The sequence below is a fragment of the Streptomyces sp. NPDC059092 genome (assembly GCF_042756365.1).
Classification (GTDB): Bacteria; Actinomycetota; Actinomycetes; order Streptomycetales; family Streptomycetaceae; genus Streptomyces.
The window spans coordinates 1-56,337 of record NZ_JBHZEJ010000028.1 but is presented as its reverse complement, the minus strand read 5'-3'; the positions used below and the strand labels follow the sequence as shown (position 1 = coordinate 56,337).

Annotated in this window: 49 protein-coding genes, 3 pseudogenes and 2 riboswitches (1 of these 54 only partly in view); of the genes and pseudogenes, 34 read left to right on the top strand and 18 right to left on the bottom strand. The window is 72.1% G+C overall.

Annotated features, from left to right (window positions below):
- Window positions 1-597: the end of a lysine--tRNA ligase gene (lysS, locus tag ACFXPL_RS18395; protein ID WP_384919985.1), read on the top strand. Its footprint begins 1,170 nt before the window's first position; the window shows 597 of its 1,767 coding nt (coding positions 1,171-1,767); its start codon lies beyond the left edge, outside the window; it ends in the stop codon at window positions 595-597.
- 49 nt (window positions 598-646) lie between these two features.
- On the opposite strand, the gene ACFXPL_RS18390 is transcribed toward lysS, so the two are convergent.
- From ACFXPL_RS18390 to ACFXPL_RS18380, 3 genes are all read right to left on the bottom strand, one after another.
- Window positions 647-2,218 (bottom strand): DUF2637 domain-containing protein, encoded by a 1,572-nt coding sequence (locus tag ACFXPL_RS18390; protein ID WP_384919982.1) that lies wholly within the window; start codon window positions 2,216-2,218, stop codon window positions 647-649.
- Between the two features lie 177 nt (window positions 2,219-2,395).
- Window positions 2,396-3,223 (bottom strand): DUF3558 domain-containing protein, encoded by an 828-nt coding sequence (locus tag ACFXPL_RS18385; RefSeq protein WP_384919979.1) that lies wholly within the window; start codon window positions 3,221-3,223, stop codon window positions 2,396-2,398.
- A gap of 285 nt (window positions 3,224-3,508) precedes the next feature.
- Entirely contained in the window at window positions 3,509-4,405 is an 897-nt protein-coding gene (locus tag ACFXPL_RS18380) for a DUF3558 domain-containing protein (RefSeq protein WP_384919976.1), read from the bottom strand.
- A gap of 161 nt (window positions 4,406-4,566) precedes the next feature.
- On the opposite strand from ACFXPL_RS18380, the gene ACFXPL_RS18375 reads away from it, so the two are divergent.
- Window positions 4,567-5,760 carry an RtcB family protein gene (locus ACFXPL_RS18375; protein ID WP_384919973.1) on the top strand — a complete coding sequence of 398 codons (1,194 nt, stop codon included), beginning with the start codon at window positions 4,567-4,569 and terminating at the stop codon, window positions 5,758-5,760.
- A gap of 132 nt (window positions 5,761-5,892) precedes the next feature.
- Here the strand turns inward: ACFXPL_RS18375 and ACFXPL_RS18370 are convergent, their stop codons facing one another.
- Entirely contained in the window at window positions 5,893-6,666 is a 774-nt protein-coding gene (locus ACFXPL_RS18370; protein ID WP_384919970.1) for an SDR family NAD(P)-dependent oxidoreductase, read from the bottom strand.
- A 227-nt stretch (window positions 6,667-6,893) separates the two neighbouring features.
- Between ACFXPL_RS18370 and ACFXPL_RS18365 the strand changes: the two genes are divergently transcribed.
- Window positions 6,894-7,388: a hypothetical protein gene (locus ACFXPL_RS18365; protein WP_384919967.1), complete on the top strand. Its 495-nt coding sequence runs from the start codon at window positions 6,894-6,896 to the stop codon at window positions 7,386-7,388.
- A gap of 78 nt (window positions 7,389-7,466) precedes the next feature.
- On the opposite strand, the gene ACFXPL_RS18360 is transcribed toward ACFXPL_RS18365, so the two are convergent.
- Entirely contained in the window at window positions 7,467-8,201 is a 735-nt protein-coding gene (locus ACFXPL_RS18360) for a Mut7-C RNAse domain-containing protein (RefSeq protein WP_384919965.1), read from the bottom strand.
- 4 nt (window positions 8,202-8,205) lie between these two features.
- Window positions 8,206-9,096, bottom strand: coding sequence for a DUF6597 domain-containing transcriptional factor (locus ACFXPL_RS18355; protein WP_384919962.1), 891 nt, complete (start codon window positions 9,094-9,096; stop codon window positions 8,206-8,208).
- Window positions 9,097-9,190: 94 nt separating this feature from the next.
- On the opposite strand from ACFXPL_RS18355, the gene ACFXPL_RS18350 reads away from it, so the two are divergent.
- Together ACFXPL_RS18350 and ACFXPL_RS18345 are read left to right on the top strand one after the other, a co-directional pair.
- Entirely contained in the window at window positions 9,191-9,787 is a 597-nt protein-coding gene (locus ACFXPL_RS18350) for a TIGR03086 family metal-binding protein (protein WP_384919959.1), read from the top strand.
- 129 nt (window positions 9,788-9,916) lie between these two features.
- Window positions 9,917-10,180 (top strand): GlsB/YeaQ/YmgE family stress response membrane protein, encoded by a 264-nt coding sequence (locus ACFXPL_RS18345; protein WP_384919957.1) that lies wholly within the window; start codon window positions 9,917-9,919, stop codon window positions 10,178-10,180.
- A 3-nt stretch (window positions 10,181-10,183) separates the two neighbouring features.
- On the opposite strand, the gene ACFXPL_RS18340 is transcribed toward ACFXPL_RS18345, so the two are convergent.
- Window positions 10,184-10,879 carry a histidine phosphatase family protein gene (locus ACFXPL_RS18340; RefSeq protein WP_384919954.1) on the bottom strand — a complete coding sequence of 232 codons (696 nt, stop codon included), beginning with the start codon at window positions 10,877-10,879 and terminating at the stop codon, window positions 10,184-10,186.
- Between the two features lie 16 nt (window positions 10,880-10,895).
- Window positions 10,896-11,020, top strand: a riboswitch (cobalamin riboswitch).
- A 76-nt stretch (window positions 11,021-11,096) separates the two neighbouring features.
- Between ACFXPL_RS18340 and ACFXPL_RS18335 the strand changes: the two genes are divergently transcribed.
- Together ACFXPL_RS18335 and ACFXPL_RS18330 are read left to right on the top strand one after the other, a co-directional pair.
- A complete protein-coding gene (locus ACFXPL_RS18335; RefSeq protein ID WP_384919951.1) occupies window positions 11,097-11,336 on the top strand; it encodes a CbtB-domain containing protein in 240 nt (79 codons plus the stop codon).
- Between the two features lie 45 nt (window positions 11,337-11,381).
- Window positions 11,382-12,212, top strand: a complete 831-nt coding sequence (locus ACFXPL_RS18330) for a CbtA family protein (protein ID WP_384919948.1) — start codon at window positions 11,382-11,384, stop codon at window positions 12,210-12,212.
- Here the strand turns inward: ACFXPL_RS18330 and ACFXPL_RS18325 are convergent.
- Window positions 12,202-12,837 (bottom strand): NAD(P)-dependent oxidoreductase, encoded by a 636-nt coding sequence (locus ACFXPL_RS18325; RefSeq protein WP_384919945.1) that lies wholly within the window; start codon window positions 12,835-12,837, stop codon window positions 12,202-12,204. The genes ACFXPL_RS18330 and ACFXPL_RS18325 overlap by 11 nt on opposite strands.
- Window positions 12,838-12,972: 135 nt before the next feature.
- Between ACFXPL_RS18325 and ACFXPL_RS18320 the strand changes: the two genes are divergently transcribed.
- The 3 genes from ACFXPL_RS18320 (at window position 12,973) to cobM (ending at window position 15,793) form a co-directional block, all read left to right on the top strand.
- Window positions 12,973-13,701, top strand: coding sequence for a TetR/AcrR family transcriptional regulator (locus tag ACFXPL_RS18320; protein ID WP_384920071.1), 729 nt, complete (start codon window positions 12,973-12,975; stop codon window positions 13,699-13,701).
- 80 nt (window positions 13,702-13,781) lie between these two features.
- Window positions 13,782-15,017 carry a precorrin-6y C5,15-methyltransferase (decarboxylating) subunit CbiE gene (gene cbiE / locus ACFXPL_RS18315; protein ID WP_384919943.1) on the top strand — a complete coding sequence of 412 codons (1,236 nt, stop codon included), beginning with the start codon at window positions 13,782-13,784 and terminating at the stop codon, window positions 15,015-15,017.
- Window positions 15,014-15,793, top strand: coding sequence for a precorrin-4 C(11)-methyltransferase (gene cobM, locus ACFXPL_RS18310; RefSeq protein WP_384919940.1), 780 nt, complete (start codon window positions 15,014-15,016; stop codon window positions 15,791-15,793). The genes cbiE and cobM overlap by 4 nt, the downstream gene beginning before the upstream one ends.
- 130 nt (window positions 15,794-15,923) lie before the next feature.
- Here the strand turns inward: cobM and ACFXPL_RS18305 are convergent.
- Together ACFXPL_RS18305 and ACFXPL_RS18300 are read right to left on the bottom strand one after the other, a co-directional pair.
- Window positions 15,924-16,538 (bottom strand): annotated as a pseudogene (locus tag ACFXPL_RS18305) (N-acetylmuramoyl-L-alanine amidase); the annotation flags it as partial.
- A gap of 187 nt (window positions 16,539-16,725) precedes the next feature.
- Window positions 16,726-17,871: a cobalt-precorrin-5B (C(1))-methyltransferase gene (locus ACFXPL_RS18300; protein ID WP_384919937.1), complete on the bottom strand. Its 1,146-nt coding sequence runs from the start codon at window positions 17,869-17,871 to the stop codon at window positions 16,726-16,728.
- Between the two features lie 17 nt (window positions 17,872-17,888).
- On the opposite strand from ACFXPL_RS18300, the pseudogene ACFXPL_RS18295 reads away from it, so the two are divergent.
- Window positions 17,889-18,629, top strand: a pseudogene (locus tag ACFXPL_RS18295) (cobalt-precorrin-6A reductase); the annotation flags it as partial.
- 2 nt (window positions 18,630-18,631) lie between these two features.
- On the opposite strand, the gene ACFXPL_RS18290 reads toward ACFXPL_RS18295, so the two are convergent.
- The 3 genes from ACFXPL_RS18290 to cobG are packed head-to-tail and all read right to left on the bottom strand — an operon-like array spanning window position 18,632 to window position 22,394.
- A complete protein-coding gene (locus tag ACFXPL_RS18290; RefSeq protein ID WP_384919934.1) occupies window positions 18,632-20,353 on the bottom strand; it encodes a precorrin-2 C(20)-methyltransferase in 1,722 nt (573 codons plus the stop codon).
- Window positions 20,350-20,991, bottom strand: coding sequence for a precorrin-8X methylmutase (locus tag ACFXPL_RS18285; RefSeq protein ID WP_384919931.1), 642 nt, complete (start codon window positions 20,989-20,991; stop codon window positions 20,350-20,352). The genes ACFXPL_RS18290 and ACFXPL_RS18285 overlap by 4 nt, the downstream gene beginning before the upstream one ends.
- Window positions 20,988-22,394: a precorrin-3B synthase gene (cobG, locus tag ACFXPL_RS18280; RefSeq protein WP_384919928.1), complete on the bottom strand. Its 1,407-nt coding sequence runs from the start codon at window positions 22,392-22,394 to the stop codon at window positions 20,988-20,990. The genes ACFXPL_RS18285 and cobG overlap by 4 nt, the downstream gene beginning before the upstream one ends.
- A 73-nt stretch (window positions 22,395-22,467) precedes the next feature.
- A riboswitch (cobalamin riboswitch) is annotated at window positions 22,468-22,628 on the top strand.
- Between the two features lie 34 nt (window positions 22,629-22,662).
- Between cobG and cobN the strand changes: the two genes are divergently transcribed.
- The 3 genes from cobN (at window position 22,663) to ACFXPL_RS18265 (ending at window position 27,151) form a co-directional block, all read left to right on the top strand.
- Window positions 22,663-26,319, top strand: coding sequence for a cobaltochelatase subunit CobN (gene cobN / locus ACFXPL_RS18275; RefSeq protein ID WP_384919925.1), 3,657 nt, complete (start codon window positions 22,663-22,665; stop codon window positions 26,317-26,319).
- Window positions 26,320-26,493: 174 nt separating this feature from the next.
- Entirely contained in the window at window positions 26,494-26,772 is a 279-nt protein-coding gene (locus tag ACFXPL_RS18270) for a hypothetical protein (protein ID WP_384919922.1), read from the top strand.
- A 160-nt stretch (window positions 26,773-26,932) separates the two neighbouring features.
- Window positions 26,933-27,151, top strand: coding sequence for a hypothetical protein (locus ACFXPL_RS18265; protein WP_384919919.1), 219 nt, complete (start codon window positions 26,933-26,935; stop codon window positions 27,149-27,151).
- Window positions 27,152-27,235: 84 nt separating this feature from the next.
- Here the strand turns inward: ACFXPL_RS18265 and ACFXPL_RS18260 are convergent, their stop codons facing one another.
- Window positions 27,236-28,561: a geranylgeranyl reductase family protein gene (locus ACFXPL_RS18260; RefSeq protein ID WP_384919917.1), complete on the bottom strand. Its 1,326-nt coding sequence runs from the start codon at window positions 28,559-28,561 to the stop codon at window positions 27,236-27,238.
- Window positions 28,562-28,869: 308 nt separating this feature from the next.
- On the opposite strand from ACFXPL_RS18260, the gene ACFXPL_RS18255 reads away from it, so the two are divergent.
- Entirely contained in the window at window positions 28,870-29,865 is a 996-nt protein-coding gene (locus ACFXPL_RS18255) for a zeta toxin family protein (protein WP_384919914.1), read from the top strand.
- Entirely contained in the window at window positions 29,862-30,119 is a 258-nt protein-coding gene (locus ACFXPL_RS18250; protein ID WP_384919911.1) for a hypothetical protein, read from the top strand. The genes ACFXPL_RS18255 and ACFXPL_RS18250 overlap by 4 nt, the downstream gene beginning before the upstream one ends.
- Before the next feature lie 270 nt (window positions 30,120-30,389).
- Here ACFXPL_RS18250 and ACFXPL_RS18245 read toward each other — a convergent pair whose 3' ends face one another.
- Window positions 30,390-30,812, bottom strand: coding sequence for an ATP-binding protein (locus ACFXPL_RS18245; protein WP_384919908.1), 423 nt, complete (start codon window positions 30,810-30,812; stop codon window positions 30,390-30,392).
- Window positions 30,813-31,013: 201 nt separating this feature from the next.
- Between ACFXPL_RS18245 and ACFXPL_RS18240 the strand changes: the two genes are divergently transcribed.
- The 5 genes from ACFXPL_RS18240 (at window position 31,014) to ACFXPL_RS18220 (ending at window position 33,391) form a co-directional block, all read left to right on the top strand.
- Window positions 31,014-31,883, top strand: coding sequence for a helix-turn-helix domain-containing protein (locus ACFXPL_RS18240; RefSeq protein ID WP_384919905.1), 870 nt, complete (start codon window positions 31,014-31,016; stop codon window positions 31,881-31,883).
- On the top strand, window positions 31,880-32,074 hold the full coding sequence (locus tag ACFXPL_RS18235) for a DUF397 domain-containing protein (RefSeq protein ID WP_384919902.1): 195 nt from the start codon (window positions 31,880-31,882) through the stop codon (window positions 32,072-32,074). The genes ACFXPL_RS18240 and ACFXPL_RS18235 overlap by 4 nt, the downstream gene beginning before the upstream one ends.
- Window positions 32,071-32,265 carry a DUF397 domain-containing protein gene (locus tag ACFXPL_RS18230; protein WP_384919899.1) on the top strand — a complete coding sequence of 65 codons (195 nt, stop codon included), beginning with the start codon at window positions 32,071-32,073 and terminating at the stop codon, window positions 32,263-32,265. Before ACFXPL_RS18235 ends, ACFXPL_RS18230 begins: the two co-directional genes overlap by 4 nt.
- Window positions 32,262-32,441, top strand: a complete 180-nt coding sequence (locus tag ACFXPL_RS18225; RefSeq protein WP_384919896.1) for a DUF397 domain-containing protein — start codon at window positions 32,262-32,264, stop codon at window positions 32,439-32,441. The genes ACFXPL_RS18230 and ACFXPL_RS18225 overlap by 4 nt, the downstream gene beginning before the upstream one ends.
- 248 nt (window positions 32,442-32,689) lie before the next feature.
- The gene (locus tag ACFXPL_RS18220; RefSeq protein WP_384919894.1) at window positions 32,690-33,391 is read left to right on the top strand and encodes a TMEM175 family protein; all 702 of its coding nucleotides are present in this window, start codon (window positions 32,690-32,692) and stop codon (window positions 33,389-33,391) included.
- Between the two features lie 39 nt (window positions 33,392-33,430).
- On the opposite strand, the pseudogene ACFXPL_RS18215 reads toward ACFXPL_RS18220, so the two are convergent.
- Window positions 33,431-33,823, bottom strand: a pseudogene (locus tag ACFXPL_RS18215) (GntR family transcriptional regulator).
- Between the two features lie 388 nt (window positions 33,824-34,211).
- On the opposite strand from ACFXPL_RS18215, the gene ACFXPL_RS18210 reads away from it, so the two are divergent.
- The 4 genes from ACFXPL_RS18210 to ACFXPL_RS18195 all read left to right on the top strand — a co-directional run bounded on the left by ACFXPL_RS18210 (window position 34,212) and on the right by ACFXPL_RS18195 (window position 45,355).
- Window positions 34,212-34,835 carry a hypothetical protein gene (locus tag ACFXPL_RS18210; protein ID WP_384919891.1) on the top strand — a complete coding sequence of 208 codons (624 nt, stop codon included), beginning with the start codon at window positions 34,212-34,214 and terminating at the stop codon, window positions 34,833-34,835.
- 150 nt (window positions 34,836-34,985) lie between these two features.
- Window positions 34,986-37,094 carry a flotillin family protein gene (locus ACFXPL_RS18205; RefSeq protein WP_384919888.1) on the top strand — a complete coding sequence of 703 codons (2,109 nt, stop codon included), beginning with the start codon at window positions 34,986-34,988 and terminating at the stop codon, window positions 37,092-37,094.
- Window positions 37,095-37,220: 126 nt separating this feature from the next.
- Complete coding sequence (locus tag ACFXPL_RS18200) at window positions 37,221-42,284, top strand: DNA repair ATPase (RefSeq protein WP_384920068.1); 5,064 nt, start codon at window positions 37,221-37,223, stop codon at window positions 42,282-42,284.
- 695 nt (window positions 42,285-42,979) lie between these two features.
- Window positions 42,980-45,355, top strand: a complete 2,376-nt coding sequence (locus ACFXPL_RS18195; RefSeq protein WP_384919885.1) for a M4 family metallopeptidase — start codon at window positions 42,980-42,982, stop codon at window positions 45,353-45,355.
- A gap of 81 nt (window positions 45,356-45,436) precedes the next feature.
- On the opposite strand, the gene ACFXPL_RS18190 is transcribed toward ACFXPL_RS18195, so the two are convergent.
- Window positions 45,437-45,889: a lamin tail domain-containing protein gene (locus tag ACFXPL_RS18190; protein ID WP_384919882.1), complete on the bottom strand. Its 453-nt coding sequence runs from the start codon at window positions 45,887-45,889 to the stop codon at window positions 45,437-45,439.
- Window positions 45,890-46,327: 438 nt separating this feature from the next.
- On the opposite strand from ACFXPL_RS18190, the gene ACFXPL_RS18185 reads away from it, so the two are divergent.
- Window positions 46,328-46,747, top strand: coding sequence for a MarR family winged helix-turn-helix transcriptional regulator (locus ACFXPL_RS18185; protein ID WP_384919879.1), 420 nt, complete (start codon window positions 46,328-46,330; stop codon window positions 46,745-46,747).
- Between the two features lie 109 nt (window positions 46,748-46,856).
- A complete protein-coding gene (locus ACFXPL_RS18180; RefSeq protein WP_384919876.1) occupies window positions 46,857-47,189 on the top strand; it encodes a rhodanese-like domain-containing protein in 333 nt (110 codons plus the stop codon).
- A gap of 188 nt (window positions 47,190-47,377) precedes the next feature.
- On the opposite strand, the gene ACFXPL_RS18175 is transcribed toward ACFXPL_RS18180, so the two are convergent.
- Window positions 47,378-47,956, bottom strand: coding sequence for a hypothetical protein (locus tag ACFXPL_RS18175; protein WP_384919873.1), 579 nt, complete (start codon window positions 47,954-47,956; stop codon window positions 47,378-47,380).
- Window positions 47,957-48,072: 116 nt separating this feature from the next.
- Here ACFXPL_RS18175 and hemL point away from each other — a divergent pair, with 116 nt between their 5' ends.
- The 7 genes from hemL to ccsB all read left to right on the top strand — a co-directional run bounded on the left by hemL (window position 48,073) and on the right by ccsB (window position 56,281).
- Window positions 48,073-49,416 carry a glutamate-1-semialdehyde 2,1-aminomutase gene (gene hemL / locus ACFXPL_RS18170; RefSeq protein WP_384919870.1) on the top strand — a complete coding sequence of 448 codons (1,344 nt, stop codon included), beginning with the start codon at window positions 48,073-48,075 and terminating at the stop codon, window positions 49,414-49,416.
- A gap of 107 nt (window positions 49,417-49,523) precedes the next feature.
- Entirely contained in the window at window positions 49,524-50,171 is a 648-nt protein-coding gene (locus ACFXPL_RS18165; protein ID WP_384920065.1) for a histidine phosphatase family protein, read from the top strand.
- Window positions 50,172-50,380: 209 nt separating this feature from the next.
- Entirely contained in the window at window positions 50,381-51,646 is a 1,266-nt protein-coding gene (locus ACFXPL_RS18160; protein ID WP_384919867.1) for a hypothetical protein, read from the top strand.
- A gap of 188 nt (window positions 51,647-51,834) precedes the next feature.
- Window positions 51,835-52,455, top strand: a complete 621-nt coding sequence (locus tag ACFXPL_RS18155; protein ID WP_384919864.1) for a TlpA family protein disulfide reductase — start codon at window positions 51,835-51,837, stop codon at window positions 52,453-52,455.
- A 4-nt stretch (window positions 52,456-52,459) separates the two neighbouring features.
- Complete coding sequence (locus tag ACFXPL_RS18150) at window positions 52,460-53,257, top strand: cytochrome c biogenesis CcdA family protein (protein ID WP_384919861.1); 798 nt, start codon at window positions 52,460-52,462, stop codon at window positions 53,255-53,257.
- A 34-nt stretch (window positions 53,258-53,291) separates the two neighbouring features.
- Entirely contained in the window at window positions 53,292-55,193 is a 1,902-nt protein-coding gene (locus ACFXPL_RS18145; RefSeq protein WP_384919858.1) for a cytochrome c biogenesis protein ResB, read from the top strand.
- Window positions 55,190-56,281 (top strand): c-type cytochrome biogenesis protein CcsB, encoded by a 1,092-nt coding sequence (gene ccsB / locus ACFXPL_RS18140; protein WP_384919855.1) that lies wholly within the window; start codon window positions 55,190-55,192, stop codon window positions 56,279-56,281. The genes ACFXPL_RS18145 and ccsB overlap by 4 nt, the downstream gene beginning before the upstream one ends.
- Window positions 56,282-56,337 lie beyond the last annotated feature (56 nt).

The following is a 56,337-nucleotide window of genomic DNA, read 5'->3' as shown; positions in this document are numbered from 1 at the left end:
GAGCGCAAGGTCGCCGACGGCTCCGTCCTGCCGGCCGACGCCGCCGCGTACACCCGGGCGGCGACCACGGCCGCCGGCGAGCTGCCGCGTACGCCGCGCCCGCTGCCGTACCGGACCCTCGCCTCGGTCGTGGACATCACGGCCGGCGCCGAGGAGCAGACCCTGCGCATCCTCAGCGAGCTGGACCCGGAGCGCCCGCTGTCCACGCTGGCGGAGGCGCGCCCCCGCCTCGACCGCGCGGAGAACTGGATCACGAGCCAGGTACCGGCCGAGGCGCGCACGATCGTGCGCGCCGAGCCCGACGGGGAGCTGCTGGGCTCGCTGGACGACGAGGGGCGCGAGTCGCTGCGGCGACTGCTCGAAGGGCTGGACAGCCACTGGTCGCTGGACGGGCTGACGACGCTCGTCTACGGCGTGCCGAAGATGATGGCGGGCCTGGAGCCGGACGCCAAGCCCACGCCCGAGCTGAAGGTCGCGCAGCGGTCGTTCTTCGCGCTGCTGTACCGGCTGCTGGTGAGCCGGGAGACCGGGCCGCGGCTGCCCACGCTGCTGCTGGCGGTGGGGGCGGACCGGGTACGGAAGCTGCTCGGCGCCTGAGGGGTGCGGGTGGGGGGAGCTTCCCCCACCCGCCTTCGCCCGGGGGCGGTCAGGCGATGTACTCGTTGTTGTCCAGCTCCGACTGGTAGCGGGAGCCGAAGTCCTTGAGATGGGGCTTGAGCGAGTTCTCGCTCAGCGGGTTGCCGCCGCGTCCCGTGATGCCGTACAGGTCCATCAGGTAGATGCCGAACTGACGGGCGTTGGGGAAGCCGCCGTTCTCGTTGACGTACTTGCGGAAGGCGCTGAAGTACGCCTCCTCACGGGTGATGTCGTCGGGCAGACCGGAGACGGGCTGGTCCTCGGCCGCCTCCTCCGGGCGGGCCTGGCCCTGGTCCTGAGGCTGGTTCTCGGCGTACTGCGACGGTGACGCCTGGCCCGGAATGCCGCCCAGGGGGCGGCGGTTGCGGCCGGGCGTGGGGGCGGGGCCGCCGTCGGGGGCGCCTTCGGGGCCGGAGGGGACCATCACCGGGGTGGGCTCAAGGCCCTCGACGTACGTGGGGTTGTACGCGCCCTCGTACGCACCCTCGGGCACCTGCGGCGCGGCGAACCAGGGGCTCACCTGGGTGGGCTGGGGGGTTTGCTGCGGCTGCGGCTGGCTCTGTTGGGCCGGCTGAGGCTGCTGTGGGATGTGCTGCTGAGGCTGTGGGGCCTGCTGCTGTGTCTGGGGCTGCGGGACCTGCTGTTGGGGCTGTTGGGGCTGCTTCTGGAGGCGCGCGGGTTCGGCGGGCGGTATCTCCCGCTGCTGCTGGGGCTGTTGAGGCGGCTGTTGCGACTGCTCCTGCCCCTGCGTCTGTCCCTGCTCGCGCGCCTGTCCCTGCTCGTGGCCCTGTCCCTGGCTCGGCCCCGCGGGTATCTCGGCCTTGGCCTGCGGGAGTTCGGCCAGCGCGGGCGTCGGCGCGGGCTCAGGGGTGGGCGCGGGCGGCAGCAGCACCGGTTCGATGCCGGCCGCGGCCAGCCCCGAGGGGGCCGTGTCGGCGAGCGGTACGCCGTACTTCGCGAGCCGCAGCGGCATCAGCGCCTCGATGGGCGCCTTGCGCTTCCAGTTGCGGCCGAACCGGGCCTGGAGGCGCGACTGGTAGATGAGCCGGTCCTGTTCGAGCTTGATGACCTGCTCGTACGACCGCAGCTCCCACAGCTTCATCCGCCGCCACAGCATGAACGTGGGGACGGGCGAGAGCAGCCAGCGCGTCAGCCGTACGCCCTCCATGTGCTTGTCGGCGGTGATGTCCGCGATCCGGCCCACCGCGTGGCGCGCCGCCTCGACCGAGACGATGAAGAGGAGCGGGATGACCGCGTGCATCCCGACGCCGAGCGGGTCGGGCCAGGCCGCCGCGCCGTTGAAGGCGATGGTGGCGATCGTCAGCAGCCAGGCCGACTGGCGCAGCAGCGGGAAGGGGATCCGCATCCAGGTCAGGAGCAGGTCGAGCGCGAGCAGGACACAGATGCCCGCGTCGATGCCGATCGGGAAGACCAGTGAGAAACTCCCGAAGCCCTTGAGCTCGGCGAGTTCGCGTACGGCGGCGTAGGAGCCCGCGAAACCGATCGCGGCGATGATCACCGCACCCGTGACCACGACCCCGATGAGTATCCGGTGCGTACGTGTCAGCTCCATCGCGGCCACCCGCGATCCCCTCCCGTTTTCGGCATCAGGTACGTGACGTCCTGACGTCATCCGGCGGGCACAGCCTGGCACATGTGTGCGGATGGCGTGGCGCGGGGAGCCGTGAGCGGCCCTCCGGAGAGGGCCGCGTTCCGGGCGAAGGGGAGGAAAAGGGTCGGTCCGTGACCGGGATCGCGTTTACTCGGTCTTTGCCTTGGCGTCGGAGTCCACGGGCGCGCCGGACGACTCCGGCTCGCCGGGCGACTTGCTCGGCGAGGAGTCGGCGCCGCCGGAGCTGTCGGCCCCCGCGGAGCCGCCGGAGCCGCCGGAACCGCTGGAGACGGCCGCCACGGCCTCCTTCGCGGCGCTCAGCGCGTCCTTCGACAGCTCGGCGGCGCCGGGGGCCTTGGCGCCCGCGTAGCCCGTGCCGTTGTAGGTGAGGGTGATGACGACGTTCTCCGTACGGGCCACGACGGTGGCGTACGAGAAGTCGGCGTCGGACTTCTTGAGCGTGTACGTGATTGTGCTCGCCTCGTTACCGATGCCGGTCCCGGGAGCCGTCTTGACGTCCTTGGCCGTCTCGGTGCCCTGGGCGCCCGCGAGTTCCTTCGTGTAGTACTCGCCGGCCCGCTTGGCGCCGCTGCCGAGCGTCACGTCGGAGTCGTACCGCATGAGGGAGACGTCGAGCCACCGGTACTGGGACCCCTTGACGCCCTTGTCGTCCAGGCCGTTCCAGGAGCAGCTCCCGCGCGTGGCGATATCGCTGGACTTGCCTTCCGTACCGCCCTTGACCTTGGCCTTCGGGACCATCGAGTCGACCGTCCTGCCGCTGACCGTCTTGCACGCGTCGGGCAGCCCGCTGAACTTCGCGGGCGCGACGGTGGGGGACGGGGCGCGGGTGGGGGTGGTGGAGCTGTCCGCGTCGCTCTTGCCGTCGGAGTCGGACGAGCACCCGGCGACGGCGAGCATCACCGGAACGGCTGCGCAGGCGAGTATGCGGGTGAGTCGCGAGGCTGATCGGTGCATGGTTCCTTCAGGGTTCCTTGAGGCGGTCGCGTGCGGTCTCGGTCGGTCGAGTGCGGTCTCTCGGGCGGTCTCGGGCGGTCTCGTCGGGCGGGTCTCGTCGGGCGGGCGGTCCCCGTCCCGCGGGTCCCGTCGGTCCGTCGTGCGCGTACGCCCCGGAAGGCGCGTACGCCACGCAGGTCCGATCGGCCACGGTAACCGGCGAGCCCGCCGCGCGGGGCCCGGAGCCCGACTCCGGCACCGGGCGGCGGAGTCCCGCGCGGCCCTGCCCGGGGGCCGGAGCCGCCCCTACTCGTTGAGCTGGTCGACGAGCGTACGGGCCAGTCCCCGCGCCTTGTCCTGGAGTTCCTTGCTGTCGGGGGCCTCGGTGGAGAGGGCCGGCTGCTCGGTGTACCGGACGGTCACGATCACGTTCGATGTGCGGAACACCACGCTCACCGTGCGGTGCTGCGCGGCCGAACCGGAGCGCGCGAGGACGTCGTCCAGGAAGGCGGCGTCGCCGAGGTCGTCGAGGACGCGGGGTTCGAGGCCTTCGGTGCCGGTCGCGGTCTCGGTCGCGGAGGGTGCCCCGGAGGGCGTGGCGGAGGGGGAGACGGTCTGCGGTCCGGGCGCCGCGCCACTGCCGGAGGCGCCGGGGCCGTCCGACGCGCCGGGCGTCCCCGGCGTGCCGGAGGAGGAGCCCGCGGAGCCCGAGGAGGAAGAGGAGGAGCCGGAGGAGGAAGAGGAGGCGGAGGGGGCGAGGTGCGCGCCCGTCTCCTTCGTCGCGTAGACCTCCTGCGCGCGGGTCTCGTCGCTCACGGCGGGGTCGTACGACACGACACGCTCGAAGTCGATCACGAGCTGGTTCGAGGCGGCGGGCGAGTCGGCCTTCCAGCTGCAGCCCACACGGCGGTCGGTGTCGTACGTCACGGCGGCCGTGCCCTGGTACGCCTTCTCCTGCTGGTCCTCGGGGAGCGAGGTGGCGCCCGGCATCAGGTCCTTGAGCGTGGAGCGCGGCACGGAACCGCACGCCTCACGCAGCGTCCGGTACTTGCCGGGCGGCGCCGCGGTCGCGCTGGTGGTCTCGCCGGGCTTGGAGTCGCCGGCCGAGCCGTCGTCGCCGCTGCCGGCCGTACAGCCGGCGACGGCCGCCACGAGGAGCGCCGCCAGGCCGGGTACGTACGCGCGTCGCGCCTTGAACTGCACGGTCCCGGGCTCCCTTCTCGCCAAAACTGTTTGCCGCCGGATGGCGGTCGATGGACACAATGTCTATCGCACGCGATGCCGTCGACGCTGGTCGGCCGTCCTCTATGGCTGCCTTGGCTCCGGTTTTGCGTTATACAGACTTTCGGGGGAATTGAGGGGATATGTCGTACGTAGAGGTGCCGGGCGCGAAGGTGCCCATCCGGATGTGGGCCGACCCGGCGACGGTCGAGGACGGCGCGATGCAGCAGCTCCGCAATGTCGCCACCCTGCCGTGGATCAAGGGCCTCGCCGTGATGCCGGACGTGCATTACGGGAAGGGCGCCACGGTCGGCTCGGTGATCGCGATGCACGGCGCGGTCTGCCCGGCGGCGGTGGGCGTGGACATCGGCTGCGGTATGTCGGCGGTGAAGACGTCCCTGACGGCGAACGACCTGCCGGGCGACCTGTCCCGGCTGCGCTCCAAGATCGAACAGGCGATCCCGGTGGGCCGGGGGATGCACGACGACCCGGTGGACCCGGGGCGGCTGCACGGATTCCCGACGGCGGGGTGGGCGGACTTCTGGGAGCGGTTCGGGGGAGTCGCCGACGCGGTGAAGTTCCGTGAGGGCCGTGCGGTGAAGCAGATGGGAACACTCGGATCGGGTAATCATTTTATTGAGTTTTGTCTCGATGAGGTGGGCGCGGTCTGGCTGATGCTGCACTCCGGGTCCCGGAACATCGGCAAGGAACTGGCCGACCACCACATCGGCACGGCACAGAAACTGCCGCACAACCAGGGCCTGATCGACCGTGACCTGGCCGTCTTCATCGCGGACACCCCGCAGATGGCGGCGTACCGGAACGACCTGTTCTGGGCGCAGGAGTACGCGAAGTACAACCGCGCGATCATGATGGGGCTCTTCCAGGACGTGGTCCGCAAGGAGTTCAAGAAGGCCCGGGTGACCTTCGACCCGGTGATCTCCTGCCACCACAACTACGTGGCGGAGGAGCGGTACGAGGGCATGGACCTGCTGGTCACGCGGAAGGGCGCGATCCGGGCGGGGAGCGGGGACTTCGGGATCATCCCGGGTTCCATGGGCACGGGTTCGTACATCGTGAAGGGGCTCGGGAACGCGGCGTCGTTCAACTCGGCCTCGCACGGGGCGGGCCGGCGCATGAGCCGTAACGCGGCGAAGCGGCGCTTCTCGACCCAGGACCTGGAGGAGCAGACACGGGGCGTGGAGTGCCGGAAGGACTCCGGTGTCGTGGACGAGATCCCGGCGGCGTACAAGCCGATCGAGCAGGTCATCGATCAGCAGCGGGACCTCGTGGAGGTCGTGGCGAAGCTGAAGCAGGTGGTCTGCGTCAAGGGCTGAGAGCAACTGACTGAGAGGGCTGAGAGCGACTGAGAGCGGCTGAGAGGGCTGAGCGGCCGGCGGGGGCTGTGCGGGGCCGATGGGGCGGGGGTTCTCCGGCCGGGGCCGCCGTCCCGGCCGGAGAACCCTTGATCACAGCTCGCGGTGGACCTTCGTGTTGGACGCCTGGGCGCGCGGGCGGAGGACCAGGAGGTCGACGTTGACGTGGCTCGGACGGGTGATCGCCCAGGTGATCGTGTCGGCCACGTCGTCGGCGGTGAGGGGTTCCGCGACGCCCTCGTAGACCTTGGCCGCCTTCTCCTCGTTGCCGCGGAAGCGGGTGGTGGCGAACTCCTCGGTCCTGACCATGCCGGGGGCGACCTCGATCACGCGGACCGGGGTGCCGACGATCTCCAGGCGGAGGGTTTCGGCGAGGACGTGGGCGCCGTGCTTGGCGGCCACGTACCCCGCGCCGCCCTCGTACGTGCCGTGGCCGGCCGTGGACGAGAGGACGACCACCGTGCCGTCGCCGCTCGCGGTGAGCGCGGGGAGCAGGGCCTGGGTGAGGTTGAGGGTGCCGATGACGTTCGTCTCGAACATCTGCCGCCAGTCCGCCGGGTCGCCGGTGGCCACGGGGTCGGCGCCGAGCGCGCCGCCCGCGTTGTTGACCAGGACGTTCACGGAGGGGAAGCGGTCCAGCTCGGCGGCGAAGGCGTCGACGGCCGCGCGGTCGGTGACGTCGAGCGCGTACGCGGTGGCCTGGTGGCCCGCGGCGGTGATCTCCGCGGCCAGCGCCTCGATCCGGTCCTTGCGGCGGGCGGTGACGATGACGTGGTGGCCCGCGGCGGCGAGGTGCCGGGCGGTGGCGGCGCCGATGCCGCTGCTCGCTCCGGTGATGACTGCGGTGGGGGTCCCCGTGGCGCTCATGACACAACTCCTCGCGCGTGTGATCGACTCCGGCCAGGATAGGCGGGGCGGGGAGTCGCGGGGAGGGGAGTCGGGTGCGGGGGAGCCGTCGGGAGGTGGGCCGGGAAGGGGCAGTGGCCTCGGGGCGGGTACGCGGGCGTGCGCCGAGCCTGCCATGCGGGTGATGTGGGGCGTGCCGGGCGGGCGAGTGGCCGGGACGACAGTGTGATGATCACTATCTTCCGCTCATGGGTGTCCTGCGAAAAGTGGTGCTGGTACTGGTCTCGGCCGCCACGGCGGTGGTCACGGGCGCGGCTCCGGGTGCCGGAGCGAGCGCGCCGGAGCGGAGCACGGAGGTCGCCGAGGCGGACCTCGCCCATCACGGGCATGTGTCGCTGTCGGGCGGACGGCTCACGGTCCTCCTCGGCTCCGAGAACCACGGGCCGTCCGGGCTGGCCGACGCGACCGTACGGCTCGACTTCTCGGCCCCGGTGGCCCCGGGCCGGGCGCTGCCGTCCACCTGTCTGTGGGGCGGCGACCGTACGGTCCTGTGCCGTACGGGGCAGCTCCGGCCGATCGGGCGGAGCGGCGAAGTGACGCTCGACCTGCGGACGGCCGGCAGGCCGGACGAGATCGTCGTACGGATCGACACGGCCTGGAACGGCGGCGCGGACGACCTCAACCTTGAGAACCACCGGCACCGTGTCCTGGCGCCGGACACCGGGGACCGGTACGCCTTCTGAGGCGGCCGTCCCGCCGGAGGCGGCCCGACGGTCGTTTTGAGGTGACCCGACGGTCCCTCCGGAGCGGCCTGAGGGGCGTTACGCCGCCGCTCCGCCGAACTCGCGCACCGCGTCGTCGACGATGGCCGCCAGACGGGCGTGGTGGGCGCCGCGCCAGTAGACCCGTCCGCAGGCCGAGCAGCGCGCGAAGACGTCGTAGCCGCGCTGGGTGCCGTGCTGGAGCTGTTCCTGGACGGACTCCTTGTCCGCCGGGCCCAGGTCGCCGTTGCAGGCCGTGCAGCGGGTCCAGGGCGCGAGGGCGGGGGCGAAGCGCTGGAGGACGTCCCTGAGCTGGTCGTCCGGCCGGTCGCTGTAGATGTACGCGCCGGCCCAGATCTCACGGCGGCGCAGCAGTCCGCGGTCGCGGGAGAGCATCACCCGGCGTTCGGCGGCGGAGAGCGCGGCCAGGGCCGGGTCGCCCAGGTCCTCGCTCTCGTACGCCGCGTCGACGCCCAGCAGCCGCAGCCGGCGCGCCAGGGTGCCTAGATGGACGTCCAGGAGAAAGCGCAGGGGCGCGCCGGGCACGGTCTGCGGCCGGGGCACGGACCGTACGTCCACGGACTCGCCCGCGGCCGGGATGTGCGAGAAGGGCACCTCGTGGCCGTCGACCAGGAGCGGTCCCGCCTCGGTGAGCGGGATGCCGAGGGACTCGACGGCGTGGCCGAGGGTGGACGAGCCGTCGGTGCGCAGGGCCGTACGTCCCTCGCGGCGCTCGGCCGGGACGAAGAGGCGCAGTTCGGGGGCGAAGGTGATGTGGATTTCCGGTCCGTTCACGCCGTCAGGATGTCACCGCGCGGCCTGTCGGGCCAGGGATTTCCGGGGGGCGGGTGCGGGCGTACGCCGTGGGCGGGACCCCGACCGTCGCCGTGAAGTCGCGGACGAGGTGGGCCTGGTCGCTGTAGCCGAGGTCGGCGGCGAGCGCGGGCCAGTCGACGGCGCCCGACTCCGCGCGCTCCAGGGCCTCGTGGATGCGGTGGCGCAGGATGACCCACTTCGGGCCGACCCCCACGTACTCGGCGAACAGCCGTTGCAGCGAGCGGGCCGAGACGCCTTCCTCGTCGGTGAGGCGGGCGACGCGCCGGATCGTCGGGTCCGTCCTGATCCGGTCGACGAGGGCCATGGCGCGCAGGGCCCGTGGGTCGGGGCGCGGGCCGAGGCCCAGCAGATACGCGTCGAGCGCGGCGACCCGCGCGTCCTCGTCGTCCGGGGCACCCCGTGCGCCGCGGGGGTCCTGGGGGTCCCGGGGCGCCGGGCCCAGGATCGCCGCGAGGTCCGCGTCGCTCGTGGGCAGGACGTCGGCGACCGGGACGCGGCGCCCCGTCCAGTGGGCCACGGGCCGGTGCGGTGCGAAGGGCCGGAAGCCGCCGGGGCGGAACTGGGTGCCGCAGACCCGGCCGCGGCCCGCGAGCTTCTGGGCGAACAGCTCCAGGCCGATGCCCGCGACCTCGCCGAAGGGCGCGGCGGTGCCGTACCGCTGGAACACCACGTTCACCGAGGGGTGCGGCACCACGTGGGAGACGTACGGCTGGTCCAGGTCCCAGTCGATCAGCCAGTAGTGCTCCAGGTACGGCCGCAGCGCGGGGGCGGGCTCGCGGCGGCGGAACCGTACGCGCGCGAAGAGGCCGGGGGCGTCGACGATGCCCCGGGTGTCACGTCGCGGACCAGCCATGACCGGATCCTATGTCGCGTCTGTTCGGGTGTCCCGTGGTCGGGTGTCGCGTTTGTTCAAGACGCGCGGCTGCGCCGTTTCTACGGTCGGAGCCATGAACGACAAGACCGAGACCGAGACCGGTACCAGGATCAGCACACTGTTGAGGACGGCGGCCGGCCGTGCCGTCCCCGTCGTCCGGGGCATCCGCGACGACCAGCTCGGCGCGCCGACGCCGTGCGCCGCGTACGACGTCCACGCCCTCGCGGACCATCTCTTCCAGGTCGTCGTGAACTTCCAGGCGCTCGCCGCGAAGCGGGACGCCGACTTCGGCGCCGCTCCCGAACATCTCACGGGGGAGTGGCGCGAGCGGTTCGCGCAGGAGACGGCGCGGCTCGTGGCGGCGTGGGACGCGCCGGGCGCCGAGGAGGGCACGTCGGGGGCGATGGGGCTGCCGGCCAGGACGGTCGGGTCGATGGTGCTCGGGGATCTGACCGTGCACGCGTGGGACCTGGCGCGGGCGACGGGGCTGCCGTACGAGCCGGACGCGGCGCTCGTCGGGGTGCTGCTGGCGGAGTTCGGGGCGCTGGCGCCGACGGCCCGGCGGATGGGGGTGTTCGGGGATCCGGTGGCGGTGGCGCCGGACGCCGCCCCGTTCGATGTGCTGCTGGCGCTGACGGGTCGCGACCCGGGCTGGACGCCGCGGCCGTAAGTCCCCCCGGGGCGTGCGGGCCTGGGGCCGTGGGGGCTGCGGGCGGCGGCGAGGATTCGACGTTCCCAGGGCGGGCACACGTTCCGCGAGTACCGCTTTCGGCGGTAAGTGGGCGAACGAGGAGGGGACATGGAGATTTCCGGCATTTTCGTTGCCATCGTCGTCGGCATCGTCATCGGCGTGCTCGGGCGGCTCGTGGTGCCTGGGCGCCAGCGCATCGGGGTGCTGTGGACCATCGGCGTCGGTATCGTCGCCGCGCTGGTCGGTACGTTTGTCGCGGCGGCGTTCGGCGTCGCGGACACCAAGGGCTTCGACTGGATCGAGTTGATCATCCAGGTCGGCCTGGCGGCCGTGGGCGTGGCCGCGCTGGACCGCGCCAAGGGCCGCGGCTGACCCTCAGATTTCCTGCCCGGCGGCCTCTTCGCCGGCGAGCGGACGGCCGCCGAGCAGGTTCCAGCGGCCGTCCCGCCCGGTGAACTCGGTGGCGGTCAGCGGCCGTACGTCGAACCGCCAGAACGCGCCGGCGGGTGCGCCGAGGGCGTGGACGGCCGCGGCGCGGACGATGTCCGGTTCGGCCACGGCGACCACGCGGGGCTCGTCGGGGCTCAGTGTGTCGAGCCACCGGCCGACCCGGGCGTTGAGCGTGAGCAGGGACTCCCCGCCGTGCGGCGCGGCGGCGGGGTCGGTGAGCCAGGCGCCCACCTCCCGCGGTTCCGCGGCGGCGACCTCGTCGAGGGTCCTGCCCCGCCAGCGGCCCATCGCCCAGGGCGCGAGGTCCGGCAGCGGCCGGGCGTCCAGGCCGAGCAGGCCGGCGGTCGTACGGCAGCGGGGCGAGGGCGAGACGTACAGGGCGGCGGTACGGGCGGTGCGGAGGAAGTCCTCCCGTACGGCCTCGGTCCGGCGCACCCCGGCGGCGTCGACGGCGCGGCTGTCCACGGCGCTGTCCGTTCCGGAGCTGTCCTCGGCGGTGTCCGGTCCGGGGCTGTTCCCGGGTGCCTCGGGGTCTGGGCCTTCCGGCGGTTCCTCGCCGAAGCGGGCCGCGCGCAGGGCCGGTCCCATGGCGGGTGAGATGAGCAGCACGCGGATCGTCATGAGAAGGGCCCCCTTGGCCCGTCTGCCGGTTCGCGGTACCTTCACGTCGATATCCACGACGGCGAGACGGAAGTCCGGTGAGATTCCGGCACGGTCGCGCCACTGTATGCCGGGGTACCGGCCGCGTGCCATGCGGCGGGGGCCCGGTGAGTCAGACCCGAAGGCCGTCGTTCGAGCTCCATGCAACGGGACGCGAGTTCCCCAAGGAGGATGTGCCGTGGCTTCGTCCATAGCGTCTACGACCGGGGCCGTCGCGCCCACCTCGTCCACCGCCGCCGTACCGGCTCCGCTGCCGCTGCGCGCCGTTCTGCCGTGGGCGGTCTTCGTCGGCACCCTGATGCTGGTGCTGCTCTACTTCGTCGGCGCCGAACAGGGCGCCACCTCGGTGATCTCCGGCGCCGGAGTGCACGAGTGGGTGCACGACGGCCGTCATCTGCTCGGTTTCCCCTGCCACTGACCTGACGGCGATCACGGAGCACGGAGAGTACGGAGATATACGCGCATGCATGCCTCCACCGTCAGAATCCTCCTGGTCCGCGGCATGGTCGCGGGCGTGCTGGCCGGGCTGTTCGCCTTCGCGCTGGCCTACTTCGCGGGTGAGCCGTCCGTACGGGACTCCATCGCGCAGGAGGAGAGCAGGTCCGCCCCGGCGCATCAACACGGCGCGGCGGGGGACTCCGCCGCGCCCGAGGAGGAGGAAGAGGAACTGGTCAGCAGGCCCGTCCAGTCGACGTTCGGACTTGCCACCGGCGTACTGGTGTACGGCGTGGCCCTGGGCGGTATCGCCTCGCTGGTCTTCGCCGTGAGCCTGGGCAGGATCGGCCGGTTCGGGCCACGGGCGACCGCTGCGCTGGTCGCGGGCGCCGCCTTCACCACCGTCTATCTGGTGCCGTTCCTGAAGTATCCGGCGGCGCCGCCCGCCGTCGGCAACCCCGACACCATCGGCAGACGCACCACGCTCTTCTTCCTGATGATCCTGCTCAGCGTGTTGCTGGCGGTCGTCGCCGTCATCGCGGGCCGGCGGCTGGCGCCGCGGCTCGGCAACTGGAACGCGTCGCTCGCCGCCGGTGGCGGTTACGTGGCCGTGGTGGCCGTCGCCTGTCTGGTGCTGCCCGCCAACACCGACGCCGTTCCCGCGTCCTTCCCCGCCGCGCTGCTCTGGGAGTTCAGGCTCGCGTCGCTGGGGGTGCAGGCGCTGCTGTGGACGGCCTTCGGGCTGATCTTCGGCGCGCTGGCCGAGCGGGCGCTCCGGCCGGGGGTGGCTGCCGCCTCCGCCTCCGCCTCCGATGCCGTGCCGGCCGCCGCCGGGGCCGTGGGGGAGGTCACTCGCTGACGCCCACGACGTGGCGTACCGTCTCCGGCGCCGCCATGAAGTCGAGCATGGCGCGGGCGACATCGGCGCGGGCGATGCGGTTGCCGGGCGGGCCCGCGTCGATCGCGTGCCGGTAGATGCCCCGGCCCGCGCCGTTCGTCAGCCGGGGCGGCCGTACCGACGTCCAGTCGAGATCGCTGTCGGCCAGGGTCCGTTCCATCAGCTCCAGATCGGTGTACACCTCCCTGAGGAGCGCCCACATCATGGGTGTGATCACCCGGTGCGCGAGCCAGGTCTGGGCCACGCCCGTACGGTTCAGCGGCGCCGCGCTCACCACGACGAGCCGCCGCACCCCGGCCGCCGACATCGCCTCGACCGTCGCCCGCGCCGAGGTGGACGCGGGCCTGGCCGGGTCGTGGCGGGCGGCGGGGCCCACCCCGGAGAGCACGGTGTCGGCCCCTTCGACGACCTCCCCCACCGAGGCGGCGTCGAGGGCGTCCGCCCGGACGACCGTCAGGTTCTCGTCCGCGAGGCCTATCCGCGCCGGGTCCCGTACACCCGCCTTCACCTTGTGGCGGTCCGCCAGGGCGTGGACGACGATCTGCCGCCCGACACCACCGGTGGCGCCGAGCACCGCGAGATTCATGGCCTTTCCCTTCCGCTGCTCTGTGATCCGTTCCGCACGGGGACCGATCCGTTCCGTATGTGGGCCCCTACCCGAGTGAGTGAACGCTCACTCACTCGATGAAACGAAATCAGTACGATCCCTGCCATGGACGCCATGGATGAAGAAGCCGCCTCCCCGCCGCCCCTGACCGGTGGCGCCCTGACCCGCTCGCGGATCCTTGACGCGGCGGCGCACCTGATGGGCAGCGTCGGGTTGACCCGTACGACGACCAAGCAGATCGCGCGCGAGGCCGGCTGCTCGGAGGCGACGCTCTACAAGCACTTCCGCGGCCAGGAGGAGATCTTCGTCCGCGTCCTGCACGAGCGCGCCCCGCGCTTCACGGACGCGCTGGCGCGGCTGCCCGGGCGCGTCGGCACGGGGGAGGTGGCCGGGAATCTGGAGGAGGTGGCCCGGGTGGCGGTCCTCTTCTACCGGCGCTCCTTGCCGATGGCGGCCTCGCTCTTCGCCAGTCCCGGCCTGCTCGTGGCCCACCGCGCCAAGCTCGACCTCACCGGCGCGGGCCCGCAGGAGGCGACCCACTGCCTGGCAGGTTATCTGCGCGCGGAACAGGAACGCGGCCGGGTGTCGGCGGGCATCGACCCCGACGCCGCGGCGATGCTCCTGATCGGCGCCTGCTTCCACCGGGCATTCCTCGACCTGTTCTTCGCCCCGGACCCCCCGGAGGGCGTGGTGCGCCCGGCGGACGAGGCGGAGTTCGCGCGGGAGACGGTACGGGCGCTGCTGGCGGGCATCGCGCCGTCCGGACCGGAGCAGCGGCCGGGGCCGGGGTTGGAGTTGGGGCCGGGGGCACCCGTCGCGGGGCCGCAGGCGGGCGGACAGTAGAGTGCGAGGCCGGTCTTCTCCCAGTTCAGAGGTGTACGGCAGTGAGTGTCCCGCCCCCTGATTCCGCCTCGCGTACACCGGTGACCGTGGTCGGGATCGGCGCCGACGGCTGGGCCGGGTTGTCCGGCGAGGCGCGGGAGGCGCTGCGCCGCGCGGACGTGGTGATCGGCGGGGACCGGCAGCTCGGCCTGCTGCCGGCCGGCGAGTGCCAGGGGGAGCGGGTGGCGTGGCCCTCACCGCTGCGCCCCGCCGTGCCCGGACTGCTCGCCACGCACGCCGGGCGCCGGATCGCGGTGCTGGCCAGCGGGGACCCGATGTTCTACGGGATCGGGCGCGCGCTCGGTGAGGTCGTCGGAGCCGCCGCGCTGCGCGTGGTGCCGCATCCCTCGTCCGTCTCGTACGCCTGTGCCCGGCTCGGCTGGCCGGTGGAGGACGCGGAGGTCGTCACGCTCGTCGGCCGTCCCACCGACCGCCTCACCGCCGCGCTGCACGACGGCCGCCGGGTGCTCGTGCTCAGCGCGGGGGCCGCGACGCCCGCCGAGGTGGCGGCGCTGCTCCGCGCGCGCGGCTACGGGCCGAGCCGGATGCACGTACTCGAACAGCTCGGCTCGGACCGGGAGCGGCAGCTCACGTCCACCGCCGACGGGTGGGACCTGCCCGCCGGGGACCCGCTCAACGTCGTGGCGGTCGACTGCCGCCGCGCGCCCGGCGCGCCGCGCCTCGGCGCCGTACCCGGGCTGCCGGACGCGGCGTACGAGCACGACGGCCAGCTCACCAAGCGCCATGTGCGCGCCGCCACGCTGGGCGCGCTGGCGCCCGCGCCGGGGGAGCTGCTGTGGGACGTCGGCGGCGGGTCCGGTTCGATCGCGGTCGAGTGGCTGCGTACGCACCCGTCCTGCCGGGCGGTGTCGGTGGAACGCGATCCGGCGCGCGCCGAGCGCATCGGCCGTAACGCGCGGGCGCTCGGCGTCCCCGGGCTGCGTGTCGCCGTCGGCGCGGCGCCCGGCGCGCTGGCCGGACTGCCCGTGCCCGACGCGGTGTTCATCGGCGGCGGGCTGACCGCGCCGGGGCTGCTCGACGCGTGCTGGGACGCGCTGCCCGTGGGCGGCCGGCTGGTCGCGAACACGGTGACGCTGGAGTCCGAGGCGCTGCTGGCCGAGTGGTACAAGCGGCTCGGCGGGGAGCTGGTACGGCTGGCGGTCGCGCACGCGGTGCCGGTCGGCGGCTTCACGGGGTGGCGGCAGGCGATGCCGGTCACGCAGTGGGCGGTCACGAAGACCGAAGGATCGGCCTCAGGATCAGGAGAAGAACGATGACGGTGTACTTCATCGGCGCCGGCCCCGGCGCCGCCGACCTGATCACGGTGCGCGGCGCCCGCAGACTGGCCGAGTGCAGGGTGTGCCTGTACGCGGGCAGTCTCGTCCCGCGCGAGCTGCTGGCCGAGTGCCCGTCGGACGCGCGGCTGATCGACACCGCCAGGATGGACCTCGACGGCATCATCGCCGAACTGGTCAGGGCGCACGGCGAGGGCCACGACGTGGCGCGGCTGCACTCCGGCGACCCGTCCGTCTTCAGCGCCGTCGCCGAGCAGATGCGGCGGCTGGACGCGGCGGGCGTGCCGTACGAAGTGGTGCCGGGCGTACCGGCGTTCGCGGCGGCGGCAGCCGCGCTCAAGCGGGAGCTGACCGTACCGACGGTCGGCCAGACGGTGATCCTGACCCGGATCGCCCAGCGGGCCACCCCGATGCCGGAGGGCGAGGACCTGGCGACGCTGGGGCGCAGCGGAGCGCTGCTGGTGCTGCACCTGGCGGCGCGGTACGTGGACCGGGTGGTGGACGAACTGCTGCCGCACTACGGCGCCGACTGCCCGGCGGCGGTGGTGGCGATGGCGAGCCGCCCCGACGAACTGGTGCTGCGGGGCACGCTGGACGGCATCGCCGCGCAGGTGAAGGCGGCGGGTGTGGTGCGTACGGCGGTGATCATGGTGGGCAGGACGCTGGGCGCGGAGCAGTTCAGGGACAGCCACCTGTACTCGCCGGACCGGGACCGGGACGGCCTCGGGGACGGCGGCCACGCGTGCGCGCAGGGCTGACCCCGTGAGCCGCAGGCCGTAAATCGCCAGCCGTCGGCGGTAAGTCGTGAACAGGGGTACGGCGGGACACGGAGCGCGCGTCCGTGTCCTGCCGTCACCGGCTTCCGCCGGCGCCTGATCACTTCTTGGGCGGAGTGGTCTTCAGCCGCCGGGCGATCCGGTCGCGCATGCCGGGCATCCCGAACCCCTTGGGGTCGATCTTGTCGTTCGACCATTCGAGATGGCCGATGACGCTGAGCGCGCTCCACCCGTGCGCCCGGCAGAGCGCCGCGCTCACCCGCTCGACCGCGTCGAGCTGCGCCTGGGGCCACGGGTCCTTCCCGTTGCCGAGGTTGACGCACTCGAAGCCGTAGAAGCGGGCGTTGCCGTCCTCGCCGCCGGTGTTGCCCTGGGTGGGCCTGGGCGGCCGGTCGCCGTAGTCCTCCGCGATCACGCGCGCGAGCACCTTCGGGTCGCCGCCCCCGGCGTGGTTCGTCCGGCCGTGGCCGACGAGGTGGACGACACCGGTCTTGTCGATGACGCCGTGGCACAGCGGCCCCGGCAGGGCGGTGTACCCGTCCCGGCAGAGCGCCACGGTGCCCGTGGTGCCGGAGGTGACGGTGTGGTGGACCATCACTCCGTTGACCGGGCCCCAGGGGCCCTTGTGGTTGCGGTTGTGCGTACGCCAGTCGCCGACCTCTTCGACCTTCACGCCCTCGGCGCGCAGGGCCGCGAGGAAGGCCGAGGCGGACAGTGGTGCTGCCATGGGATTCCTTCCTTTCCGTCGTGGTGCACGTGGTGTACGTGGTGTACGTGGCCGTGCGGGGCCGTGTTCACCAGGACGGGTCGCGGCCGTTCCCGTAGCCGCCGTTCCTCTCGCGGTCCTCGAAGTGCAGGCGCGGACCGGTCACGTTGCCGAGGACCGCCCGGTGCGTCCGACGGGCCGTGCGCCCTCACCGCTCGCTGCGCCCCACCACCGCCCCCGCCCGGTCGATGCAGATCACGTCCACCGCCACCGGCGCACCCCGCAGCACCGCCAGCGCCTCCGACCTGGCCCGTACCGCCACCGCGTCGCCCAGTTCGACGCCCTCCGCCTCGCACAGGCGCAGCGCCTCCAGGCCCGTGTTGGACTCCGCGACCCGAGCCGCCAGTGCCGCGTCCGCGCCCGCCGCGGCGGCCAGTTCCGCCAGGAACGCCTTGTTCACCTGAGAGCGCGCCGAATGCAGGTCGAGATGGCCCGCCGCCAGTTTCGAGAGCTTCGCGAAGCCGCCGCAGAGCGTCAGCCGGTCGACCGGATGGCGCCGGATGTACTTGAGGACCGCCCCCGCGAAGTCGCCCATGTCCAGCAGCGCGTCCTCCGGCAGCCCGTGGACGGCCCGGACCGTCTTCTCCGAGGTCGAGCCCGTGCACCCCGCCACATGTGTACGGCCCGCCGCGCGCGCCACGTCCACGCCCCGCCGGATCGAGTCGATCCACGCCGAGCAGGAGTACGGGACGACCACCCCCGTCGTGCCGAGGATGGACAGGCCGCCCAGGATGCCCAGGCGCGGGTTCCAGGTCGAGCGGGCGATCTCCTCGCCGTCGTCCACGGAGACCGTGATCTCCACGTCGCCCGTGCCGCCGTACCGCCCCGCCACCTCCGCCACATGCGCGCGCATGAGCTGACGCGGGACCGGGTTGATCGCCGGTTCGCCGACCTCCAGGGGCAGCCCGGGGCGCGTCACCGTACCCACGCCGGGGCCGGCCAGGAAGACGACGCCCGTGCCCGGCGGGAGCAGCCGTACCGTCGCGCGGACCAGGGCGCCGTGTGTGACGTCCGGGTCGTCGCCCGCGTCCTTGACCACACCCACCGTGGCCGCCCCGGCGGACCGCTCCTCCGTGGCCAGCGCGAACGCCGGGGTGTGGCCCTTCGGCAGCGTGATCGTGACCGGGTCGGGGAAGTCGCCGGTCAGCAGGGCGGTGTACGCGGCCGTCGTCGCAGCCGTCGCGCAGGCGCCGGTCGTCCAGCCGGAGCGCAGACCGGTGTGCTTGAGTTGGGCGCTGCGCCCGCCCGCGCCCGTATCGACACCCGTACCCGTACCTGTTTCCCGCTCAGTCATGGAGAGACCCGTTGTCCTTGCACGTGCTCATCCTCGGGGGGACCACCGAGGGGCGCCGCCTCGCGGGGCTGCTGGACGACCGGCCCGACCCGCGACCGCGCGTGACGACGTCCCTCGCCGGGCGCGTCGCCCGGCCCGTGCTGCCGCCGGGCGAGGTGCGCGTCGGCGGGTTCGGCGGGGCCGAAGGGCTGGCGCGCTGGCTGCGCGAGCACCGCGTGGACGCGCTCGTCGACGCCACCCATCCCTTCGCCGCGACGATCAGCCGGAACGCGGCCCGCGCCGCCGCCACCGCCCGGGTCCCCCTGCTGGCGCTGCGCCGCCCCTCCTGGGTGCCCGTGCCGGGCGACGACTGGCGGACGGCCGGCTCCCTGGCGGAGGCCGCCGAGGCGCTGCGCGGGCTCGGCGGGCCCCGCAGGGTCTTCCTCACCACCGGGCGGATGGGGCTCGCCGCCTTCGCGGGCCCGGAACTCGACGCCCACTGGTTCCTCGTACGGTCCGTCGACGCCCCGGAACCGCCGTACCCCGCCCGTACGGAGACCCTGCTCGACCGGGGGCCGTTCACCCTCGACGGGGAGCGGGACATCCTGCGCCGGCACCGGATCGATGTCGTCGTGACCAAGGACAGCGGCGGCTCGGCCACCGCGCCCAAGCTCACCGCCGCCCGTGAGGCGGGGATTCCGGTCGTGGTGGTGCGACGGCCGCCCGTCCGGGAGGGGGTGGCCGTCGCGGAGACCGTCGAGGAGGCGGTGGCGTGGGTGGCTCACTTCGCGGAGGAGGATTCCGAAGCGGATGCCGAGGCGGAGCCCGAGGCGGGGCCCGACGTGGATTCCGACGTGGATTCCGACGCGGGATCCGAGGCGGGTTCTGAGAGGGGAGAGGGTTCCGGGTAGCGCCTCGGCGTCCAGACGATCTCCTCGCCGCCGCCCTCGTCGGCACCCCGCCGTGCGGTCACCGTCTGCGAGGACCCGACGATCAGGATCGTGCGCATGTCCACCTGCGCCGGGTCCAGCTCCGCCAGCCGTACGATCCGTACGCTCTCCTCCGCCCCGCCCACATCGCGGCCCAGCACGACCGGGGTGTCCGGGGCGCGGTGCTCCAGCAGCAGTTCGCGGGCCTTGCCGACCTGCCAGTTCCGGCTGGCCGAGCCCGGGTTGTAGAGCGCGAGCACCAGGTCCGCCGCCGCTGCCGCGCGCAGCCGCTCCGCGATGACCTCCCACGGCTTGAGGCGGTCGGAGAGCGAGAGCACGGCGTAGTCGTGGCCGAGGGGTGCGCCGGCGCGCGCGGCGGCGGCGTTGGCTGCGGTCACGCCCGGCAGCACCCGTACGGGGATCGCCCGGTACGGGTCGGCCGACGCGACCTCCAGGACGGCCGTGGCCATCGCGAAGACGCCCGGGTCGCCGCCCGATACGACGGCCACGCGGCGGCCCCGCCGCGCCAGGTCGAGGGCGAACTCGGCGCGCTCGGACTCCACCTTGTTGTCGGAGCCGTGCCGCCGCTGGCCGGGGCGGACCGGAACCCGGTCCAGATAGGTGGTGTAGCCGACCAGTTCCTCGGCCGAGGCCAGCGCGCCGCGCGTCTCGGGCGTGAGCCACAGCGGGCCCGCCGGGCCCGTACCCACGACCACCACCTCGCCGGAGCCGGCCGGTGCGGGAGCGTCGGCGTCGGGGGAGGCGGAGGGGACCCGGCCCACGCGGCTCGGCAGCACCGCCACCGAGAAGTACGGCACCGAGTCCGGGTCCGTGTCCGCCAGCGCGCCCGTGCGCTCCCCGCTCATCGTCGCGCGCTCCACGTACCGCGCGTCCGCCAGCCGCCCCGCCCGCTCGATCGACCGCCGTACGGCCGGGAACGTCCGGCCCAGCTTCATCACGACCGCCGAGTCCGCCGAGGCCAGCCGGGCCGTCAGCTCCTCCTCGGGCAGGGTGCCCGGCAGGACCGTCAGCACCTCCTCGCCCTCGACGAGCGGGGTGCCGAGCCGCGCGGCGGCGGCGCTGACCGACGTCACCCCGGGGATGACCTCGGTCGGATAGCGGTCGGCCAGCCGCTTGTGCATGTGCATGTACGAGCCGTAGAAGAGCGGGTCGCCCTCCGCGAGTACCGCGACCGTGCGCCCCGCGTCGAGATGGACGGCGAGCCGGGCGGCGGACTCCGTGTAGAACTCGTCCATCGCGCCCTGGTAGCCGCCCGGATGGTCGGTGGTGCCGGTGGTGACCGGGTAGACCAGCGGCTCCTCGATGTGGTCGGCGCGCAGGTGCGCGGCGGCTATGGAGCGCGCTATGGAGCGGCCGTGGCGGGCGCTGTGGTACGCGACCACATCCGCCTCGGCGATGACCTGGACCGCCCGTACGGTCATCAGGGAGGGGTCGCCGGGGCCGAGGCCGACGCCGTACAGCCGGCCGGTGCGGAGGCCACCGGTCGCGGCCGTCCCGTCTGCGGTGGCCGTCCCGTCCGTGGTGGTTGTCGTGGCCGTGGTGTTCTCGGTCATTCCACTTCGCTCGCGATCGCGTTGATGGCCGCCGCCGCGAGGGCGCTGCCGCCGCGCCGTCCCCGTACGACCAGGTGTTCCAGACCGGCGGGGTGCCCGGCCAGCGCGTCCTTGGACTCCGCCGCGCCGATGAAGCCCACCGGGACGCCGATGACGGCGGCCGGGCGCGGGCCGCCCGCCTCGACCATCTCCAGCAGCCGGAAGAGCGCGGTCGGCGCGTTGCCGACGGCGACGACCGCGCCGTCCAGCCGGTCCCGCCACAGCTCCAGGGCGGCGGCGCTGCGCGTCGTCCCCCACTCGGCGGCGAGGGCCGGCACGGCGGGGTCGGAGAGTGTGCAGACCACGTCGTTGTCGGCGGGCAGCCGCTTGCGCGTGACCCCGCTCGCGACCATCTGCACATCGCACAGGATCGGCGCGCCGGCGCGCAGCGCCTCGCGGGCACGGGCCACCACGCCGGGGGTGAAGGCCAGGTCGCGCACGAGGTCGACCATGCCGCAGGCGTGGATCATCCGCACCGCGACCTGGGAGACGTCGGCGGGCAGCCCGGCGAGATCCGCCTCGGCGCGGATCGTGGCGAACGACTGGCGGTATATCGCCGCGCCGTCCTTCTCGTAGTCGAACACTGTGGTCTCGCTCATCTCGTCACGTCGTCACGGCTGCTTTTTTCTTCAAGTGGTCGTCCGTGGCCGTCCTGTGTGTGCACAGAGACGGTGTAGCGGCCCTCGCCGGTCGCGACCCTGTCGACCCGGTCGCCCTGCGGATGACCGCAGCGCCGCGCGCATCCCGACCAGTACACGGGCAGGTTGTTTCCCTCCCGGCCCCCGCTCCGACTCCCGTCCCGGCCCGCGACCACGGACGCGGCGGCGTCGGCCCGTACGTCCGCGAGCGCCTTGGCGCAGCCGGGCCGCCCGGTGCAGGCGCCGACGCCGAGCCAGGGGGAGCCGGGCTCGGTGACCAGCCCGGCGGTACGGCACCGTACGAGGAGGCCGGCGGCGGCGTCCGGGGCCAGGCCGGGGACGATCACCCCGCGCCAGGGCGTCAGCCGCAGGCCACCGCTCCCGCTCAGCAGGAGACGCCACTGCGCCACGCTCAGCCGGCCGAGCCGGGGGTACGCGGAGAGCGCGACCGTTCCGTCGGGGGAGGGGATCAGTCCGGGGGCCGGGGTCTTCGCCGCCCCCCGCGTGTCCTCCGCCGCGTCCCCCGCGTCCCCCGCCAGGACCTCGATCCCGGCCGCCGTCAGGCGCTCCGCCACCGCTGCCGCCAGACCCAGGGCCGCCCCGGCGGGCAGGTCCCGTACGCGCCAGGCGCCTGTCCCGCTCGCCCGCGCCGCCGTGAGGAAGGTCTCCGCCGCCAGCAGGGCCGCGCGCGGGCCGTCGTCGGCCGGGACGCGTACCGCCCGCTCCGCGTGCGGCGGGTGATTCGCCCCGATCCGTACCGTCGCGGTGCCGTCCCTTCGTGCGAGCAACGTCACATCCGCGTCCAGCGCCGCCACATCGCCCCGGCCGTCGTCCAGCGCGAACAGGTAGCGTCCGGAAAGCTCCGTCGCCGCGTCGCTCGCGCACAGCAGCTCGTCCAGCCGCCGGACCCACAACCCCATGTCCCCCGTGCCGAGTCCGTCGAGTCCGGCCAGCGGCGAGGCGACGATGTTCCGTACCCGCTCGTGCTCCTCGGACGGGAGCAGGCCCGCCTCGTGCAGCAGCGCCGCCAGCTCGCCGCCGCAGCTCGCGCCCAGCCCCCGCAGCTGGACGTTGCCCCGGGATGTGAGGTCCAGGTGACCGTCGCCCAGTCGCTCCGCAGTGTCCGCCAGGACGAGCGCCTGACGGTGCGTCAGCAGGCCTGCGGGCAGCCGGAGTCTGGCCAGGGCGCCGTCGTCGGCGTGGTGCAGCCGCAGCGCGCCGGGGCAGGCGTCCCCCCGTACCCGTACGACGTCCGGGACGCTGTCCCGTACGTACTCGCGTACGGGCTCCCGCGCCGCGCCCCGGAACGGAGCGCGCGCGGTGGCTTCGTCCCGGTTCACGGGTGTTGGCGAGGTGGGCGGCATGGCCGCGAGCATACCCACGTGGTCCTCGCGGCGGACTCACTCGTCCGGGCGCCCTCCCCGCCCGTGACCTCAGCACTTACTATGCAGACGGCGGGCCCGTCAGGCCCGTCACACGCCAGTGACGGCGTCATGGGGAGGAAGCCCGGTGCGAACCCGGCGCGGTCCCGCCACTGTGAACCCGACAGCTCCGGCCGTCGGGTGAGCCAGGAACTCCCGCCGTCCTCCACACCCGCCCGGGGCGCGGACCCCGAGGAAGGCCAGACGCCGCATGCTTCTGCTCCTGTCGACGTCCGACACCGATCTGCTCAGCGCCCGTGCCGCCAACGCGGCGGGGGGCCCGGTCCCGTACCGGTTCGCCAATCCCGCCCGGCTCGCGCTCGACGAACTGCCCGCGCTGCTGGAGGGCGCCGACCTCGTCGTCGTACGGCTCCTCGGCGGTCTGCGCGCCTGGCAGGACGGCATCGACGCGCTCCTAGCCCGGGACATCCCGGTCGTCGTCCTCACCGGTGAACAGGCGCCCGACGCGCAGCTCATGGAGGCGTCCACCGTCCCCATCGGGATCGCCGCCGAGGCGCACGCCTATCTCGCCCACGGCGGACCGGCCAACCTGGACCAGCTCGCGCGGTTCCTCTCCGACACCGTCCTGCTCACCGGCCACGGCTTCGAGCCGCCCGCCGCCGCGCCCACCTGGGGACGGCTGGAGCGCAAGGTCAGGCCGCCGCGCTTCGGCCGCCCCGGCCATTCGGTGACGGAGGTCGCGCCTACGGTCGCGGTCCTCTACTACCGCGCCCACCACATGAGTGGCAACACCGCCTTCGTCGAGACGCTGTGCTCGGCGATCGAGGACGCCTACGCCCGGCCCCTGCCGATCTTCGTCTCGTCCCTGCGCGCGCCCGAGCCGGAGCTGCTGGCCGCCCTGGGCGAGGCCGACGCGATCGTCACCACCGTGCTCGCCGCCGGGGGCACCAAGCCCGCCCAGGCGTCGGCCGGCGGCGACGACGAGGCGTGGGACGCGGGCGCGCTCGCCGCACTCGACGTACCGATCCTCCAGGCCCTCTGCCTCACCAGCAGCCGCGCCGCCTGGGAGGAGAGCGACGAGGGGCTGACGCCGCTCGACGCGGCCTCGCAGGTCGCCGTACCGGAGTTCGACGGGCGGCTGATCACCGTCCCGTTCTCCTTCAAGGAGATCGACGAGGACGGGCTGCCCGCGTACGTACCCGACCCGGAGCGGGCCGCGCGCGTCGCCGGGATCGCCGTACGCCACGCCGCGCTGTCCTTCCGTACGAACGCCGAGAAGCGCGTCGCGCTGGTCCTCTCCGCGTACCCCACCAAGCACTCCCGCATCGGCAACGCCGTCGGCCTCGACACCCCCGCCAGCGCCGTCGCGCTGCTGCGCCGGCTTCTCGTGGACGGCTACGACTTCGGTACGGAGCCGGTGCCCGGCCTGGAGTCCGGCGACGGCGACGAGCTGATCCGCGCGCTCATCGACGCGGGCGGCCACGACCAGGAATGGCTCACCGAGGAGCAGCTCGCCCGTAACCCCGTCCGCATACCGGCGGCCGACTACCGGCGCTGGTACGCACAGCTCCCCGCCGATCTGCGCGCCTCCGTCGAGCGGCACTGGGGGCCGCCGCCCGGCGAGATGTTCCTCGACCGCAGCCGCGTCGGCGCGGGCGGCGACCCGGACGGCGACATCGTGCTCGCCGCCCTGCGGCGCGGCAATCTGCTGATCCTCATCCAGCCGCCGCGCGGCTTCGGCGAGAACCCGATCGCGATCTACCACGACCCCGATCTGCCGCCCTCGCACCACTACCTGGCCGCGTACCGCTGGATCCAGGCGCCCGACCACGACGGCGGGTTCGGCGCCGACGCCATGATCCACCTGGGCAAGCACGGCAACCTGGAGTGGCTGCCCGGCAAGAACGCCGGGATGTCCGCCTCCTGCGCGCCGGACGCCGCGCTCGGTGACCTGCCGCTGATCTACCCGTTCCTCGTCAACGACCCGGGCGAGGGCACCCAGGCGAAGCGGCGCGTGCACGCCACGCTCGTGGACCACCTCGTACCGCCGATGGCGCGCGCCGAGTCGTACGGCGACATCGCGCGCCTGGAGCAGTTGCTCGACGAGTACGCGGCGATCTCCTCCATGGACCCGGCGAAGCTGCCCGCGATCCGCGCCCAGATCTGGACGCTGATCCAGGCCGCCAAGCTCGACCACGACCTCGGGCTCGAAGCGCGCCCCGACGACGACGGGTTCGACGACTTCCTGCTGCACGTCGACGGCTGGCTCTGCGAGGTCAAGGACGCGCAGATCCGCGACGGGCTCCATGTCCTCGGCGGCGCCCCGGCCGGCGAGGCGCGCGTCAATCTCGTCCTCGCGATCCTGCGCGCCCGGCAGATCTGGGGCGGCACGTCGTCCCTGCCCGGTCTGCGCGAGGCCCTCGGCCTCGACGAGTCGGCCGCCACCCGCACCGCCGCCGACGACGCGGAGGAGCGGGCCCGCGCGCTCGTCCAGGCGATGGAGGACGCGGACTGGGACCCGGCGGCGGTGTCGGGCGTCAGCGACGGCCATTCCACGGCGGTCGTGGACATCCTGGCCTTCGCGGCCCGCGAGGTCGTCCCGCGCCTGGCCGGCACGGTCGACGAGATCGAGAACGTCGTCCACGCCCTGTCCGGCGGTTTCGTCCCGGCGGGCCCGTCCGGCTCCCCGCTGCGTGGCCTCGTCAACGTCCTGCCGACCGGCCGCAACTTCTACTCCGTCGACCCGAAGGCCGTCCCGAGCCGCCTCGCCTGGGAGACCGGGCAGGCCCTCGCGGACTCCCTCCTCACCCGCTACCGCACCGACAACGGCGAGTGGCCGACCTCCGTCGGGCTCTCCCTCTGGGGTACGAGCGCGATGCGCACCTCGGGCGACGACATCGCGGAAGCCCTCGCGCTGCTCGGCGTCCGCCCCGTCTGGGACGACGCCTCCCGCCGGGTCACGGGCCTGGAGCCGGTCCCCCTGGCGGAACTGGACCGCCCCCGTATCGACGTCACCCTGCGCATCAGCGGCTTCTTCCGCGACGCGTTCCCGCACGCGATCGGGCTGCTGGACGACGCGGTACGGCTGGTCGCCGCGCTGGACGAGCCCGCCGAGTCCAACTTCGTCCGCGCCCACGCCCAGGCCGACCTGGCGGAACACGGCGACGAACGGCGCGCCACGACCCGTATCTTCGGCTCCCGGCCCGGCACGTACGGCGCGGGCATCCTCCAGCTCATCGACAGCCGCGACTGGCGCACGGACGCGGACCTCGCCGAGGTCTACACGGTGTGGGGCGGCTACGCGTACGGCCGGGAACTCGACGGGCGCCCGGCGCGCGGCGAGATGGAGACCGCGTACAAGCGCATCGCGGTGGCCGCGAAGAACACCGACACGCGCGAGCACGACATCGCGGACTCGGACGACTACTTCCAGTACCACGGCGGCATGGTCGCCACCGTCCGCGCGCTCAAGGGCACGGCCCCCGAGGCGTACATCGGCGACTCGACCCGCCCGGAGACCGTCCGCACCCGCACCCTGGTCGAGGAGACGTCCCGCGTCTTCCGCGCCCGCGTGGTCAACCCGCGCTGGATCGAGGCGATGCGCCGCCACGGCTACAAGGGCGCGTTCGAACTGGCGGCGACGGTCGACTACCTCTTCGGGTACGACGCGACGACGGGCGTCGTCGCCGACTGGATGTACGACAAGCTCACCGAGACGTACGTCCTGGACCCGGAGAACCGCCAGTTCCTCCAGGAGGCCAACCCCTGGGCCCTGCACGGCATCGCGGAACGCCTCCTGGAGGCGGAGTCGCGCGGCATGTGGGAGAAGCCGGACCCGGGGGTGCTGGACGCGCTGCGGAAGGTGTTCCTGGAGACGGAGGGGGAGCTGGAGGGCGAGGAGGACTGAGGGGGACGCCGCCCGGGGCATCGACAACCCGGGCGGCGCGGTCGGCCCGTGGGGTCGCCCGGGCCGCGCTGTGTGACGCCTCGTGTTCCAGGGTGACATTGGGGGCATATGTGCGGGTGCTTGGGGCGGGCCATTGCGGTGCGCGACGGCTCTACCGTGAGTAGAGTCCACGGTATGAGTGATGACGACACGAGTATCAAGGTGTCCAAGGCGGCCAGGGAGCGTCTGGGCCTGCTGGCCGGCGAGCAGGGCACGACCATCCGCAGTTTGGTGGAGGAGCTTGCCGCGGAGCGGTTCACCAGTGCGGAACTCAGGGAGCGCGGCGAGAAGGCTCGCGCGTATCTGCGTGAGCACATGGGTGTCGAGCTGACCGCGGCCGACGAGGAGAACGGGCAGCGGCTGTTGCACGCCATCGAGGCGCGCGCGACCCGGCACCGTGGCGCCGCTGCGTGATCCCTTTCCTCCTCGATCACACCGCGCTGCTCGCCCTGGGCGCCGGTCATCGGAAGTTGTCCTGGCTCGTGGTGGCGGCGGCCGAGGGGCGGGCGCTCGGCACGTCCCCTCGCTGTGCCTGCTCGCTGCGGAGTCCGACCGCAAGGGCGTCGGCGAGCACGTGGCGAGCCTGCCTGGCCTTGAGGTCGAATCCCTCGATCTGACGGCCGGGCTCGACGCGGGCGCGCTGGTCGGCGGCGGAGCCGACTGGCGGATCTCGCACGCCGTCCATCTTGCCAAGCCGTCGGCGGAATGGCCTGCGGGCCGGACCGTGCTGTCCGTACGCCCGGAGCTGTACGAGGGCACCGGCATCGACCCGATCGACCCCGACGCGATCTGAGCCCCGGGCAGAGCATCGCCCCGGCCAACCCGCTCACGCCCGCCGGGTGTGCCGTTCAGGCGCAGACCGTCACGTCGACTCGGGTCACCGGGTTTTGCGTCGGACGGGTGGCGTCGGGACGAGGCGGATCGCCGTGTTGATCAGGTGGTCGATCGTGTCGCGCGACGGCTTGTCGGTGAGGTCGGTGAGCAGCCGGGCCAGGGCCCTGAGCAGGAAGGGCGAGCCCAGGACACAGCGGTTGAGGACCGGCTGGAAGCCCGAGCGGCTGAAGACGAGGTCGGCGGCGGTGTTGCCGAGGCGGTAGTAGCGCCCCCAGCGGCGGTTCATCTCCACGGGATAGTTGAGCAGCACCCGCTCCCGCTTCGGCCCCTGGGGAAGGGCCAGGGCGAGCGCCGCGCTCCCGGCCGCGACCTCGCCCGCCTCCAGGGCCTGGGCGATGCCCTCGCCGTTCCAGGGGCTGATCATGCCGCCCGAGTCGCCGACCAGGAGGAGCCCCCGGGCGTACAGCGGATGGCGGTTGAAGCCCATGGGCAGCGCCGCGCTCCGCACGGGGCCCTCGGCGTTCTCCTCGCGCAGTCCCCACGCGTACGGGGTGCGGGCCAGCCACTCGTCGAGGGCGGTGCGCAACTCGACCTTCCCGTAACGGTGGTGGGGCAGCGCGCCGAGCCCCACGTTGACCCGGCCGTCGCCCATGGGGAAGATCCAGCCGTATCCGGGCAGGTAACGGTCGGTCCCCGGCAGGCGGAGGTCGGCCCACAGCTCCAGATACTCGTCCTGCGAACGCTCCGGGCTGCGGTAGTAACGACGGGCGGCCGTCGCGATCTGCCGTTTCGCGTCCCGTTCCAGCCCGAGGGCCAGGGCGAGGCGGGCCGAGGCGCCGTCGGCGGCGATGACGATCGGCGCGCGGTAGACGGTCGGCGCCTCCGGTTCCTCCGGCCCCCGGGGTCCCTTGGGTCCGGCCGTCACACCGACGCCGCTGACGCCGGTGACCCGGCCGGCGCGGTCCAGTACGGGATGGGTCACCTTCACCCCGTTGTGCAGCCGTGCTCCGGCGGCTGCCGCGTGCTGGGCCAGGATGTCGTCGAAATCGTGCCGACTCCGGGAGAGACCGAAATCGGGATAACTCCCCAGACTGGGCCATTCGATGTGTACCCGGTGGCTCCCGGCCACCCAGCGCATACCGCGTGACCGCATCCACCCCGGGGCGTTGATGTCGACCCCCATACGGATCAACTGGTGCACCGCCCGTGGGGTCAGACCGTCCCCGCACACCTTCTCCCGGGGGAAGTGGGACTTCTCCAGCAGCAGTACGTCGACGCCCGCCCTGGCCAGGTGATACGCGGCGGACGAGCCCGCCGGGCCCGCGCCCACCACGATCACGTCGGCTTCCGTTTCCCTCAACTCGCTCACCAGGAACCCTCTCTTGGGACGGTCGCCGCCGCACCGAAGTCGCCATTCTTCACGTCATCATGGGTCAGAACGTGCCGGTGCGGAACACGGCCTCGCGGGACGGTGGCCCCGGGACCGGGCGGAGGTGGGGCGCGGACCGGTCGGCGGCCGAGGCGTGTCGGGGCCGGTCCGTTCCATGCCGTACTGGGACGATTCCGGACGGCGCGACGCCCGACAGGCGGGGATGATCCGTTCTGCTCCGTCTTCCTCCGGATACGGAGGGGCGTGGCGCCATCCGCCCCCATTCATCACGTTCCAGGGATGCCGACGTGTTAAGAGTCCTCACCCCCCGCTCCGCTTCCTCCGCCTCTTCCCGAGGGCCGCTGCGCGCCCTGCTCGGCCTGCTGGCCGCGCTGGCCCTGCTGTTCGCCGGGCCCGCCGGGCAGGCTGTCGGCCACGCCACCGGTCCGTCCGCCGGTCTCGCCCAGGCGGCCCAGGCGGCGCCGAAGACCCCGCTGACCGACGCGCAGTGGAACCGGCACGTCGCGAGCGTCCAGCGCAACCTGGACCGGGCCCTGGCCGACGGCCAGGAGACCGCCGTGCGCTACACCGTCGACGGCGACCGTGAACACTGGTTCGCCTCCCGCGTACGCCTCCAGCGCCAGGTCGCCGACGAGCTGTACGCGCGCGGCGCGGCCGTACCGGACGAGGGCCGGGCGATCCTCACCGGCGGGCCGATGGGCGCCGGGAAGACCACCGTCCTCACCCGCTACTCCGGTGTCGACCTCTCCCAGTACCTGGTCGTGAGCGCCGACGACGTCAAGGACGTCATGTGCGAGCGCCGCATGATCCCCGCCGCCAGGGGCCTGACCCCGCTGGAGGCCAGCACCCTCGTACAGGAGGAGTCCAAGCTGATCGCCAACATGGTCGCCTCCCGCGCCTACCAGGCACGCAAGAACATCGTCTGGGACTTCTCGATGTCCTCCCGCGGCTCTGTCGAGGGGCGCCTGACGCCCATGCGCACGGCGGGCTACGGCGACATCGCCGCCCTCTTCGTCGACATCCCGGTGGAGATGAGCGTGCAACGCGCCGACCAGCGGCACCGCAAGGGCCACGAGGCGTACCGCAACGGCGAGGGCTGCGGCGGGCGGTACGTACCCCCCGCGCTGATCCGCTCCGGCGCCGACCCGCAATGGGGCAGCGTCAACCGCCGCGCCTTCGAGGAGACCAAGAACCTCTTCGACACCTGGTCCCTCTGGGACTCGGCCGGCGCCACGCCCGCACTGATCGCCTCGGGCCGGGGCAACGCCGTACCGGCTCGATGAGCGAGGTCACCGACCTCCTGACCGCCCTGCGCACCGGCGACATGACGGTGGAGCAGGTTGCGGAACGCTTCCGGCGCCTCGCCTGGCGCCACCCGGCCCCGCCGGACGGACCGACGCCGGCCGATCCGGAACCGCCGCTCCCGGACTCGTTCGAGGAGGTCGTCATGGCGTACTCCCGCCATGAACTGACGGACGAGCAGTATGAGACGCTGCTACGGGCGGCCACCAACAGGGCGCAGAACACACCCGGTTGACGCGTCGCCTCGGCCGACAGGGGCGGGACCCGGTTGACGTCCGGGTCCCGCCCTCTCCCGATCGTCACAGCACCCAGGGCCGCCGCTGAGCACCGCCCTCCCGGGCCCGCCGGGCGCGGCGGTGACGTGCGAGGGTGAGCAGCGCGTCCCACATTTCGGGAGTCTCGGTACGCACGGGTACGGGGTCGAGACCGGGCGCCGGTACGGATACGGGCAGGGGCGACGCCGGTCCTGTACGGCACCCCCGGAAGACACGGCGCGGAAGCCCCCTCACCCCGGCCGCCCGTTCAGGGTGAACCGCGCCCACACACACTTCCCGTACGCCAGCTCCCGGCACCCCCAGTCATCGGCGAGCGCGGCGACGAGCAACAGCCCGCGCCCTCCCTCCTCGTCCTCGGAACAGCGCTCCCGGAGCTGCGGCAGCCTGTCCCGATCGGGGTCGCAGACCTCCAGCACCAGGTCGCCCCAGTCGACATGCAGGGTCACCTCGACCTCGGCGAAGCTCACCCGGCAGTGGCGGACGGCGTTGGTGACGAGTTCCGAGGCGACCAACTCGACATCCGGGGCGAGCTGTTCGAACCCCCACTTCTCCAGGGTCTCCCTGACGCGGGCCCGTACGGCCGGTACGTGCTTCTTGCGCTTCGGGATGCGGAAGGTGTCGCGGAACGGCTCCGCGAAAAGGGTTGTGGGCATGGGTTACCCCCAGGCTGACGCAGGGTCGATGTTGCGCTGTGTGGCGAATTACTGACGGCGCGTTCCGTGAGGCTAGGGCTGCGTATGCGACGTCCGCAACCGTTCCTCGTGCATGCATGCACGAGTCACTCCATCGAGTGACTAGTCATCGCCTGTGGTGAGTTGCAGACTTGGGCGGGTCAGCGAAAGGGGAGAAGGAACATGCCAGCAGGCGGGAAACCGACCGTGCGCAGTCGGCGGCTCGGCACAGCTCTCAGGCAGTACAGGCAGGCTGCGCAGATGGATCAGGCGCAGGCGGCCGAGGTGATCGCGGCATCCCCGGCCAAGATCAGTCGCATGGAGAGCGGGCACGTGTCCTGCCGCGTGATCGATGTCCGGCTGCTGCTGACTGCGTACGGAGTGACAGATGGTGAGCGAGCCGTCCGTCTTGAGGAGTTGGCCAAAGGATCCAACAGGCGTGGGTGGTGGCTCGAACATGCCGCGCACTTGCGTGCGGACTACCTCGACCACATCTCGCTGGAGGACGACGCCACGTACATCCGGGAGTGGCAGCCGGTCACGTTTCCCGGCCTGTTGCAGACGTCTTGCTACGCCGAAGCTGTCACTGCGGCGTCCTTCGACTACATCGCCCCCGAGCGGTCCGAGAAGCTGATCAAAGTGCGTATGGGGCGGCAGGCGAAAATCGGCGAAGGCGGCGCCACCTACGCGGCCATCATCTGGGAGCCGATCATCGCGCATCCCCTGCTCGACGCCGATATCCACCGGGAGCAGTTGGCATACGTCCTGGAGGCAGGGAAACGGAAGAACGTCACCATTCAGGTTCTGCCGTTCACGGCAGGAACGGTAGCCAGCCTGACGTCCGCCTTTGCGGCCTTCAGCTTCGACTCGGAGCCGATCGTGGAGGCTGTGACGCTGGACAACCTCAGGGGTACCTCCGTTCTTGAGGCCGCCGACGACCTGACCGCTTACGCCAACGCGTTCGACCAACTACGATCGGCAGCACTGGCACCCGAGGCGAGCGCGCGGCTCATCCGGGGCGTACTGCGGAGCAGCAAGGGACACACAACGTGACCGTTGACGTCATAGGCCCGTACCGGAAATCTTCGTACTCCGGACCGGAGAACAACTGCGTAGAGGTGGCCCCCACCTCCAACGGTGGCCGCTCCGTACGCGACAGCAAGGACCTCACCAGGCGGCCCCTTGGCTTCGCCCCTGCCCAGTGGCAGATCTTCCTGACTTACGCCAAGGAAGAAGCATCGTGACCTCAGAGGTTGTAGGCCCCTATCGGAAGTCGTCCTATTCGGGCCATGACAGCAACTGCGTAGAGGTGGCCCATACCTTCAACGGTGGCCGCTCCGTACGCGACAGCAAGGACGTGACCCGCCCTTCGCTGCACTTCGCCCCCGCTCAGTGGGCCGCCTTTCTGACCTACGCCAAGGCAGAAGCATCGTGACCCCCGAGGCTGCCGGCCCGTACCGGAAGTCCTCGTACTCGGGCCAGAACAACAACTGCGTAGAGGTGGCCCCCACCTCCGACGGTGGCCGCTCCGTACGCGACAGCAAGGACACGAACCGCCCCTCCCTGCGCTTCGCGCCCGCCCCGTGGCGGGCCTTTCTGCGTAGCTGCTAGCAGAAGCTCCCCATGTCCTCGGCCCGCACCGGGCGTGGCGCGGAGCACGGGGGCATCGTCACAGGTCTGGCGGCGTCCGCACCGTCACCGCGCGCCGGTATACCTGGCGGTTACACGTAAGTGCGGGGCTGTTGATCATCCGGACAGTTTCCTCGGGTAACCTCCGCCCTGGCCACCGATCTCGCAAGGAGCGGTGTGCCCCGCACGAGGCAAGGTGTCGCGGCGGTGTGGACGGAGAGGTGCGACACATGGGTGCCAGCGGTTTCAGCAGCGAGACCAAAACGGAAGGGGCGGACACCGGGAGCGCGTCGGTTTCCGGGCCACGCGGCCTGGAGCCGGGCGCGTCGGCGGAACGGCTGCTCCTGTTCACCGACGCGGTCGCCGCCATCTCCATCACCCTCCTCATCCTGCCGCTGGTCGACCTCGTTCCCGAGGCCGTCTCCGCCCACGAGGCGCCCAGCAAGGTGATCACCGATCACCTCGACCAGATCTGGAGCTTCCTGCTCAGCTTCGTGGTCATCTCGAACATCTGGCTGGAACACCACCGGACCTTCGCGTCGGTCGGGAAGCTGACCCGCCCCCTGATGGTCTGGAACATGGGGTGGCTGCTCGCCGTCGTCGTGCTCCCCCTGCCGACCGAGATGATCGGGGCCTTCGGCCGGGACAGCTTCGTCGCGACGTTCTACTACGCGACGCTCCTGGCCAGCATGGTGTGCAGGTCCGCGATGCTGCGGATCCTCACGACCACGCCGGAACTGCTCAAGGACGACGTCCCCGGGGCACACCGCAGGACCGCGGACCTGTACACCGAGGGCTACCTCAACGTCATCGCCGTGGCCGTCGCGCTGCTGCTGGCTCTGGCGGTGCCCGCGCTCCAGTACTACAGCCTCCTCCTGCTCGTCGTTCCCCGCCGGATCCTGCGCTTCCGCGGCCGGGCCGACGCCCGCTGACGGGACCTCCCCGATCCCCCCGGTCGGACAGGATGCCGGTCATGCCACGTCCTCCCCGGCGGCGCCCCGGAAGGTGGTCAGGAACAGGGCCTCGATCGACTCGTCGTCGAGCCCGGCCAGCCGCGCCTTCGTCAGTCAGCGCCGCAGATCCTTGCGCAGCGGCCCGAGCGCGGCGGGCGGGACCCCGGCCAGGGTGCGCGTCACGAACGTCCCGATGCCGGGCCGGGCGGCGACCAGGCCGTCGTGCTCCAGCTCCCGGTACGCCTTGAGCACGGTGTTCGGATTGATCGCGAGCCGCCCCGCCACGTCCTTGACGGTGGGGAGCTGATCGCCCTCCGCGAGCAGCCCCAGCCGCAGCGCGTGCCGTACCTGCTGGACCAGTTGCTGGTACGGCGAGAGGCCGGACCCGCTGTCCAGGTGGAACTCGATCACTGCTTACTCCAGTTATCTAGTGAGCTAGGACTTTAGACTCCCCGGCAGACGGCCCGTCAAGAGGTGTAGGGACCACGCGTCTTGGGGCGCTCCGCGTCCGCGCCCGGCATTAAGGAAACGTAAAGATTGCCGGGATCCGGCAATGCGCGCACATGCCCCTGTCACACAGAATGGGCGCGGCACAGACGGGGGAAGGACCCTGGTGCCGGGACACGGAAGCGTGTCCCGCGCCGGGGCGATGACGCACGCGGACGCGGATGACGGACATGGACGGCGTGCGCGGACGCGGATGACGTACGCGGATGACGTACATGGACGACGTGTACGGACGCGACGGACGCGGATGACGTACGCAGGGGCGTACGGGACACCTGGGGGGTGGGGACGGATGAACGAGTTCTACGGCGCCGCCCTCGGTTTCCCCGCCGCGCTCTTCGGGGCCGCCCTGCTCGTCGTCGTCGGCTTCTGGCTGCTGGTCGTCGCCGGAGCCGCCGAGCACGACGCCTTCTCCGGGCACATGAACGCCTCGGCCGGCGGCGGGCTCGGGGGAGTCCCGGTCGCCGTGCCCGTGTCGCTGCTGATCGCCACCGCCTGGTTCGCGAGCCTCGCCGGATCGGTGCTGGTGCGCCGCTCCGTGGAGCCCGGCGCCGCCCGTACGCTCTGGTCGGTCGCCGTGCTCGCCGGGGCCCTGCTGATCGCCTGGGGGGTCACCCGGCTCCTCGTACGCCGGTTGCGCGACCTCGTTCCTGAACAGGCGCCGCCGTCCCGGCTGGACTTCATCGGGCTGACCTGCACGATCCGTACCGGTTCCGTCTCCGCCGACTTCGGTCAGGCCGAGGTCGCGGCGGACGACGGCTCGACCGCGCTCGTCCAGGTCAGGCGGGCCGGCACGGACGAGGGCGCGATCCTCGCCGCCGGGTCCACGGGACTGCTGTACGCGTTCGACGCCGAGGGCGAGTTCTTCTGGATCGCCCCGTACGACCCGGCGCTCGACCCGCGTTCCGCCCGCTGACCCTGTGACCGTCGGCGTCCGCCGACCCGGTGACGGCAGGCGTCCGCCGACCGCCACCACCACCGCCTTCGGTCCGGGTGCCGTGCCCCCCTCCGGCGCCCCGGACCGCCACCACCGCCACCACGCCCGCACTCTTTTCGAGGACTCCTCATGGATGCCATCTCCTTGGGCCTCGGCGTGCTCGTCGCCGTCGTTCTGCTCGTCGCCATCGCGCTGTTCCTGGTGGTCAGCCGGCTCTTCCGCAAGGTGGAGCAGGGCCGCGCCCTGATCATCTCCAAGACCAAGAAGGTCGACGTGACCTTCACCGGCGCCGTCGTCCTGCCGGTGCTCCACAAGGCCGAGTACATGGACATCTCGGTGAAGATCATCGAGATCCGCAGAACCGGCCGCGAGGGCCTGATCTGCCAGGACAACATTCGCGCCGACATCCACATCTCGTTCTTCGTCCGCGTCAACAAGACCGTCGAGGACGTCATCAAGGTCGCCCAGGCGATCGGCACCGAGCGGGCCAGCGACAAGGTCGCCATCCAGGAGTTCTTCGCCGCGAAGTTCTCCGAGGCGCTGAAGACGGTCGGCAAGCAGCTCGACTTCGTCGACCTCTACACCAAGCGCGAGGAGTTCCGGGACCGGATCATCCGCGTCATCGGCACGGACCTCAACGGCTACCACCTCGACGACGCCGCCATCGACTTCCTTGAGCAGACCCCGATGACCCAGCTCGACGGCGCGAACATCCTCGACGCCCAGGGCATCCGCAAGATCACCGAGCTGACCGCCGTCGAGCACGTACGCACCAACGAGTTCCAGCGTACGGAGCAGAAGGAGATCACCCGGCAGAACGTCGACGCCCGGGAGACCATCCTGGAGCTGGAACGCCGCCAGGCCGAGGCCGAGATCAAGCAGCACCGCGAGGTGGAGACGCTGCGCGCCCGCGAGGAGGCCGTGACGGCCAAGGTGCAGGAGGAGGAGCGGCTCGGCGCGCAGGCCGCGTACCTCCGTACGGAGGAGCAGCTCGGCGTGCAGCGCGAGAACCAGGCGCGCGAGATCGCCGTGGCGCAGAAGAACCGCGAACGGGTCATCGCCGTCGAGAACGAGCGCATCGAGAAGGACCGCGTCCTGGAGGTCATCGGACGCGAACGTGAGACCGAGCTGAGCCGCATCTCCAAGGACAAGGAGGTCGAGGCGGAGCGCCGCGAGGTGGCCGACGTCATCCGCGAGCGGATCGCCGTGGACCGTACGGTCGCCGAGCAGGAGGAGTCGATCAAGAAGCTCCGGATCGTCGAGGAGGCCGAGCGCACCCGCCAGGCGGTGATCATCGCCGCCGAGGCGGAGGCCCAGGAGAAGCTGGTCAAGGACATCAAGGCCGCCGAGGCGGCCGAGGTCGCCGCCCGCCACCACGCGGCCGAGCAGCTCACGCTCGCCGAGGCGCGGCTGAAGGCCGCCGATCTCGACTCGCAGGCCAAGCTGCGGCTCGCGGAGGGCGTCCAGGCCGAGACGGCGGCGCCCGGGCTCGCGGCGGTCCAGGTCCGCGACAAGGAGGCGGACGTCATCGAGAAGGCGGGCCTCGCGGAGGCCGGCGCCACCGAGGCGCGGCTGCGCGCCGAGGCGGAGGGCGCCAGGCTGAAGGCCCTCGCGGCGGCCGAGGGCGTGCGGGCGCAGGCCACGGCGGAGGCCGCGATGATCGGCGAGAAGCTGAAGGCCGAGGCGGAAGGGCTCACGGAGAAGGCGGCGGCGATGGCCGCGCTGGACGACGCGTCCCGTACGCACGAGGAGTACCGGCTGCGGCTGGCCGCCGACAAGGAGATCCGGCTCGCGGGGCTGGACGTCCAGCGGCAGATCGCGGAGGCGCAGGCCACGATCCTCGCGACCGGTCTGGAGAGCGCCGACATCAACATCGTCGGCGGCGACTCCGTCTTCTTCGACCGGCTCGTCTCGTCGATCTCGCTCGGCAAGAGCGTGGACGGCTTCGTCCAGCACTCCGAGACGGCCCAGGCACTCGCGAAGCCGTGGCTGGACGGTACGGCCAGCTTCCCCGAGGACCTGACGCGGATCCTCGGCTCGGTCTCGACGTCCGATGTGCAGAACCTGACGGTGTCGGCGCTGCTGATGAAGCTGATGAAGTCCGGCGGCAGCGGCGCGCAGGCCGGTCAGCTCGGCCAACTCCTGGAGCAGGCCGACCGGCTGGGCCTCTCCGACACCCCGCTCTCCGCGCTGAAGGGCGCACCGAACGGTGCCCTGAACGGCGCGGTCACGGCCTGAGACCCCGGTCTCGGGGGCGCGCGGGTCCGGAGCTGCCGCACGGGGGTCGGTGGATCCGGATCCGCGCGCCACAACGCGGGCGTACGGAAGAAGCTTGAGGCGCGGGGAGAGTGAGAAGTGAGTCCGATGGAGACCGAGGCCAGGACCGACGCGGGCACGGGCACGCACACCGGCACGGGAGCCGCGCACGCCGGGACCGGCGGGGCGGACACCGGCACGCCCGCCATGGACGCCGGTACGTACGAGGTGCTGCGCGACCGGCTCGGCGCCCAGGCCCGGGAGCTGGCCCACCGGGCCGAGAAGCTGAACTCCCGCCGCGTCGAGGCGTTCGGCTCCACGGAGCTGGCCCTCACCGGCACCGGGCAACTGCGCACCGAGCGGCCCAGCGTCCCCCGCGACCTGGTCGCCGTCGGCGGCGCGCTGCTCCTCGGCCACCACGGGCGGCCGGGCGGCGGCCCCGGGGCGGCGGTCGACGTCGGGGACGTCCTCGCGCTGTACGACCGCGAGCTGAACCCGCTGCCGGCGGACGCCGTCCCCGGACTGCTCGACGACCCGCGCTTCGTACGGGAGTTCGGGGAGCTGTACCGCTACTTCCGCGACGCCCGGCTGCGCCGGCTGCGGTGCGCCGACGGCCGGCTGCTCGCCGTCTTCCAGACCGGCGAGAGTGCCGACGACATCCGCGTGCTGCGCTGGGCGCTCTCCGGTGAGGGCGCGGACACCGTGGTCGAGTTCCTCGACGCGCGCGGCGAGCGCGACCATGTCCTGCCGCCCGCCCACGACTTCACCTGGACGCCGACCACCCGCGAGGACCAGATCCCCGGTGGCCACCCGTATGTCGCCGTCGACGGCGGCCGGTTGCACGTCTCGACCGTCGGCGGCGCCCTCACCGTCAGGGCCGGGGGCGACGACGCCGAGGCGCTGTACACCGAGCCGGTCACCGAACCGCTCCAGTCGCTGGCCGACGCCGAGATCGAGTACGCCAGGGCCGGCACGCTGATCCTGCTGCGCGTCCGCCCGTACAAGGAGGAGACCCCGCGCCATCTCGTCGTCCACCCCGCCACCAGGACGGCCGTGCGGCTCGACTCCCTCGGGCAGGCGTGCCGACGGCTCCCCGAGGACCAGGGGATCATCTTCCCCGGCGGCTACTTCCTCGCCACCGGCGCCCACAAGACCTTCGAACTCGACACCGGGGGAATGGAGTTCGAGCGCGAGGTGCGCTCCCCGAACGGCGAGGACGTGCTGTACGCGTTCCACGACCGTGCCCGGGGCCGGGGCCTGCTCCTCCCGTACAACCTGATCCGCGAGGAGGCAGCGGCCCCGCTGCCCTGCCGCGGCCACGCGCTCTTCGAGGACGGCACCCTCGTCGCCCCGCGCTCCGCCCCGGTGACGGCGGGGGAGACGGAGGAGGCCGCGCGGGTCCACGCCGTCCAGGTCTGGCGGTCGCCGTTCGTCTCCGACACGTACGCCGCCGGGGCCCCCGCCGGGGACGGGCCGCTCACGCGCATCGGCAACGCCGACCTGGTGCGCGGCATCTCCGACTGCCTCTCGCTGGCCCGCTCCGTCACCGACGCCCCCGCCCCCACCGCGCGGGTGTACGGGGCGCTGGTCGCCGCCTGTGTGCGCGCCGCCGACGCGTACCACTGGCTGGGCGACCCGGACGTGGGCGATCTGCGCGAGCCGCTGGCCGGGGTGCGGGCCACGGCCGGGCAGGTGCTCGCCGAGTTCGAGACGGTGACGACGCTGACGCGGCAGGCGGCCGAGGCGTTCGCGGAGTCCGCCGCCGGGATCGCCGCGCTGGTGCGCAGGGCGCGCGGCGAGGCGCCCCGCACGGCCGCCGGATGGGTGGAACGGCTCACCGAACTCCGCCACGCCCACGGCCACTTGCTGACGTTGAAGGAGCGGCGGTACGCGGACACCGAGGCCGTCGACGCGCTCGCCGCGGAACTGACCGGGGACCTCACGTCGTTCGCCCAGCGCGCGGTGGGGTTCCTGCGGGGCGAGGACGCCTTCGCCGGATACCACGAGGAGACCGGGCGGCTGACGGCCGGGGGAGACGCCCTCGCCACCGTCGCGGAGGCGGCCCCCGTCACCGCGCGCCTGGACGAACTGGCCGCCGGGCTGCGGACGGTCACCGAGGTCGTGGCCGGACTGGAGATCGGCGACGCCACCGTACGCACGTCCATCCTGGAGCGGATCGCCGAGGTGCTGGGCGGCGTCAACACCGCCCGCGCCACGCTCGACGCACGCCGCAGGGAACTCCTCGCCCATGAGGGCCGGGCCGAATTCGCCGCTGAGAAATCCCTGTTGGGCCAGGCGGTCACGGGTGCGATGGCCGTGGCCGACACCCCCGACGCCTGCGACGAGCAGATGGCGGGGCTGCTGCTGCGGCTGGAGGACCTGGAGGCGCGGTTCGCGGAGTCCGACGACTTCCTCACGGAGCTGGCCACCCGGCGCACCGAGGTCCACGACGCCTTCGCCGCCCGCAAGCAGAGCCTCCAGGACGCGCGGGCCCGGCGGGCGGAGCGGCTGGGCGGATCCGCGCACCGCGTGCTGGAGACCATCGCCCGCCGGGCCGCGACGCTCGGCTCGGCGGACGCGATCAGCACGTACTTCGCCTCCGACCCGATGGCCGCCAAGATCCGCCGTACGGTCGCGGAGCTGCGTGAACTGGGCGACAGCGTACGGGCGGGCGAGCTGGAGGGGCGGCTCAAGGCCGCGCGGCAGGAGGCGGCGCGCGCCCTGCGCGACCGGACCGACCTGTACGCGGACGGCGGCGCCCTGATCCGCCTGGGGCGCCACCGCTTCGAGGTGAACACCCAGCCGCTGGAGCTGACCCTCGTACCGGACGGGCAGGGCGGCGGCGCGGGCCCGGACGGAGCCGCCGGCCCGGACGGCGGGGGGCTGGCCTTCGCCCTCACCGGGACCGACTACCGCGCGCCCGTCACGGACCCGGGGTTCGCGGCCACCCGCGCCTACTGGACGCAGACGCTGCCCTCGGAGTCGGCGGACGTCTACCGGGGCGAGTACCTGGCGGCGCGGCTGCTGGCCGAGCACGGCCCGGAAGGCCTGCCGGAACCGGATCAACTGCTCGCCTTCGTACGGAAGTCGGCGGAGTCGGCGTACGACGAGGGGTACGAGCGGGGCGTCCACGACCACGACGCCACGCTGATCCTCGGCGCCCTGCTGCGGCTGCGCGCCGGGGCCGGACTGCTGCGCTTCCCGCCCGGGGCCCGCGCCGCCGCCCAGCTCTTCTGGGCGCACGGCACGACGCGGGAGGCGCGGGAGGCCTGGACACGGCGCGCGGTCTCGATGGCGCGGGCCCGCGCGGCCTTCGGCCTCGCGCCCGCGATCGCGGCGCTCCAGGCCGAACTGGCCGGCGTCCTGGCCCCGTACGGCGGTGGCGCGCTGAGCGCCGCGTACCTCTTCGAGGAGCTGACCGGCGGCCCGGAGGGCTTCGTCACGGGCGCGGGGGCCCGGGCGCTGCTCGCCGCGTTCCGCCGGGCGGTCGGGACGTCCGCGTACGACGACGATCTCGCCGGTCTGGGGGAGGAGGACCTTGACACACGGCGCCAGATTGTCGAGAACTGGCTGACGGCATACGTCGAGTCGAACGGCGTCGCCGCAGCTCAGGTGGGCGATGTCCGGGGCGATCTGGCGGAGGCCGTCGCCGTGGAACTCTGCCCCGGCCTCGTCCGCCACGACTCGGCGGCCCCTCTCGGTGAGACCGTGGAGGGCCTGCTGGGCAGCCATCCGAGGATCGAGCGCCGCAGCCTGACCGTACGGATCGATGAACTCCTCACCCGTACGGCCGACTTCCGCGAGCGCGTGGCCCCCGGCTTCCGGGACTACCAGCGCCGGCGCGGCGCCCTGGTCGCCGCCGAACGGGCCCGGCTGCGGCTGGACGACCACCGGCCGCGCGTCATGTCGTCCTTCGTGCGCAACCGGCTCATCGACGAGGTCTATCTGCCGCTCATCGGGGACAGCCTCGCCAAGCAGCTCGGCACGGCGGGGGAGGCCAGGCGCACCGACTCGCACGGCCTGCTGCTGCTCGTCTCGCCGCCGGGGTACGGCAAGACGACGCTCATGGAGTACGTCGCCGACCGGCTCGGCCTGGTTCTGGTGAAGATCAACGGCCCGGCGCTGGGCCACGCCGTCACCTCGCTCGACCCGGAGCAGGCGCCGGACGCGACCGCGCGCCAGGAGGTCGAGAAGATCAACTTCGCGCTGGAGAGCGGCAACAACACCCTCCTTTACCTTGACGACATCCAGCACACCTCGCCCGAGCTCCTCCAGCAGTTCATCCCGCTGTGCGATGCGCAGCGCCGGATCGAGGGCGTGCGGGACGGGGAGTCGCGGAGCCACGACCTGCGCGGGAAGCGCTTCGCGGTGTGCATGGCGGGCAATCCGTACACCGAGTCGGGCCACCGCTTCCGGATCCCCGACATGCTCGCCAACCGCGCCGACGTCTGGAATCTGGGCGAGGTGCTGACCGGCAAGGAGGACGTCTTCGCGCTGAGCTTCGTGGAGAACGCCCTCACCGCCCACCCGGTACTGGCCCCGCTCGCCGCCCGTGACCGCGCCGACCTCGACCTTTTCGTACGGCTGGCGGCGGGCGACCCGACGGCGCGCGCCGACCGGCTCGTCCACCCGTACGCGCCCGCCGAGTCGGACCGTATCCTCGCCGTCCTGCGCCATGTGCTGACGGCGCGCGCGACGGTCCTCGCGGTCAACGCGGCGTACATCGCGTCGGCGGGGCGGGCGGAGGCTTCCCGTACGGAGCCGCCGTTCCTGCTCCAGGGCTCGTACCGGAACATGAACAAGATCGTGGCCCGGCTGGACGCGGTGATGAACGACGCCGAGGTGGCCGCCGTCGTCACCGACCACTACGCGGGCGAGGCCCGGACCCTGACGACGGGGGCGGAGGCGAACCTCCTCAAACTCGCGGAGCTGCGCGGCACGTTGGACGCGGAGCAGGCGGAGCGGTGGGCGGCGCTCAAGGCGGCCTCCGTACGGGCGGCGGCGCTCGGCTCCCCGTCCGGCGACCCGCTCGCGCGAGCGGTGGCGGCGCTGGGGGTGCTCGCGGACCGGGTGGGCGCGGTGGAGTCCGCCATCACCCGGGAACGATCACGCGGGAACGATCACAGGGGGCTACGCCCGGTTGACGGAGCGTGCGAGAAGGTTGACGCTTAGCAGCACGGTGTCATGTCGGATGAGCCGATGAGCGTACGGGGAGTGCGGGGGGCGCGGGGGCACCGGGCCGGGGGAAGAGGGGGGATCGGGGGGCGGGGCGGGGCGGAGGCGACATCTCCGCCCCGCCCCGACATGTTGGGCCCCGGAACTTCTGGCAGAACCCCTGTTGAGAGGCGTGCGAGGGCGTCTGGCAGGGGTGGGAAGCGGCCAAAGCGCAGGGGGCGGCGGTCTGTTGCGGCCACGTAAAGGCCCACGTGATCGCTGGCATATGCCGTGAGCCGGGTCGCGGAACCCGGCCTTCTTTCGGACAACGATTCGAGGCGTTACTGACAAGCGCGCCCTCCGCTGAAACGATTTACGGAGCGCCCTTTACGCGTGGCGCCTCTCTGTACACAGCAATTTCTGACGGCATTTCCCGCACGCGGCACCCGCCGGACACCGCGTGTGCCGCACTCCGCACGAGCGCCATCGCACCTGCCGCACCGCGCACGTACCGCACCCCGCACGGGCACCGTCGCCCATGCCGGACAGCGCACGGGCACCGTCGCCCGTACCGCACCCCGTACGGGCACCGTCGCCCGCGCCGGACAGCGCACGCGCGCCCTCGCACCTCTCCTCGCCGGACGGCACATCCAGCCGCCCGGTCCCGTGCCAGCCGGCCGCCTCCGGGCGCCCGGACAGAAGGAGCACCAGGAGTGTCGAACACGCCCCGTCCCACCCCTCGTACGGCCTTCCGCACCTCTTCTCGTACGAACTCCCGCACCGCCAGGACCCGTACGGCGGCGACCGCCGCCCTCGCCCTGGCGGCGCTGGTCGTCACCGCGCTCCCCGCGTCGGCCTCGTCGTCCGCCTCCTTGTCGGGCTCGTCGTCGGGCTCGTCATCCGAGCCGCGAGAGCGCTCCGGCGCGACAGCCGCCGAGCCCAGACCTGGGGCCAGACCCGTGGCCCTCACCCCCGGACAGCGCGCGGACCTCCTCACCTCCGCGACCAGGAAGGGCCCGGGCACGGCCCGTTCCCTCAAGCTGGGGGCCGAGGAGAAGCTGATCCCGAAGGACGTCGCCCAGGACGCCGACGGCACCGTCCACACCCGTTACGGGCGGACGTACGCCGGACTCCCGGTGCTCGGCGGCGACCTGGTCGTCCACCGGAAGCCGGACGCCGCCCTCACCGTCACCCAGGCGCTGGACGCGCCCCTCTCCGTACCGACGACCAAGGCCGCCGTTCCCGCCGCCGAGGCGCGGAAGTCGTCCCTGAAGGCCGCCGCCGACGCGGGTACCGCGAAGGCGGCCTCCGACGGCGCGCCGCGCCAGGTGATCTGGGTGAAGGACGGGGTGTCCACGCTGGCGTGGGAGTCCGTCGTGAAGGGCGTACGGGAGGACGGGGGCCCCACCGCGCTCCACGTCGTCACCGACGCGAAGAGCGGCAAGAAGCTCCAGGAGTTCGACCGGATCCAGGCGGGCGTCGGACACGGGCAGTTCAGCGGCGAGGTCGGGATCGGCAGCGTACGCAACGGCGACGTCTACGAGCTGACCGACACCCAGCGCGGCGGCCACAGGACGTACGACCTGAACGGCGCCACCTCCGGCGACGGCACGCTCGTCACCAGCCCCGACGACGTGTGGGGCGACACGACCGTGGCCAACCGGCAGACGGCGGCCGTGGACGCGGCGTACGGCGCCCAGGTCACCTACGACTTCTACCACGACCAGTTCGGCCGCGACGGCATCGCGGGCGACGGCATCGGCGCCTCCTCCCGCGTCCACTACGGCAACCAAGTGGTCAACGCCTACTGGGACGACGACTGCTTCTGCATGCTGTACGGCGACGGCGCGGGCAACGCCAACCCGCTGACCGCGCTCGACGTCGCCGCCCACGAGATGACGCACGGGGTCACCTCCGCCACCGCCGACCTGTACTACTACAACGGTGAGTCCGGCGGGCTGAACGAGGGCAGCAGCGACATCATGGCCGCCGCCGTGGAGTTCTTCGCCGGCAACCCCCTCGACGTACCCGACTACGAGGTCGGCGAGCGCATCGACATCAACGGCGACGGCACACCGCTGCGGTACATGGACCAGCCCTCCAAGGACGGCATCTCCCAGGACTACTGGAGCCCCCGTACCGAGGGCCTCGACCCGCACTTCTCCTCCGGCGTGGCGAACCACTTCTTCTACCTCCTCGCGGAGGGCAGCGGGAAGAAGACGGTCAACGGGCACGACTACGACAGCCCGACCTACGACGGCGTCGCCGTCCCCGGCCTGGGCCTGCACAACGCCTTCACCGTCTGGTACCGGGCACTGACCCTCTACATGACGAGCACGACGGACTTCGCGGGCGCCCGCGCCGCCACCCTCCAGGCCGCCGAGGACCTGTACGGCCGCTCCAGCGAGGCGTACGAGGCGGTCGGCAACACCTGGGCGGCCGTCAACGTCGGCAACCGCTTCGTCGACCACATCGCCCTGACGCCGCCGTCCGCCCAGAAGTCCGCCGTGGGCCAGCCGGCGACCCTCACGGTCGAGGCGGCCACGAGCCGCCCGGGCGGACTCACGTACAGCGCCGCCGGCCTGCCCGCCGGTCTGACGATCGACCCCGCTACGGGCGTGGTCTCCGGCAGTCCCACGGAGGCGGGCGACTTCACCACCGAGATCACCGTCGGCACGGCGGACGGCGGCGGGACGTCGGCGACCGTCCCGTGGACGGTGATCGCCTCCGGGGGCGACTTCTTCGCCAACCCGGGCCGGGTCGCCATCCCGGACGGCGGCGGCCCGGCCGCCGAATCCCCGATCGTCGTCACGGGCCGCGAGGGCAACGCCCCCGCCGACCTCAAGGTGACGGTCGACATCATCCACACCTGGCGCGGCGACCTGGAGATCGACCTGGTCGGCTCGGACGGCTCGGTCCACCGCCTGAAGAACAGCACGAGTTCCGACTCCGCGGACGACGTCCACGCGACGTACACGGTGGACGCGTCGGCGATCACGGCGAACGGCACGTGGAAACTGCGGGTGAGGGACGTGTACCAGGCGGACACGGGCCACATCGACAGTTGGGCGCTGCGCTTCACGAGCTGACGCAACACCCACGCACCATCCCCTTCGGCGGGTCCCCGCCCGCCCGCGGCAACGGACGGGCGGGGACGAGGCCCGGAAGGGTCAGCACATCTTGTGGTCGACCTTGGTGGAGTTGTACGAACAGGTGTCCGCCTTGGTGCCGTTCGCCTTCTTCAGCGTCGCGGTGTCCTTGTCGTTGTTCCACACGTAGGCCGCGCGGTTCTGGTAGCGGTTGGCGGCCGTGTCCTTCCCCTTGCCGGTGCGTACGGTCACCGTCCTGCCCTTGCCTAGGCTGTACGTACCGAAGACGTACTTGTGGTTCGCCGCGTCGACGAGGGTCCAGCCCTTCAGGGAGACCGCCGTCGACGTCGTGTTCCTGATCTGCACGTATTCGCCGTTCAGGGACGCGTTGGAGCGGTTGTCCGTGCCCGGCGAGTCGTAATAGATCTTGTACAGGTGCACGGAGCCGGCCGCGGCCTGCGCCTGCGTCGGCAGCAGGACGACCCCGGCGGCGACCGCCAGGGCGGCGGCGGTGAGCGTGCGGGTGCAGCGCATGAGCAATCCCCCATTGATCTCAGGCCGGGCACCCCCCAACGGCAGCCCGGCAGACGCACAGACTATGTCCGCCCACACGTTGTGGTGTGTTTTTCAGGAAATCAGAGACACGCCACGTGTGGGGCCCCACAGAGGAGCTGACGCACAGCGACGCCACGTACGCCACGTATCTCACGTACGCCACGCACAACGACAACAGCGGCGCTCGTCCTGGCCGCACCGGCAGCCACCACACTCCCCGCGACCGCGACGTCCCCCGCCACGCCTCCCGCCCCGGCCCGGTACGACATCCCCAACTGGGCCACCATCGAGGCCCCGCTCACCGTCGACCCGGGCTACCTGGACGGCTGGAGCATCACCATCTGACGTACGTACGCGCCCACCACCACCCCGAAAGCCCGGGCCGGGGCCCGGGATGATCGCGGGTAACCTGCCCCCATGCCCGAGTCGCCCCCCTTCAGCCCCACGGTCACGCTCCTCACGGTGGGCCGGGTGTGGGAGTCCCTGTTCGCCGCGGCCCTGAAGCCGCTCGGGCTGACCACACGCAAGTACGGGCTGCTGGGGCACATCCGCGGCACCCCGGGCATCTCGTTCAGCGAACTGGCCCGGCGCTCACGAATCACGGTGCAGAGCGCGCACGCCGCGGTGGCGACGTTCGTCGAAACCGGGCTCGTCGACGACGGGACCGCGCACGCCGGGTCGGCGTCGAGCCTGCGGGTCACGGCCGAGGGCGAGTCGCTGCTGGCCCGGGCCGCCGAGGTGGTGACCGGCCTGGACGTGGAGTTCGCCGCGCGGCACCCCGAACTGACCGAGGCGCTGCGAACCCACATGGCAAGGGTGACATCCGGAACCACCTGACCCTCCGCCCGGCCATCCAGCCAGCCTTCAGCTAAACTGAAGGTTATGGAATCCCCGCTGCCCACCACCCACGCCGCCACGCTCATCCCGCGACGGGAGCCGTGAGCGCATGAGCCTCCGCCACTACCTGCGCCGCCCGCCGGCCATCACCGCCGCCGAGGCGATCCGCCTCGCCGCGGACGGCGCCCTCGTCGTGGACGTCCGCCGCACGTTCGAATGGAACCGGGCACACATCCCGGACGCCGTGCACATGCCGCTCGAAGAACTGCCCGAGCGCTGCCTGGAACTCCCCGACGACCGGCTCCTCATCACCTTCTGCACCGGCGGCATCCGCTCCGCCGGCGCGGCGAACCTCCTGGCGGAGAACGGCTTCGACGCCGTCAACATGAGCCGCGGCCTCATCGACTGGCGCGCCGCCGGCGGCCCACTCACCCCACCATGACCGGCCCCACCCCGCCGACGCATACGCGGCGTCCCGCCCCGGCCGGAATCAGAAACCTCCCGGCATCTCCGCCACATATGGACAAGGACCGGAAGTGACCGGCCGGTTGGCCACATGACGGACCGTTCAGGGGCCCATGAAAAAGGCGGGGCCCGAGGGGCCCCACCCGAACACCGTGAAACTCCGACTCAGGGCCACACCAGGCAGTACGGCTGATGCCCTGCCTCGTGCAGGCGGACCGAGAAGTCCTGCCACTCGTGGAGCAGTTGGTAGACGTTGTACGCGTCCTTCGGGCCGCCCCGGTCCGGGACCGTCGACCAGATGAAGGCCGCCGCGCCCACTGATTCCTCGCCGATGCCGCGGAGCGGGTCCACCACCGTCATCGGGAGCTTCACCACCGCGTAGTCCGGGTGCAGGACGACCAGTTCGAGCGGCGGGACCTTGTACAGGGGCAGGCCCTGAATGCCCGTCAGGACCATCGCCGCTATCGTCTCGGGCTTGATCTTCGAGAACATGCCGCCCATGCCCAGCTCGTCGCCGCCCAGTTCCTCCGGGCGCATGGAGATGGGGACGCGGGCTGCCGTGGCTCCGTCGGGCGCGCCGAAGTACTTGTAGGTCACCCCCACCCGGCCACCACTCCTGATTTCCGGAGAAGCCTCCTCGCGCGCCTCGCGCTCGTGACGCTCGCCGCGTCGGTGTTTCCCTCGCCGGGCAGGCTCGGGACCCAGGTCGTCTGTACCCTCGCCCAGTCCGCCACCGCGATGCATATCTCCACCCGACCACTCGCAGCCCCGGCCGCGCAACCCGATCATCGTGACAGTGACCTCCCCCACGAACGCCAGGTGAAACACCTGTCCGCGGACACGTCCGAGCCTCTGACACCATGGATTGCGTGAGCTTCCCATATGACGCCCCAGTTTCGCAGACACTCTTCGACCGTGCGGCCCTCGTGACGCCTGGAGGCGTGAACTCTCCCGTCCGCGCCTTCCGTGCGGTGGGGGGTACGCCCCGGTTCATGGTGTCCGGTCACGGTCCCTACCTCATTGATGCGGACGGTCGTGAATATGTCGACCTCGTATGTTCCTGGGGGCCGATGATCCTCGGTCATTCCCACCCGGAGGTGATCGCTGCCGTGCAGGCGGCGGTCGCGAAGGGTACCTCCTTCGGTACCCCCGGTGAGGGTGAGGTCGCGCTCGCCGAGGAGATCGTGGCCCGGATCGCGCCCGTCGAGCAGGTGCGGCTCGTGTCCTCCGGTACGGAGGCGACCATGTCGGCCATCCGGCTCGCCCGTGGGTTCACCGGGCGGGCGAAGGTCGTGAAGTTCGCCGGCTGCTACCACGGGCATGTCGACGCGCTCCTCGCCGCGGCCGGCTCCGGGGTCGCGACGTTCGGGCTGCCGGACACCCCCGGGGTGACCGGAGCGCAGGCCGGGGACACGATCGTCCTGCCGTACAACGACCTCGACGCCGTGCGCCAGGCCTTCGCCGCGCACCCCGGTGAGATCGCGTGCGTGATCACCGAGGCGTCGCCGGGCAACATGGGTGTCGTACCGCCGCGGGACGGGTTCAACGCCGGGCTGAAGGAGATCTGCGCCGCCGGTGGCGCGCTGTACATCTCCGACGAGGTGATGACCGGATTCCGTACGTCCAAGGCCGGCTGGTACGGCGTCGACGGTGTCGCGCCCGACCTGATGACCTTCGGGAAGGTGATGGGCGGCGGCTTCCCCGCCGCGGCGTTCGGCGGTCGCGCCGATGTGATGGGGCGGCTCGCCCCCGCCGGGCCCGTCTACCAGGCCGGCACGCTCTCCGGGAACCCGGTCGCCACCGCGGCCGGCCTCGCGCAGCTCCGGCTGCTCGACGACGCGGCGTACGAGAAGGTCGACGCGGTCTCCGCCCGGATCCAGGGGCTCGTGACGGAGGCGCTGAACAAGGAGGGCGTCGCCCACCGGGTGCAGGCGGCGAGCAACATGTTCTCCGTCTTCTTCACGGCCGACGAGGTACGTGACTACGAGGGCGCCAAGCGGCAGGAGTCCTTCCGCTTCACCCCCTTCTTCCACTCCATGCTCGCCGACGGGGTCTACCTGCCGCCGTCGTCCTTCGAGTCCTGGTTCGTCTCCACCGCCCACGACGAGCGGGCCGTCGAGCGGATCGCCGCCGCGCTGCCCGCCGCCGCGCGCGCCGCCGCCGAAGCCACGGACCCCGAGACCCAGCCGGAGAGTGCCGCATGAGCCAGAGCGACCGGAGCGACCGGAACGACCGGAGCGCGGAGAACGGTGCGGAGAACGGCGCGAAGAGCAGCGCGGCGAACGGTGAGGAGATCACGGTCGTCCATCTGATGCGCCACGGGGAGGTGCACAACCCGGACGGCGTCCTGTACGGGAGACGCCCCGGCTACCACCTCTCGGAGCTGGGGCGCCGGATGGCCGACCGCGTCGCCGAGCACCTCGCGGAGCGCGACATCACCCATGTGGTCGCCTCCCCGCTGGAGCGTGCGCAGGAGACCGCCGCCCCGCTCGCCAAGACGCACGGGCTGACGCTCGACACCGACGGCCGGCTGATCGAGGCCGCGAACGTCTTCGAGGGCAAGACCTTCGGCGTCGGCGACGGTGCGCTGCGCCGTCCTGCCAACTGGAAGTACCTCACCAACCCCTTCCAGCCGTCCTGGGGTGAGCCGTACGTCGACCAGGTCGTCCGGATGATGGGCGCGCTGACCACGGCGCGGGACGCGGCCCGCGGCCACGAGGCCGTCTGCGTCAGCCATCAGCTGCCGATCTGGATCGTGCGCAGCTTCGTCGAGCGGCGCAGGCTCTGGCACGACCCGCGGCGCCGGCAGTGCACCCTCGCCTCCCTGACGAGCTTCACCTATCAGGGCGACAAGATCGTCTCGGTCGGCTACTCCGAGCCGGCCCGCGATCTCGTCCCGGCGCACCTTCTCGCGGGTGCGAGGCCGGTGAAGGGCGGGGCGAAGGCGTTCGGGGCCTGAGGCCGGGTCCGGCTCCTCCGGTGCGGCGGCTGTGCGGCTCCGGTCCGGTCCCCGCGACTGAGACCGTTTTTGTCACAGTCACTGTTACGTACGAAAAAGTGTGACAAGTTTAGGAACCTTCGCGTTCGGTAGCAGCTCCTATGGGTTGCCGTTTGTAAGACTTTACGAGCGGCGTACATACGGACGAACGAGCGCGGATGGGATCTGTAATGCGCCACATGAGTCGGAGGAGTCTGCTGGGAGCCGGAATGGGAGCCGCCGCCGCGATGGGGATCGCGGCCTGCTCCACCGGTCAGGCGTCGCAGGGGAGCCGTACGGGCAAGGCCATTGGCGGAGACGCGAACGGGCGTCCCGCGGCCAAGGACGTCAGGCTCATCGGGGACGGTTCCACCTCCGACACCGGAAAGCAGCCCCATCAGCCGGCCGCGCCGGTCCCGCTGGAGCCCGGCCAGACCCCGCCGCAGTTCGTGGTCTTCTCCTGGGACGGCGCGGGCGAGGTCGGCAACGGCCTCTTCCCGCGCTTCCTGGAACTCGCCAAGGACCACGGCGCGGCGATGACCTTCTTCCTCTCCGGGCTCTATCTGCTGCCCGAGTCGAAGAAGTCCCTCTACCGCCCGCCGAACAACCCGGTCGGCGCCTCCGACATCGGATACCTCTCCGACGCCCACATCAAGGACACCCTCAAGAACGTCCGCCAGGCGTGGCTGGACGGCCACGAGATCGGCACCCACTTCAACGGGCACTTCTGCGGCGGCACCGGCACCGTCGGGAACTGGACCCCGGAGCAGTGGCGCAACGAGATCGACCAGGCCGTCGACTTCGTCACCCAGTGGCGTACGAACACCGGCTGGACGGACCTCGACCCGCTGCCCTTCGACTACCACAAGGAAATGGTCGGCGGCCGTACGCCGTGTCTGCTCGGCCAGGAGAACCTGCTGCCGACAGCCCGGAAACTGGGCTGGCGGTACGACGCCAGCTCGTCCGGCGGCACCCAGGTCTGGCCGGACAAGCTCGGGGGGATGTGGAACCTGCCGCTGCAGGCCGTGCCGTTCCCCGGGCATTCCTTCGAAGTCCTCTCCATGGACTACAACATGCTCGCCAACCAGTCGAAGAACTCGACCAACGGGATGACCTCCCGCTACCCGGAATGGCGCAGGCAGGCCGCCGACGCCTACCTCGCCGGATTCAACCGCGCGTACGAGACCAATCGCGCGCCGTTCTTCATCGGGAACCACTTCGAGCAGTGGAACGGCGGCATCTACATGGACGCCGTGGAAGAGGCGCTGAAGGGCATGGCGGAGAAGAAGGACGTACGGCTGGTGTCGTTCCGGCAGTTCACCGACTGGCTCGACGTCCAGGAGCCGGCCGTACTCGACCAGCTCCGTACCCTCGGCGTCGGTCAGGAGCCGGCCGGCGGCTGGAACGCGTTCCTGAAGACGTCCGGGGCCTCCGCCGGAACGGCCGCGCGGCGCTGAGACCGCGGAGACCATCCGAAGTGTTCGGGCCGTCCCGGGCGCCCCGCCGCGGCGGTCCGCCCCGGCCGGTGCCCCCGCTCCGGCCGCGGTCCTGGCGGAAAGCCTTCGGCGGAAAGCTTTACTTCGGGCTTTACGGGCATGAAGGGGGGTGCCCAAGATCCTCGAATCGCCCATGCGAAACTTTTCACATGAACTCAGGCCGCGCCCCACGACGCCGTTCTGACCGCCGGCTCCGTACCGTTCTGCCCCTCGTCGCCGTTACATCGGCGATGACGCTCTCGGCCTGCGGCAGCGGCGGCCAGTCCGGCGGTGGCGGTGACACCAACTTCGTGACGAACACCGGAGGCATCTCCACCGTCGCCGCGGCGGACCGTCAGCCGGTCAACAAGATCGCGGGGGAGACCCTCGAAGGCGAGCAGCTCGACGTGGCCGACCTCAAGGGCAAGGTCGTCGTGCTGAACGTCTGGGGATCGTGGTGCCCGCCCTGCCGCGCCGAGGCCCCGCACTTCGCGAAGGTCGCCAAGGAGACCGAGCCGCAGGGCGTGGCCTTCGTCGGGATCAACACGCGGGACCCCAACAAGGGCCCCGCCCTCTCCTTCGAGAAGGACTACGGCGTCGCCTACCCGAGCCTGTACGACCCGACGGGCAAGCTCATCGTCAGCGGCTTCCCCAAGGGCAGCCTGAACCCGCAGTCCATCCCCTCCACGATCGTGCTCGACCGGGAAGGGAAGATCGCGGCGCGTTCGCTGATGGCGCTCAACGAGGAGAAGCTGCGGAAGATGATCGACCCGCTGATCGCGGAGAAGTGATCCCGTGCAGTTTCTCCAGGCCGACACCCTCGCCCAGGCCCAGTTCCTCGCCGAGGCGACCGGCAGGAACGAGACCGTCTTCAGCGGGGCGCTGCTGATCGCCCTGCCGATCGCGCTGCTGGCCGGGCTGGTCTCCTTCTTCTCCCCGTGCGTGCTGCCGCTCGTACCTGGCTACCTCTCGTACGTCACCGGCGTCAGCGGCACCGATCTCGCGGACGCCCGGCGCGGCCGGATGGTCGCCGGAGCCTCCCTCTTCGTCCTCGGCTTCACCGCCGTCTTCGTCTCGGGCGGCGCGCTCTTCGGCTACTTCGGCGGAACGCTCCAGGAGTACCGCGGGACCCTCTCCAAGGTGCTCGGCGTGCTCATGATCCTCATGGGCGTGTTCTTCATGGGGCTGATGCCCTGGCTCACCCAGCGCGAATTCCGCTTCCACCGGCGTCCGGTGACCGGCCTCGCGAGCGCCCCCCTGCTGGGCGCGCTCTTCGGGATCGGCTGGACGCCCTGCCTCGGTCCGACGTTCTCCTCCGTCAACGCGCTGGCGTTCGAACAGGCGAGCGCCGGCCGCGGGGCCATACTGACCGTCGCGTACTGCCTGGGTCTCGGGGTGCCGTTCGTGCTCGGCGCGGTGGCCTTCCGCAAGGCGCTCGGCGCCTTCGCCTGGATAAAGCGCCACTACACCTGGGTGATGCGGATCGGCGGCATCATGATGATCGCGACCGGGCTGCTGCTGCTGACCGGCGCGTGGGACAGCATCGTGCAGGCGACGCAGACCTGGTCCAACGGCTTCACGGTGGGGATCTAGTTCCATGAGCAAGGCGTCCACGAGCGGGAAATCCATGAGCGACACCGAAACCGGTACGGGCAACGACATCGGCACCGACGCCGACAGCGGTACCAGCACCGACAGCGGTACCAGCACCGGCAGCGGTACCAGTACGGACACCAGTACCGGCACCGACACCGACATCAGTACCGGCACTGACACCAGCACCAGCACTGACACCGGCACCGGTACGGACACCAGTGCCGGTACCACCGCCCACGACAGCGCGGACTCCGCCGACGCACGCGAACTCGGCGCCGCCGGCTCCCAGCTCTCCACCGCCCCCCGCGAGGAGCGCTACGACACCCTCGCCGGCGGCCCCACCCTCGGGATCATCGGCTGGGGCCGCTGGTTCTGGCGCCAGCTCACCTCCATGCGCGTCGCGCTGATCCTCCTCTTCCTGCTCTCCCTCGGCGCCATCCCCGGCTCCCTGATCCCGCAGACCAGCGTCGACGAGCTGAAGGTCCAGGACTTCAAGGACCGCCACGAGACGCTCGCGCCGGTCTTCGACCAGCTCCAGCTCTTCCACGTCTACAGCTCGGTGTGGTTCTCCGCGATCTACATCCTGCTGTTCATCTCGCTCATCGGCTGCATCGTCCCGCGCACCTGGCAGTTCGTCGGCCAGTTGCGGGGCCGCCCGCCGGGCGCCCCCAAGCGCCTCGACCGGCTGCCCGCGTACACCACCTGGCGTACCACCGCCGGGCCCGAGGACGTCCGCACCGCCGCGCTCGCGATCCTGAAGAAGCGCCGCTTCCGCGCCAGGACCGCCGGCGAGGCCGTCGCCGCCGAGAAGGGGTACCTCCGCGAGGCCGGCAACCTGATCTTCCACATCGCGCTGATCGTGATGCTGGTCGCCTTCGCCGCCGGGCAGCTCTACAAGACCGAGGGCGGCAAGCTCGTCGTCGAGGGCGACGGCTTCGCCAACACCCTCACCCAGTACGACGACTTCCGGTCCGGCTCGCTCTTCGACACGAACGACCTCGCGCCCTTCAGCTTCCGGCTCGACAAGTTCACCGGCACGTACGAGCGCAGCGGCCCGCAGGTCGGCACGCCCCGTACGTACCAGGCGAACGTCCACTACACCGACGGCGTCGACGGCGAGGAGCGCGCGTCGGTCATCAGGGTCAACGAGCCGCTGGTCGTCGACGGCTCGAAGGTCTACCTGATCGGCCACGGGTACGCGCCCGTCGTCACCGTCAGGGACGGCCGCGGCGAGGTGGTCTTCAACGGAGCCGTCCCGCTGCTGCCCATCGACAGCAACGCCTCCTCCACGGGCGCCATCAAGGTGATGGACGGCTACCGGGACAAGAACGGCAAGAAGGAACAGCTCGGCTTCGCCGCCTTCTTCGTGCCGACGTACGGCGGCGGCGAGGGCGGCGCCACCAAGATGTTCTCGCGGTTCCCCGCCCTCGACTTCCCGGTGCTCAACGTGGGCGCGTACCACGGCAGCCTCGGGGTGGACGCCGGAGTGCCGCAGAACGTGTACCAGCTCGACACCCGCAAGATGAAGGCGTTCAAGGACGCCAAGGGGGAGCTGCTGAAGAAGACCCTGCTGCCGGGCGAGAAGCTCTCCCTGCCGGACGGCGCCGGGTCGATCACCTTCGAGAAGGACGTCAAGGAGTGGGCGACGTTCCAGATCTCGCACCAGCCGGGCGACGGCTGGGCGCTCGCCGGAGCGGTCGCGGCCATCGCCGGACTGGCCGGATCGCTCTTCATCCAGCGGCGCCGGGTCTGGGTCCGGGCCGTACGGGGCGCCGACGGCGTCACCGTGGTCGAGATGGCGGGCCTCGGCCGCAGCGAGTCCGCCAAGCTCCCCGAGGAACTGGCCGACCTGGCCACCACCCTCCATTCAGAGGCGCCCAGCGCGCCTGCACCCGCACGTGAGACTGCCGAAGTCGAAGGGGCTGAGAAGTGACTCTCGCCGCCGCAGCAACCAACGAAAGCCTGGCGCAGACCAGTAACGTCCTGATCTATTCGGCCATGGCCGTCTACATGCTGGCCTTCTTCGCCCATATCGCCGAGTGGCTGTTCGGCAGCCGCAGCAAGGTCGCCCGTACGGCCGCCGCGCTGACGGGCGGAGCCAAGGGCGGTACGGCCGCCTCCGTACGGGGCGAGGGCAAGCAGCAGGGCGGCTCGACCGCCGTCCTGGAGCGGCCGAAGATCATCACCCGCTCCGCCTCCGGGGTCCGCGACGTCCCGGACGGCCCCGGCGCGGCGGGCGGCGACGAGCAGGGTGATCTGTACGGCCGTATCGCCATCTCCCTCACCATCCTCGCCTGGGCGGTCGAGGCGGCGGGGGTGGTCACCCGCGCGCTGTCCGTACAGCGGGCGCCGTGGGGCAACATGTACGAGTTCAACATCACCTTCACCACGGTCGCCGTCGGGGTGTACCTCGGCTTCCTCCTGCTGAAGAAGAACGTCCGCTGGCTCGGCCTGCCGCTCATCACCACGGTCCTGCTCGACCTCGGCCTCGCGGTCACGGTCCTCTACACCGCCAGCGACCAGCTCGTACCGGCCCTGCACTCGTACTGGCTGTGGATCCACGTCTCCACCGCGATCTTCTGCGGCGCGGTCTTCTACGTCGGCGCGGTCGCCACGCTGCTCTACCTCCTGCGGGAGCGGTACGAGTCCAAGCTGGCCACCGGGCTCACGCCGGGCACCTTCGCCACCTCCGTCATGGAGCGGCTGCCCGCCTCGGCGACCCTCGACAAGTTCGCGTACCGCGTGAACGCCGCCGTCTTCCCGCTCTGGACCTTCACGATCATCGCGGGCGCGATCTGGGCGGGCGACGCGTGGGGCCGCTACTGGGGCTGGGACCCCAAGGAGGTCTGGTCCTTCATCACCTGGGTCGCGTACGCCGCCTACCTGCACGCGCGCGCCACGGCCGGCTGGAAGGGACGCAAGGCCGCCTACCTGGCGCTGATCGCCTTCGGCTGCTGGCTCTTCAACTACTACGGCGTCAACATCTTCGTCTCAGGGAAGCACTCGTACGCGGGTGTCTGACCCGACGCCACGAAGCCACTCAGCCCCATGAAGAGGCGCCCCGCGCGGACCAGGTC

Bases quoted from the DNA above. Each gene is read 5' to 3' on its own strand.
- ACFXPL_RS18350 (WP_384919959.1), top strand. From the start codon at position 9,191: ATGAACGACAAGACCGAGACCGAGACCGGTACCAGGATCAGCACACTG.
- ACFXPL_RS18205 (WP_384919888.1), top strand. From the start codon at position 34,986: ATGGATGCCATCTCCTTGGGCCTCGGCGTGCTCGTCGCCGTCGTTCTG.
- ACFXPL_RS18245 (WP_384919908.1), bottom strand. From the start codon at position 30,812: ATGCCCACAACCCTTTTCGCGGAGCCGTTCCGCGACACCTTCCGCATC.
- cobG (WP_384919928.1), bottom strand. From the start codon at position 22,394: ATGCCGCCCACCTCGCCAACACCCGTGAACCGGGACGAAGCCACCGCG.
- ACFXPL_RS18145 (WP_384919858.1), top strand. From the start codon at position 53,292: ATGAGCGACACCGAAACCGGTACGGGCAACGACATCGGCACCGACGCC.
- ACFXPL_RS18185 (WP_384919879.1), top strand. From the start codon at position 46,328: ATGCCCGAGTCGCCCCCCTTCAGCCCCACGGTCACGCTCCTCACGGTG.
- ACFXPL_RS18210 (WP_384919891.1), top strand. From the start codon at position 34,212: ATGAACGAGTTCTACGGCGCCGCCCTCGGTTTCCCCGCCGCGCTCTTC.
- ACFXPL_RS18345 (WP_384919957.1), top strand. From the start codon at position 9,917: ATGGAGATTTCCGGCATTTTCGTTGCCATCGTCGTCGGCATCGTCATC.
- ACFXPL_RS18375 (WP_384919973.1), top strand. From the start codon at position 4,567: ATGTCGTACGTAGAGGTGCCGGGCGCGAAGGTGCCCATCCGGATGTGG.
- ACFXPL_RS18250 (WP_384919911.1), top strand. From the start codon at position 29,862: ATGAGCGAGGTCACCGACCTCCTGACCGCCCTGCGCACCGGCGACATG.
- hemL (WP_384919870.1), top strand. From the start codon at position 48,073: ATGGATTGCGTGAGCTTCCCATATGACGCCCCAGTTTCGCAGACACTC.
- ACFXPL_RS18220 (WP_384919894.1), top strand. From the start codon at position 32,690: ATGGGTGCCAGCGGTTTCAGCAGCGAGACCAAAACGGAAGGGGCGGAC.
- ACFXPL_RS18200 (WP_384920068.1), top strand. From the start codon at position 37,221: ATGGAGACCGAGGCCAGGACCGACGCGGGCACGGGCACGCACACCGGC.
- cobN (WP_384919925.1), top strand. From the start codon at position 22,663: ATGCTTCTGCTCCTGTCGACGTCCGACACCGATCTGCTCAGCGCCCGT.
- ACFXPL_RS18285 (WP_384919931.1), bottom strand. From the start codon at position 20,991: ATGAGCGAGACCACAGTGTTCGACTACGAGAAGGACGGCGCGGCGATA.
- ACFXPL_RS18270 (WP_384919922.1), top strand. From the start codon at position 26,494: ATGAGTGATGACGACACGAGTATCAAGGTGTCCAAGGCGGCCAGGGAG.
- ACFXPL_RS18190 (WP_384919882.1), bottom strand. From the start codon at position 45,889: ATGCGCTGCACCCGCACGCTCACCGCCGCCGCCCTGGCGGTCGCCGCC.
- ACFXPL_RS18240 (WP_384919905.1), top strand. From the start codon at position 31,014: ATGCCAGCAGGCGGGAAACCGACCGTGCGCAGTCGGCGGCTCGGCACA.
- ACFXPL_RS18300 (WP_384919937.1), bottom strand. From the start codon at position 17,871: ATGACTGAGCGGGAAACAGGTACGGGTACGGGTGTCGATACGGGCGCG.
- ACFXPL_RS18385 (WP_384919979.1), bottom strand. From the start codon at position 3,223: ATGCACCGATCAGCCTCGCGACTCACCCGCATACTCGCCTGCGCAGCC.
- ACFXPL_RS18165 (WP_384920065.1), top strand. From the start codon at position 49,524: ATGCGCCACGGGGAGGTGCACAACCCGGACGGCGTCCTGTACGGGAGA.
- cobM (WP_384919940.1), top strand. From the start codon at position 15,014: ATGACGGTGTACTTCATCGGCGCCGGCCCCGGCGCCGCCGACCTGATC.
- ACFXPL_RS18175 (WP_384919873.1), bottom strand. From the start codon at position 47,956: ATGCATCGCGGTGGCGGACTGGGCGAGGGTACAGACGACCTGGGTCCC.
- ACFXPL_RS18365 (WP_384919967.1), top strand. From the start codon at position 6,894: ATGGGTGTCCTGCGAAAAGTGGTGCTGGTACTGGTCTCGGCCGCCACG.
- ACFXPL_RS18290 (WP_384919934.1), bottom strand. From the start codon at position 20,353: ATGACCGAGAACACCACGGCCACGACAACCACCACGGACGGGACGGCC.
- ACFXPL_RS18320 (WP_384920071.1), top strand. From the start codon at position 12,973: ATGGATGAAGAAGCCGCCTCCCCGCCGCCCCTGACCGGTGGCGCCCTG.
- ACFXPL_RS18340 (WP_384919954.1), bottom strand. From the start codon at position 10,879: ATGACGATCCGCGTGCTGCTCATCTCACCCGCCATGGGACCGGCCCTG.
- ACFXPL_RS18355 (WP_384919962.1), bottom strand. From the start codon at position 9,096: ATGGCTGGTCCGCGACGTGACACCCGGGGCATCGTCGACGCCCCCGGC.
- ACFXPL_RS18370 (WP_384919970.1), bottom strand. From the start codon at position 6,666: ATGAGCGCCACGGGGACCCCCACCGCAGTCATCACCGGAGCGAGCAGC.
- ACFXPL_RS18155 (WP_384919864.1), top strand. From the start codon at position 51,835: ATGAACTCAGGCCGCGCCCCACGACGCCGTTCTGACCGCCGGCTCCGT.
- ACFXPL_RS18330 (WP_384919948.1), top strand. From the start codon at position 11,382: ATGCATGCCTCCACCGTCAGAATCCTCCTGGTCCGCGGCATGGTCGCG.
- ACFXPL_RS18180 (WP_384919876.1), top strand. From the start codon at position 46,857: ATGAGCCTCCGCCACTACCTGCGCCGCCCGCCGGCCATCACCGCCGCC.
- ACFXPL_RS18160 (WP_384919867.1), top strand. From the start codon at position 50,381: ATGCGCCACATGAGTCGGAGGAGTCTGCTGGGAGCCGGAATGGGAGCC.
- ACFXPL_RS18325 (WP_384919945.1), bottom strand. From the start codon at position 12,837: ATGAATCTCGCGGTGCTCGGCGCCACCGGTGGTGTCGGGCGGCAGATC.